This window comes from Pseudomonas sp. Pseusp11 (assembly GCF_047304405.1).
Lineage (GTDB): Bacteria > Pseudomonadota > Gammaproteobacteria > Pseudomonadales > Pseudomonadaceae > Aquipseudomonas.
On the sequence record NZ_JBGLZF010000012.1, the window covers coordinates 55,380 to 113,050 of the forward strand.

47 protein-coding genes and 2 pseudogenes (2 of these 49 cut by a window edge) are annotated in these 57,671 nt (G+C 59.8%); 31 read left to right on the top strand and 18 right to left on the bottom strand.

The features are described 5' to 3' along the window. The 5 genes from ACCC96_RS12165 to moaC all read right to left on the bottom strand — a co-directional run. On the bottom strand, positions 1-609 hold the start of the coding sequence (locus tag ACCC96_RS12165; protein ID WP_413695933.1) for a coproporphyrinogen III oxidase. The gene continues 777 nt to the left of window position 1, outside the view; only the first 609 of its 1,386 coding nucleotides appear in the window; it begins with the start codon at positions 607-609; the stop codon falls past the left edge of the window. 119 nt (positions 610-728) lie between these two features. Beyond that, entirely contained in the window at positions 729-1,172 is a 444-nt protein-coding gene (locus ACCC96_RS12170) for a membrane protein (protein ID WP_019649098.1), read from the bottom strand. A 54-nt stretch (positions 1,173-1,226) separates the two neighbouring features. Next, a complete protein-coding gene (gene moaE / locus ACCC96_RS12175) occupies positions 1,227-1,673 on the bottom strand; it encodes a molybdopterin synthase catalytic subunit MoaE (protein ID WP_253422365.1) in 447 nt (148 codons plus the stop codon). Between the two features lie 4 nt (positions 1,674-1,677). Beyond that, the gene (locus ACCC96_RS12180; protein WP_028940903.1) at positions 1,678-1,923 is read right to left on the bottom strand and encodes a MoaD/ThiS family protein; all 246 of its coding nucleotides are present in this window, start codon (positions 1,921-1,923) and stop codon (positions 1,678-1,680) included. After that, entirely contained in the window at positions 1,920-2,393 is a 474-nt protein-coding gene (gene moaC / locus ACCC96_RS12185) for a cyclic pyranopterin monophosphate synthase MoaC (RefSeq protein WP_026286545.1), read from the bottom strand. The genes ACCC96_RS12180 and moaC overlap by 4 nt, the downstream gene beginning before the upstream one ends. 295 nt (positions 2,394-2,688) lie before the next feature. Here moaC and ACCC96_RS12190 point away from each other — a divergent pair. Both ACCC96_RS12190 and ACCC96_RS12195 read left to right on the top strand, forming a co-directional pair. Further along, positions 2,689-2,961: pseudogene (locus ACCC96_RS12190) on the top strand (PAS domain-containing protein); the annotation flags it as partial. A 219-nt stretch (positions 2,962-3,180) separates the two neighbouring features. Next, a complete protein-coding gene (locus tag ACCC96_RS12195) occupies positions 3,181-4,254 on the top strand; it encodes a methyl-accepting chemotaxis protein (protein ID WP_413696007.1) in 1,074 nt (357 codons plus the stop codon). 146 nt (positions 4,255-4,400) lie between these two features. Here ACCC96_RS12195 and ACCC96_RS12200 read toward each other — a convergent pair whose 3' ends face one another. The 6 genes from ACCC96_RS12200 to ACCC96_RS12225 form a co-directional block, all read right to left on the bottom strand. Beyond that, on the bottom strand, positions 4,401-4,802 hold the full coding sequence (locus ACCC96_RS12200; protein WP_413695934.1) for an ExbD/TolR family protein: 402 nt from the start codon (positions 4,800-4,802) through the stop codon (positions 4,401-4,403). Position 4,803: 1 nt separating this feature from the next. Continuing rightward, positions 4,804-5,529, bottom strand: a complete 726-nt coding sequence (locus ACCC96_RS12205) for a MotA/TolQ/ExbB proton channel family protein (RefSeq protein ID WP_019649103.1) — start codon at positions 5,527-5,529, stop codon at positions 4,804-4,806. Positions 5,530-5,614: 85 nt separating this feature from the next. Then, positions 5,615-6,427 (bottom strand): energy transducer TonB, encoded by an 813-nt coding sequence (locus ACCC96_RS12210; RefSeq protein ID WP_413695935.1) that lies wholly within the window; start codon positions 6,425-6,427, stop codon positions 5,615-5,617. 36 nt (positions 6,428-6,463) lie between these two features. After that, positions 6,464-7,489 carry an ABC transporter substrate-binding protein gene (locus ACCC96_RS12215; protein ID WP_413695936.1) on the bottom strand — a complete coding sequence of 342 codons (1,026 nt, stop codon included), beginning with the start codon at positions 7,487-7,489 and terminating at the stop codon, positions 6,464-6,466. Positions 7,490-7,514: 25 nt separating this feature from the next. Further along, the gene (locus ACCC96_RS12220; RefSeq protein ID WP_019578562.1) at positions 7,515-8,327 is read right to left on the bottom strand and encodes an ABC transporter ATP-binding protein; all 813 of its coding nucleotides are present in this window, start codon (positions 8,325-8,327) and stop codon (positions 7,515-7,517) included. A 1-nt stretch (position 8,328) separates the two neighbouring features. Beyond that, positions 8,329-9,213 (bottom strand): ABC transporter permease, encoded by an 885-nt coding sequence (locus ACCC96_RS12225; protein ID WP_413695937.1) that lies wholly within the window; start codon positions 9,211-9,213, stop codon positions 8,329-8,331. A 382-nt stretch (positions 9,214-9,595) separates the two neighbouring features. On the opposite strand from ACCC96_RS12225, the gene ACCC96_RS12230 reads away from it, so the two are divergent. Further along, on the top strand, positions 9,596-10,684 hold the full coding sequence (locus tag ACCC96_RS12230; protein WP_413695938.1) for an LLM class flavin-dependent oxidoreductase: 1,089 nt from the start codon (positions 9,596-9,598) through the stop codon (positions 10,682-10,684). A 73-nt stretch (positions 10,685-10,757) separates the two neighbouring features. On the opposite strand, the gene ACCC96_RS12235 is transcribed toward ACCC96_RS12230, so the two are convergent. After that, positions 10,758-11,552, bottom strand: coding sequence for a class II aldolase/adducin family protein (locus tag ACCC96_RS12235; protein WP_019649109.1), 795 nt, complete (start codon positions 11,550-11,552; stop codon positions 10,758-10,760). 345 nt (positions 11,553-11,897) lie between these two features. Beyond that, positions 11,898-12,803: a LysR family transcriptional regulator gene (locus tag ACCC96_RS12240; protein WP_019578558.1), complete on the bottom strand. Its 906-nt coding sequence runs from the start codon at positions 12,801-12,803 to the stop codon at positions 11,898-11,900. Between the two features lie 220 nt (positions 12,804-13,023). On the opposite strand from ACCC96_RS12240, the gene ACCC96_RS12245 reads away from it, so the two are divergent. From ACCC96_RS12245 to ACCC96_RS12305, 13 genes are all read left to right on the top strand, one after another. Continuing rightward, a complete protein-coding gene (locus ACCC96_RS12245; RefSeq protein WP_019578557.1) occupies positions 13,024-13,632 on the top strand; it encodes a cysteine dioxygenase in 609 nt (202 codons plus the stop codon). After that, complete coding sequence (locus tag ACCC96_RS12250) at positions 13,629-15,212, top strand: rhodanese-related sulfurtransferase (RefSeq protein WP_413695939.1); 1,584 nt, start codon at positions 13,629-13,631, stop codon at positions 15,210-15,212. The genes ACCC96_RS12245 and ACCC96_RS12250 overlap by 4 nt, the downstream gene beginning before the upstream one ends. A gap of 119 nt (positions 15,213-15,331) precedes the next feature. Then, complete coding sequence (locus tag ACCC96_RS12255; RefSeq protein ID WP_413695940.1) at positions 15,332-16,300, top strand: ABC transporter substrate-binding protein; 969 nt, start codon at positions 15,332-15,334, stop codon at positions 16,298-16,300. Between the two features lie 28 nt (positions 16,301-16,328). Then, entirely contained in the window at positions 16,329-17,699 is a 1,371-nt protein-coding gene (locus ACCC96_RS12260) for an LLM class flavin-dependent oxidoreductase (protein ID WP_019649113.1), read from the top strand. Positions 17,700-17,712: 13 nt separating this feature from the next. Beyond that, the gene (locus ACCC96_RS12265) at positions 17,713-18,720 is read left to right on the top strand and encodes an ABC transporter substrate-binding protein (RefSeq protein ID WP_413695941.1); all 1,008 of its coding nucleotides are present in this window, start codon (positions 17,713-17,715) and stop codon (positions 18,718-18,720) included. Positions 18,721-18,935: 215 nt separating this feature from the next. Next, on the top strand, positions 18,936-20,123 hold the full coding sequence (locus ACCC96_RS12270; protein WP_413695942.1) for an acyl-CoA dehydrogenase family protein: 1,188 nt from the start codon (positions 18,936-18,938) through the stop codon (positions 20,121-20,123). Continuing rightward, positions 20,120-21,079 carry a D-isomer specific 2-hydroxyacid dehydrogenase family protein gene (locus tag ACCC96_RS12275; protein WP_413695943.1) on the top strand — a complete coding sequence of 320 codons (960 nt, stop codon included), beginning with the start codon at positions 20,120-20,122 and terminating at the stop codon, positions 21,077-21,079. Before ACCC96_RS12270 ends, ACCC96_RS12275 begins: the two co-directional genes overlap by 4 nt. A gap of 421 nt (positions 21,080-21,500) precedes the next feature. Continuing rightward, a complete protein-coding gene (locus ACCC96_RS12280; RefSeq protein ID WP_413695944.1) occupies positions 21,501-23,633 on the top strand; it encodes a TonB-dependent receptor in 2,133 nt (710 codons plus the stop codon). Between the two features lie 52 nt (positions 23,634-23,685). Continuing rightward, on the top strand, positions 23,686-25,260 hold the full coding sequence (locus ACCC96_RS12285; RefSeq protein ID WP_413695945.1) for a flavin monoamine oxidase family protein: 1,575 nt from the start codon (positions 23,686-23,688) through the stop codon (positions 25,258-25,260). Between the two features lie 29 nt (positions 25,261-25,289). Beyond that, entirely contained in the window at positions 25,290-25,787 is a 498-nt protein-coding gene (locus ACCC96_RS12290) for a RidA family protein (RefSeq protein WP_019649119.1), read from the top strand. 37 nt (positions 25,788-25,824) lie between these two features. After that, positions 25,825-28,314, top strand: a complete 2,490-nt coding sequence (locus ACCC96_RS12295) for a TonB-dependent receptor (RefSeq protein ID WP_019649120.1) — start codon at positions 25,825-25,827, stop codon at positions 28,312-28,314. A gap of 232 nt (positions 28,315-28,546) precedes the next feature. Further along, the gene (locus ACCC96_RS12300; protein WP_413695946.1) at positions 28,547-29,929 is read left to right on the top strand and encodes an LLM class flavin-dependent oxidoreductase; all 1,383 of its coding nucleotides are present in this window, start codon (positions 28,547-28,549) and stop codon (positions 29,927-29,929) included. A gap of 370 nt (positions 29,930-30,299) precedes the next feature. Further along, entirely contained in the window at positions 30,300-31,274 is a 975-nt protein-coding gene (locus tag ACCC96_RS12305) for an aliphatic sulfonate ABC transporter substrate-binding protein (RefSeq protein ID WP_413695947.1), read from the top strand. Positions 31,275-31,439: 165 nt separating this feature from the next. On the opposite strand, the gene ACCC96_RS12310 is transcribed toward ACCC96_RS12305, so the two are convergent. Both ACCC96_RS12310 and ACCC96_RS12315 read right to left on the bottom strand, forming a co-directional pair. Further along, the gene (locus ACCC96_RS12310; RefSeq protein WP_413695948.1) at positions 31,440-34,460 is read right to left on the bottom strand and encodes an EAL domain-containing protein; all 3,021 of its coding nucleotides are present in this window, start codon (positions 34,458-34,460) and stop codon (positions 31,440-31,442) included. Beyond that, the gene (locus ACCC96_RS12315) at positions 34,448-35,467 is read right to left on the bottom strand and encodes a substrate-binding domain-containing protein (RefSeq protein ID WP_413696008.1); all 1,020 of its coding nucleotides are present in this window, start codon (positions 35,465-35,467) and stop codon (positions 34,448-34,450) included. Before ACCC96_RS12315 ends, ACCC96_RS12310 begins: the two co-directional genes overlap by 13 nt. 657 nt (positions 35,468-36,124) lie before the next feature. On the opposite strand from ACCC96_RS12315, the gene ACCC96_RS12320 reads away from it, so the two are divergent. The 9 genes and pseudogenes from ACCC96_RS12320 (at position 36,125) to ACCC96_RS12360 (ending at position 45,140) form a co-directional block, all read left to right on the top strand. Beyond that, on the top strand, positions 36,125-38,326 hold the full coding sequence (locus ACCC96_RS12320) for a type VI secretion system Vgr family protein (protein ID WP_413695949.1): 2,202 nt from the start codon (positions 36,125-36,127) through the stop codon (positions 38,324-38,326). Between the two features lie 11 nt (positions 38,327-38,337). Further along, positions 38,338-38,784 carry a DUF6484 domain-containing protein gene (locus ACCC96_RS12325; RefSeq protein WP_019649125.1) on the top strand — a complete coding sequence of 149 codons (447 nt, stop codon included), beginning with the start codon at positions 38,338-38,340 and terminating at the stop codon, positions 38,782-38,784. A gap of 15 nt (positions 38,785-38,799) precedes the next feature. Beyond that, complete coding sequence (locus tag ACCC96_RS12330; RefSeq protein ID WP_019649126.1) at positions 38,800-39,912, top strand: DUF2169 domain-containing protein; 1,113 nt, start codon at positions 38,800-38,802, stop codon at positions 39,910-39,912. Next, a complete protein-coding gene (locus tag ACCC96_RS12335) occupies positions 39,912-40,949 on the top strand; it encodes a hypothetical protein (RefSeq protein ID WP_413695950.1) in 1,038 nt (345 codons plus the stop codon). Before ACCC96_RS12330 ends, ACCC96_RS12335 begins: the two co-directional genes overlap by 1 nt. Continuing rightward, positions 40,949-42,034, top strand: coding sequence for a PAAR-like domain-containing protein (locus tag ACCC96_RS12340; RefSeq protein WP_413695951.1), 1,086 nt, complete (start codon positions 40,949-40,951; stop codon positions 42,032-42,034). Before ACCC96_RS12335 ends, ACCC96_RS12340 begins: the two co-directional genes overlap by 1 nt. 21 nt (positions 42,035-42,055) lie before the next feature. Then, positions 42,056-42,934 (top strand): hypothetical protein, encoded by an 879-nt coding sequence (locus tag ACCC96_RS12345; protein ID WP_413695952.1) that lies wholly within the window; start codon positions 42,056-42,058, stop codon positions 42,932-42,934. A gap of 19 nt (positions 42,935-42,953) precedes the next feature. Next, positions 42,954-44,219 (top strand): TIGR02270 family protein, encoded by a 1,266-nt coding sequence (locus ACCC96_RS12350; RefSeq protein WP_413695953.1) that lies wholly within the window; start codon positions 42,954-42,956, stop codon positions 44,217-44,219. Positions 44,220-44,251: 32 nt separating this feature from the next. Beyond that, positions 44,252-44,478, top strand: a pseudogene (locus ACCC96_RS12355) (LysE family translocator); the annotation flags it as partial. A gap of 161 nt (positions 44,479-44,639) precedes the next feature. Then, positions 44,640-45,140 (top strand): helix-turn-helix transcriptional regulator, encoded by a 501-nt coding sequence (locus ACCC96_RS12360; protein WP_018927751.1) that lies wholly within the window; start codon positions 44,640-44,642, stop codon positions 45,138-45,140. A 58-nt stretch (positions 45,141-45,198) separates the two neighbouring features. Here ACCC96_RS12360 and ACCC96_RS12365 read toward each other — a convergent pair whose 3' ends face one another. Further along, on the bottom strand, positions 45,199-50,253 hold the full coding sequence (locus tag ACCC96_RS12365) for an AAA family ATPase (RefSeq protein WP_413696009.1): 5,055 nt from the start codon (positions 50,251-50,253) through the stop codon (positions 45,199-45,201). Positions 50,254-50,606: 353 nt separating this feature from the next. Between ACCC96_RS12365 and ACCC96_RS12370 the strand changes: the two genes are divergently transcribed. Continuing rightward, entirely contained in the window at positions 50,607-51,599 is a 993-nt protein-coding gene (locus ACCC96_RS12370; protein ID WP_019649132.1) for a response regulator, read from the top strand. Between the two features lie 41 nt (positions 51,600-51,640). Further along, complete coding sequence (locus ACCC96_RS12375; protein ID WP_019578533.1) at positions 51,641-52,006, top strand: response regulator transcription factor; 366 nt, start codon at positions 51,641-51,643, stop codon at positions 52,004-52,006. 4 nt (positions 52,007-52,010) lie between these two features. Here ACCC96_RS12375 and ACCC96_RS12380 read toward each other — a convergent pair whose 3' ends face one another. Beyond that, positions 52,011-52,943, bottom strand: a complete 933-nt coding sequence (locus ACCC96_RS12380) for a helix-turn-helix transcriptional regulator (RefSeq protein WP_026286543.1) — start codon at positions 52,941-52,943, stop codon at positions 52,011-52,013. A gap of 584 nt (positions 52,944-53,527) precedes the next feature. Between ACCC96_RS12380 and ACCC96_RS12385 the strand changes: the two genes are divergently transcribed. From ACCC96_RS12385 to ACCC96_RS12400, 4 genes are all read left to right on the top strand, one after another. Further along, a complete protein-coding gene (locus tag ACCC96_RS12385) occupies positions 53,528-54,877 on the top strand; it encodes an MFS transporter (RefSeq protein ID WP_413695954.1) in 1,350 nt (449 codons plus the stop codon). Positions 54,878-54,975: 98 nt separating this feature from the next. Then, on the top strand, positions 54,976-55,668 hold the full coding sequence (locus ACCC96_RS12390) for a fumarylacetoacetate hydrolase family protein (protein ID WP_413695955.1): 693 nt from the start codon (positions 54,976-54,978) through the stop codon (positions 55,666-55,668). Between the two features lie 43 nt (positions 55,669-55,711). After that, complete coding sequence (locus ACCC96_RS12395; protein ID WP_413695956.1) at positions 55,712-56,470, top strand: SDR family oxidoreductase; 759 nt, start codon at positions 55,712-55,714, stop codon at positions 56,468-56,470. A 34-nt stretch (positions 56,471-56,504) separates the two neighbouring features. Further along, entirely contained in the window at positions 56,505-57,461 is a 957-nt protein-coding gene (locus ACCC96_RS12400) for a 2-hydroxyacid dehydrogenase (RefSeq protein WP_413695957.1), read from the top strand. Positions 57,462-57,559: 98 nt separating this feature from the next. Here ACCC96_RS12400 and ACCC96_RS12405 read toward each other — a convergent pair whose 3' ends face one another. Next, positions 57,560-57,671 carry the end of an efflux RND transporter permease subunit gene (locus ACCC96_RS12405; RefSeq protein WP_413695958.1) on the bottom strand. The gene runs 3,038 nt beyond the window's last position, so the window shows 112 of its 3,150 coding nt (coding positions 3,039-3,150); the start codon falls outside the window, past its right edge; it ends in the stop codon at positions 57,560-57,562.

Sequence of the window (57,671 nt, forward strand, 5' to 3'; positions counted from 1 at the left end):
TCGATAGCCGAAGGTACGAGCGGCATCGATAAGCGAATGGATCGGTGCCGGATTCTGGTAGCAGGCCACCGACATCGCACGGTCGGCACCGATGTCCGGAACGCCGATGCTGACATGGTTGAACGCAAGGTCACGCAGCATGCCCATGGTCGACCAATCCGTATGGTGAAGGTCCACTTCTATGCTGTAGTCACCGCACTCATGTCCAAGGAAGTTGAATCGGCCACGCAGGTGATTCATCAGCCGTCTCAGGTGGGCGATGGCGGGTGTTCCGCCCCCCAGATGGAACTGCTCGACCCGCTGCCCGGCTCCCAGATGACAACCGACGAGGTCGATCTCATGTTGCAGACGCTGAAGATAGTGTTCGACACCACTGTGCTCGCATGAAATTTCGCGAGGGGAGCACAAGGCAGGCTTAAGGTTAGAAGGCAGTTGCACGTTCAGCGACAGCGGACGGCACTTCTGACGGCTGCCGCGCAATGCACGAAGCAAATCCAGTGAGCCAATGCCGCCATGAAATTTTTCTGTGTCGACATGGCAGTTGGGGTCGAGTACGCCTTGATCGCGCCGGACGTTCAGCTCACCGGGGCTGTGAAATGAATTGAGCATAACGGGTCTCCGAGACTGGCTGCGGACCGCCAGTGTCGGAGTCTGGCGACCCATGCTCCTTGATTTGCATCAAGCGCGAGCAAAGTGCTTGTCACGCAACAGACACCAGGCATGCCCAGTCACCACGCCAGGTAAAACATCCACTTGGCCAACAGCACAATGACAACCATGTGGAAGAACAGGCTGCCATGGATGAAATGCAGGTATCGAGCACTCATCCGGCCACTTCTGAATAAAAACATGGCGACCAGGAAATGCAGCAGTACGCTGACAGCCGCCACGATTTTCAACATCAGCAACGTGCCAAACGATGAGGCCATTGGTGTGGCAAGGACCGGTAGATAGCGCAGCCAGACCATCCCCAACCCGGCACCGAACAACACCAGCAAGACCCATGGAATCAAGGTGCGTGCGCGCCGACCGATACCCTGCTCGAGCAGCAACATGACCTTGACGGGCAGCTGTTTGCGGATACTTTCAAGGAACAGGACTTCGAAGAACACCGTGCCGATAAAAATCAGCGCGGCGAACAGATGCAACGTCAGAAACAGCGGATAGAGCATGGGATTCTCGCTCTCAATACAGCTGAACACGCTCCACTCACCGCGAGGGAAACGTCACTCCCATCGTTGCGCCGCCTCGCGATCACTGTTGCGAGCCTCGACCCAATGGGAACTCTCGGCCACCTGTTCTTTCTTCCAGAATGGCGCGCGGGTTTTCAGGTAATCCATTACAAACGCACAGGCATCAAAAGCCGCTTGACGATGACTGCTGCTGATGCCGACAAAGACAATGGGTTCTCCCGGTTGCAGCGCGCCGATTCGATGGATCAGCACCAGTCCGAGCAACGGCCAGCGCTGCCGGGCTTCGTCGGCGATCTTGCCCAGGACCTTTTCGGTCATACCGGGGTAATGCTCAAGAAACATCCCGGCGACTTCTTGTCCGACGTTGGTGTCACGTACATACCCGACAAAACTCACCACGGCACCGACATTCAGGCTCAAAGCCTGCAGGGCATTGATTTCGGTGCCGGGGTCGAAGCGCTCTGTCTGCACTCGAATCATCGAATCACCCTCCCGTTACGGTGGGGAAAAAACCCACTTCATCACCGTCTATCAACGGCTCATCGAGCCCGCACATGTCCTGATTGCGGGCACACATGAGGTTCTGTTCGGCCAGCACCTGCCAGACGCCAGAACGACGTATCAGGTGCTGACGCAACTGATCGACAGAAGTGAAATCACCTTCAATCGTTTCATCGTCAAGGCCAAGCGTTTCGCGGTACCGCGAGAAATACAAAACATTCAGCTTCATTGTTGCGGCGCCTGATACCAGCCACTCTTACCACCCTGTTTCTCCAACAGCCGCACCGATTCGATACTCATGCCCCGGTCCACGGCCTTGCACATGTCATACAGGGTCAAGGCCGCCACACTGGCGGCGGTCAGTGCCTCCATCTCGACGCCGGTCTGTCCGGACAGCTTGCACCGAGAAACAATGCGTACGCGTTGGTCACCTTCAAAACTCAACTCAACGTTAACACTGCTCAGAAGCAGCGGATGACAGAGCGGAATCAACTCACTCGTGCGTTTGGCCGCCTGAATGCCGGCGATCCGCGCTACCGCAAATACATCGCCTTTAGGGTGAGCACCACTGGCAATCAGTTGTCGGGTCTCGGCAAGCATATGAACCCATGCCTCAGCCACGGCTTCTCGGGACGTTACGCATTTATCCGTAACATCGACCATTCGCACGCGTCCCAGTGAGTCGAGGTGAGTCAGTATCAATTCAGTCATGAGCAATAAGCCTTGCGCTACCAACAGTCGGTTTCAGCGCAGAATACAGCGCAGGCCGACACAGGCGGTTGACGTCAATCAAGTAATCCAGACAAGGCCATTCCTACAACCTTGCGTAAACCAGGATGTCGAGGACGGACCTGAAAAAAATCTAATCTGGACCCGATTTCCAATGAGCAAAATTGATGTAACTAATTGTTGTTAAACATATTTTAAAAAAAATTACTCACATTTTTCTGACGTCTGCCGATGGCTTTTTCACCGGACCCAGGGAGCTGCAGGAATGAGGAACAACCAACCCGTTACGCAACGTGAGGTCGCGCTTGCACCTCAACAGAAACTCATCTCGACAACAGATGCTCGAGGAGTCATCACTTACTGCAATGACGCCTTCGTAGAAATCAGTGGCTTCGACAGAGCCGACCTGATTGGCGCACCGCAAAATATCGTCCGCCATCCCGATGTGCCTCCTGCCGTATTCGCCCATATGTGGGGCGCTCTTAAGCAAGGCAACCCGTGGATGGGCATTGTCAAAAACCGCTCCAGAAACGGTGACCATTACTGGGTCAATGCCTACGTCACACCGATTTTCGAAGGCAGCCAAGTGGTTGGCTATGAATCGGTCAGGGTCAAACCCACTGCCGAACAAGTTCACCGCGCCGAAGCCCTCTACAAGCGCATCAGTCAGGGCAAGGCGGCCATCCCCGCGCGTGACAAGTGGCAACCGGCCCTGCTTGGCTGGCTGCCATTTCTGGTTATGGGCTTGGCGGGGGCTTTGAGTGGTGTCTTACTCAACACCTTCGTGGCCATTGCCATTACCGCAGTTGTCTCTGCACCGCTCGGACTGATCGTCACGCGCTGGCAAAAGCAGGGGACATTGCGCTTGCTACAGATGGCTGAACCCTCCACCTCCGATCAACTGATCGCGAAAATGTACAGCGACGAGTGTGGCCCTCAGGCACGCCTTGAAACCGCCTTTGTGAGCCAGGCCGCGCGCCTGAAGACCTGTCTTACACGTCTGCAGGACACCGCGGAGCAACTCAGCGGACTAGCCGGGAGGTCCGACGTATTGGCCGCCGACAGCTCACGGGGTCTTGATCGCCAGCGTGTCGAAACCGAACAAGTGTCCGCAGCGGTCAATCAGATGGCGGCGACCACACAAGAAGTCGCCAGCCATGTCCAACGCACCGCTGACGCCTCCCAAGAAGCTAACTTGCTGACCGGACGCGGACGCGATGTGGCCCGAGATACCCGCGAAGCGATCCAGCGACTGTCCGCAGTGGTTGGCGAAACCGGGCAGACGGTCGCGCAGTTGGCCAAGGACAGCAATGAAATCGGAACCGTGGTCGATGTCATCAAAGGCATTGCCGATCAAACCAACCTACTGGCCTTGAATGCCGCGATCGAAGCTGCGCGCGCTGGTGATATGGGTCGAGGCTTCGCCGTGGTGGCGGACGAGGTGCGTCAGTTGGCGCAGCGCACCTCTGAATCCACGACGCAGATCCATGGCCTGATAACCAAGCTCCAGATGTCTTCCGATAACGCCGTGCAGACGATGGAAAGTGGTCGCCGTCAGGCCGAAGAAGGTGTGGTGTGGGTGCTTGAGGCAGACAAAGCGTTGGTAGGTATCAGTGAAGCGGTCGCCAACATCACTGATATGACAACCCAGATTGCAGCAGCCACTGAAGAGCAAACCGCCGTTGCAGAGGAAATCAGCCGTAACATCACCACCATCGCGCACCTGGCAGATCAGACATCAGAGCAGGCCCATCATTCGGCAGAGTTAAGCAAGGAATTGACCCGGACGGCTAATACTCAGTATTCATTGGTCGAGCGCTTTAATCGATGACTAGAGGTGTTTGAGCTGACCGAAGAAGCTCGCAGTTGACCGGCGAAAATACGGGAGAGCACCGACCTCAAGTGTTTTGCGCCACAATCGGCATGGGGGCGGCCTTCATAGTCCGTTCCCCTGCCACAATGCAATAAACCCGAAACCTATTTCGCCGTAATCACCGACAGCTTGGTAATCCCCGCTCGCTCGATAGACGCCATGGCCCGGGCGACCTCGCCATAATTCACGCCGTTGTCCGCCTGCAGTTGCACGCGCACGTCGGGATTTTTCGCTTTGGCCGCTTGTAGGTTGAACTCGAGCAGATCCGCCTGGATCTCGTCCTTGTTGATGAACACCTTGCCTTTGTCATCGATGCTCACCACCAACGGGTCTTTCTGTTCCACCGGCGCCACCGATTCGGTCTTCGGCAGGTTGATCGGGATCGCGTTGGTCAGCAGTGGCGCGGTGACGATAAATACCACCAGCAGCACCAGCATCACGTCCACCAGTGGCGTAACGTTGATCTCGCTGAGCACTTCATCGCTCTCTTGTGTGGAGAAGGCCATTTCAGGAGGCCTCCTTGACTTGCTGTCCGGCTACGGTCGCGCCGGACTTGCTCAGCACCGGGTGCAGCAGAACGCGGAACGCGTTTTTCTGCGCCAGGCTGTAGAAGTCGTGGGCGAAGTCATCGAGGTCGGCGACGGTCAGTTTCAGGCGACGCAGGAAGTAGTTGTAGACCAGCACCGCCGGCACCGCGACAGCGATACCTACGCCCGTCGCAACCAGTGCTGCGCCGATCGGCCCAGCCACGGTTTCCAGGCTCGCCGAGCCTGCCGCACTGATGCCTTTCAAGGCCGACATGATGCCCCATACCGTGCCGAACAGGCCGATGAAGGGCGAGGTGCTGCCAATACTGGCGAGGATCGCCAGGCCGCTTTCAAGCGAACGCCGTTCGCGCACGATCTGTTGGCGCAGGGCACGCTCGAGACGGTCCTGATGGTTGATCGCCTGGCTCAAGTCGGCGGCTTGTGCGCCCTCTGGCACCTGGATCGCGGCATAACCGGCCAGTGCCACGCGAGCCGCAGCGCCCGGTTGGCCATGGGCCAATTCAGCGGCGGAATCGAGACTGGAAGCGGCCCAGAAGTGTTTATGGAATTTGCGATCCTGGGTCTTGAGACGGGTGAACTGCACGCCCTTGAGCAAAGCCAGGCCCCAGGTGGCGACGGAAAAGAGGATCAACAGCCAGATGACAGTGTGTTCGATGGATTCGAAAGGGGATGCGATCAGGTTCATGGTCAGGCTCTCCAACAAGGCATTAAATCGGTTGTAGCGATGCGCCTTTTGTCAGGTGGCCCGCGGTATACGTCGACAGGTTGCGTTACTTGATTTTGAAATCGATGGGCACGCTGACCCAGCCATCCTGGGCGACATCACCCTGCTTGGCCGGGACGAAACTCCAGCGCTTGACCGCCGCCAGTGCCGCGTCATCGAGTTGGTCGCGGCCGCTGCTTTTCTGGATCTGGATTTCACCGGGCTTGCCACTGGCCAGGACGTGCACACGCAACAACACCGTGCCTTCCCAGCCGCGACGCATCGCCAGCGACGGGTATTCCGGTGCTGGGTTCTTCAAGTAACCAGCGCTGGCCGACGCCGGGGTCACCGGTTTCGGTGGCGGCGGTACGGGTGGCGCTAGTGCGGCGACCGGTTGTGGCGGCGCAGGTGGCGCAGGCGGCTGCTCGACCGGTTTGGCCACGGGTTTGGGCACTGGCTTAACCACAGGTTTCGGTTTTGGAATCGGTTTAGGAGGCGGTGGCTTCACGGCCAATTCGTCCTCCACCGGCGGTGGCGGCTCGACCGCTGGCTGTGGAATCGGCTCGGGCGGAGGCGGTTGTACCACCGGAGGTGCTGCCTGCGAAAACTCGATGGTCATCGGCGGAATCTCAGGCGGCACCACCGGCAGTTGCGGCGGCGGGGTCTGGTTGACCCAGACAATCACCGCGCCATGCAACACCAACGCGAACACCCCCAGCAAGACCGCTTCGCGGCGACTCAACACGTGCCTGGGCGTGCTGAGCTGCCGCGACAGCGCCAAGGGTTCCCGGAAGACCCGGCCAAGATCGAGCAGTTCACCGCCGGGTAGTGGGTGCCGGAACACCTCTAGGGCTCTGGCGGCATTCTGGACATTGCCCATTGATAGACTCCTGTAAATCTTCAGGTAGAACCCGGACTACCGCGACGGTTCCGATTGCGTGACTGTCAGTGGCGCAGCGGAAAACACCGCCGTATCGGTGAGTTTTTCCACATCAACACGATGGGGAAAGATCTTCTTTTCCACGAACAAGTCATCGACTTGCTGCAAGGCCTGCACATCCCGCGGTTCAACCGGCAACAGCGACTCATCGCCCCAGCTGCGCAGCGTCTGCGAGACTTCAAGGGGAATGTCGTTGACCTTGGCGAAGACCCGAGCGTACTCGTCGGGATTACGCTGCGCCCATTCGAACGCCTTGGCGAAGCGCCGCAATACATCACTCAGTGCCTTGCGTTTGAGCGGGTCGGTCAGCACTTCATCGGAGGCGGTGATAAACGTCAGCCCGGTGTTGATGCCTTCGCCACTGATCAGCACCCGAGCGCCCTTCTGCTCGGCGAATGCCTGATACACCCCGAACGTAGCCCAGGCTTCGATTTTCCCGGCGTTGAACGCCGGCAAGGCGTCGGTCGGCAAGACGAAGCCGACGTTGACGTCTTTCTCATCGACCCCGGCATTGGCCAGCGCGCGAATCAGCAGGTACTGGGAAATGCTACCTCGGGCCGACGACACCACCACGTTGCGACCTTTCAAATCCGCAACGCTGCGAATCGTTGAATCCGGTGGAACCAGAATCGCGATCCCTCTCGATTGACTGCGCCGTACCGCGACAATCCGCAACGGCGTGCCGCCAGTCGCCGCCGCGAGCACCGGGGTATCACCGGCCGGCCCCAGATCGACAGCGCCGGCGCGCAGCGCTTCGAACAACGGCGCAGCACCCTGGAAGTTCGCCCATTGCACCTTGTAGTCAATACCGTCCAGCGCATTCGCTGCCTCGACCACCGTGCGCAAGCCCTTGGCTTGATCGCCCAACACCAGCGTCACGCCGGACAAATCTGACTGGGCCGCCGATGAGGACTTTGTCTCGACGGTCTCACCGCAACCGCCGAGCAACAGCGCGGCGCCAGACAACAGCACAGCCGTGGTTTTCCAGATGCGTCCTGGCATGGCAAAAAATTCCTTTATCAAAAAATCAGCCATGAGCAAAACGCCGGACGTTGCCAGTCGACACTGCTGGTACAGCGCCGGCCGCTTGAATCGCTGGCTCGTTCGCTTCAACCCCCAACAGGCTCAACAAACGCGCGCGGATTTGCTGAAAGCCTTCCTGACCAGTATCCCGGGCCCGCGGCAGGTCTATGGTCAATTGCTCGGCGATCTTGCCGTTGGCCAGCACGATGACCCGATCGGCCAGCAGGATCGCTTCATCCACGTCGTGGGTCACCAGCAGCACGGCCGGCGTGTGTTTGCGCCATAGCTCGATGATCAGCCGATGCATGCGAATCCGGGTCAGGGCATCGAGTGCGGCGAACGGTTCATCAAGCAGCAACAGCTTGGGCTCGCGCACCAGACCGCGGGCCAGCGCCACTCGCTGCGCTTCGCCACCAGAGAGCGTCGCCGGGTAGGCTTCCAGGCGATGGGCCAGGCCCACTTCGGTCAGCGCCTGCACCGCACGCGCCTTGGCATCGGGGATGTGCAGGCCGAGAATCACGTTCTTCCAGGCGCGCTTCCAGGGCATCAGCCGAGGTTCCTGAAACACCGCCGCCCGCGCCTTGGGCACCCGCAGTTGGCCGCTGTCGATGCTGTCGAGTCCGGCCAGGCTGCGCAATAAAGTGGTCTTACCCGAACCGCTGGCCCCCAGCAGCGCGACGAATTCACCGGGTGCGATGTCCAGGTCCAGGCCGTCGATGACCCGCTGTTGACCAAACTGGCGCACCACATTGCGCAGCTGTACGGGTGCTGCTGAATGTGCGGTTTTAGACGCGTCCAAAAGATCGATGCTCGACATATCAGTTCCTCACAAAGGATGGGCGCCAGGCCAGGGCAAAACGCTCCAGCGTACGAATCAGTCCGTCGATCAACAGGCCGAGGACGCTGTAAATCAGCAGGCAGATCACGATCACATCGGTGCGCATGAAATCCCGCGCATCACTGGCCAGATAGCCAATGCCGGCGGTGGTGTTGATTTGCTCGACAAACACCAGGGCCAGCCAGGAAATTCCCAGGGAGTAACGCAGGCCGACGAAGAATGAGGGCAACGAGCCCGGCAGAATCACATGCCAGATCAACTCGCGACGATTCAGGCCCAGAGTGTTGGCAGCCTCGATCAGTTTGGGATCGATGTTGCGAATGCCGGCGAACAGGTTCAGGTACACCGGAAAGGTGGTGCCGGTCACGATCAGGGCAATCTTGGTGAACTCGCCGATACCGAACCAGAGAATGAACAGCGGCACCAGCGCCAGCGAAGGGATGGTGCGCAGCATCTGCATCGGCGAATCGAGGATCACTTCGCCGCGCTTCGACAGGCCGGTAATCAGCGCCGCGACGACACCGATGCTCACGCCGATGCTCAGTCCCACGAGCGCCCGCTGCAGGGATACCAGCAGATGTTTGCCCAGCTCCCCGGAAGTGATCATGGCCCAGAGCGTGCCGCCAATCTGCGACGGCGCGGCGATCACCCGTTGCGGAATCAGTCCCCACTGCGACGCCAGTTCCCACAACAGCAGCAGCGCAATCGGGCTGATCAATCGCAGTAATGCCTCAGGTGTTCGCCAGTTGCGCAACCCGTCGGGGAGCAACCTTGAAGCCCCCCGGCTATCACCCGTGAGGCGAGCGGCCTTATTGACGGAAAACGAGCTACTGGCGCTCGGCGTATCGAAAGTCTTTTCAGTCATCAGGCTTCCTTCCTCATAAAGAACATGGCTGGAGGCGCCATGCGTCTGCTTCGGATTCATGCTATTCGTATAAAAAACCTCAGTGAAATTCTTTTTGGGAATAACCTAATATGATTAAAAATCAGATAGCCGATCAGCCAGATAAATTATTTGCATAGTAAACCGGCTCAGCCCGGGTCCTTTGCAGGGTCTGCCACCGACTCAACACAAAATGCGTATCTCTGATACATCAAACAAAAAGTAATCAATTAATTTAATAATTAACTTAGAACAAAACGGCATTTCACAGCCCTGCCCCGCTGCGCCTACTTTCCACACCACAGACCGACCCCTTGCCCGGTGGAGGCTTTAATCACGCCCGTTCAACGACAAGGAACTCATCATGAGTATTGAATTCATCGGTTACATCGGCGGTCATCATTCTTCAGAGATCCACCCTCGCAGCGGCCCTACCCTGCAACCGGAGTACGTGGAGAAAGTCGCCCGCGCTCACGACGAGGCCGGTTTCGACCGCGCCTTGGTGGCCTTCCACTCCAACAGCCCGGACAGCACGCTGATTGCCTCGCATGCCGCCAGCGTGACCAAGAATCTGAAATTCCTGATCGCCCATCGGCCAGGTTTCGCCGCGCCGACCCTGGCCGCGCGGCAGTTCAACACCCTTGACGTGTTCAATGGCGGACGCACCGCGGTGCACATCATCACCGGCGGCGACGACCGCGAACTGCGGGCCGACGGCAGTTACATCGGCAAGGACGAACGCTATGCGCGCACCGATGAATACCTAGATGTGTTGCGCCAGGAGTGGACCAGCGAAAAGCCTTTCGATTATCAGGGCACGTACTACCAGGTCGAGGGCGCGCATTCGGCGGTGAAGTCGCCGCAACAGCCGCATATTCCGCTGTACTTCGGCGGCTCATCGGCGGCGGCCATCGCGGTGGCGGGCAAGCATGCGGATGTTTATGCGCTGTGGGGTGAAACCTACGAACAGGTGCGCGAAGTGGTGAACCAGGTGCGTGCCGAAGCGGCCAAACACGGGCGCAGCATTCGCTTCAGCCTGTCGCTGCGACCGATTCTGGCGGACACCGAAGCGCAAGCCTGGGAGCGTGCCGAACGCATCCTGCAACAGGCAACTGCCCTCGCCGAGCAGAACGGTTTTGTCCGCCGCGAACCACCGAACGAAGGCTCCAAGCGCCTGCTGGCGGCAGCGGCCCAGGGCTCGCGGCTGGACAAGCGCTTGTGGACTGGCATCGCTGGCCTGCTCGGCGCGCAAGGTAACTCGACGTCGCTGGTCGGCACTGCGGAACAAGTGGCCGAAGCCCTGCTCGACTATTACGACCTGGGCATCACCACCTTCCTGATTCGCGGCTTCGACCCGCTCGACGATGCCATCGATTACGGCAAGCGGCTGATCCCGCTGACCCGCCAATTGGTGGCCGAACGTGAACGGCAAGCGGCGGAAAAAGTGGCGTGACCACCAGCCATTCTGCGAATCAAAAAAGGGGCTTACCTTGCGGTAGGCCCCTCTCTTTTGAAGTGGATTCGTATCACTCTTTATAAGCCGTATCGCTGCGCTCCAACTGCCGAATCAGCGCATTCCAGTGCCGGGCAACACCCGGCCCGTCACCACTTTTAAATACCTCGGCCTGTTTCTCGACCTTGGCCACCACTTCGGCCGGCGGGAAGATCAGTTCGGCATTGCCGCCCGCCTGTGCCGCGACCTGAATAGTGCAGGCGCGCTCCAGTACGTGCAGTTGCTGGAACGCATGCTCGACACTGATGCCCGCCGTCAACAACCCATGATTGCGCAGGATCAACACGCTCTTGTCACCCAGATCCGCCACCAGCCGCTCGCGCTCGTCCAGGTCCAGCGCAATGCCTTCATAACCGTGATAAGCCACCCGCCCGGAAAAACCAATGGAATGCTGAGAGATCGGCAGCAGGCCATCGCGCTGGGCGGACACGGCGATGCCGTCGCGGGTGTGGGTATGCAGGACCGCTTGCAGGTCTGGACGCGCACCGTGAATGGCGCTGTGGATCACATAACCGGCGTAGTTGATACCGAGCCCGGTCGGGTCGTCGACGAGGGTGCCATCGATGTCGACCTTGACCAGGTTGGAGGCGGTGATTTCATCGAACAACAAGCCGAAGGCGTTGATCAGGAAATGCTCGTCGGGGCCCGGCACCCGTGCGGAAAAGTGCGTGTAGATATGATCGGTCCACTTGAACAAGGCCGCCAGCCGATAGGCCGCGGCCAGTTTCACACGAACTTCCCACTCTTCGGGGCTGACGCGCTGGCGAACATTTTTCGAGACACTGGATAACGGACTGACGCTGCTCATGGCAAAACTTCCTGGATGGCCGTAAGGATCTCCAGCAAGCCTAGGGGAAGGCAAAAAATAATAAAAATCACATTTTAATCTAAGCTAATTATTATTTTTTTTTATTATAAATCTCCCCTCTCACGCTAATGCCGTTCACTTCAGCAATTTCAGCCGCGACGCATTCTTTGTAGCAGCTGTCGAGCCTGCGAGGCTGCGTTCGACTGCGAAGCAGTCGTCAAACCAGTGATTGCGGTGTGTCAGGCAGACCGCACTAGCCGAATTCACGACTGCTGCGCAGCCGAACGCAGGCTTCGCCAGCTGCTACAGATCACATTACGGCTTTAGTAAACAGCATTACGCCCCTCAGGCCGCACTCTTGATCTTCTGCAGCGACCCGGCAACCAGTTTGCCAAAGGCGTCGACCGGCCCTTGCAGGTTGCCGAGAAAATGCGGATAGATCAGCCACAGGTCCATCAGCGGCTTGAAGTCCTTGAGCGGCATCACCGCCAATTGCTCGCGGTGGGCACTGCGCTCCAGCAATGGACGCGGCACCAGCCCAAGGCCCAGGCCATCGGCGACCAGGCCCAGCTGCAACTCGGTACCGAACGTTTCCAGGTTCACCCGCAGGGCCAGGCCCTGGTCCGACAGGGTTCGTTGCAGCCCGGCGCGGAAGCCGCAACCATCAGGGTTGAGAATCCAGCCGCTCTGGTAAACGTCGGCGAGTTTGCACGGACGCTTGGGCAATTGCGCCTGGGCGCACACCACCACCAGTTCCATCTTGCCGATCGACTCACCGACAATGTTGTCGGGGAAAATCTTCCCGGCCGGGAACAGCGCAGCCGCCGCGTCCAGTTCACCGCGCTCGATTTTGCCGACCAATTGACTGCCCCACCCCGTGGCCACCTGGGCGCGCAATTCGGGGTATTCGATTCGCAGGTGCTTGAGTGCATCGAGCAGCACCACATCGCCGATGGTTTGCGGAACGCCCAGGCGCAACAGCCCGGTGGGCGGCGCGTCGGTGGCGACCAGTTCGCGCAAGGCATCCATTTCCCGCAGGATCAAACGGCACTGCTCGTACACCCGCGTGCCGATCAGCGTGGGCTTGAGCGGCTTGGTGTTGCGGTCGAACAACTCCACGCCCAACGCCTGCTCAAAGTTCTGCACACGCCGTGTGATGGCGGGTTGAGTCAGTTGCAGCGACTCGGCGGCATGGCTGATGGACTGGCAACGGATCACTTCGACAAAGGCGTCGATATCATCAATTTTCATTTGGCCCGCACATAGAGAACAGTCAATAAGATGTCTGAAAAGCATAGTTCTATTGGTGATATCTGGATAGCCCGGCGCGCCTATCGATAACGTCTAACGCTATGCACAAGGGTTCTAAATTCCTTTCAGCTATAACCTAATCATTAAAAAATAGCATATTAAGAAAAATCATTATGCTTAAATCATGACATCACTTTTCAACACGGACGATGGAATCGCCATGACCCAAGCCCGACATCCAGAGAGACTCAGAGCATTCATAGGTGCCCTGGCGGAACTGATCGACAGTAACCCCCGCGAAGGCGATTTACTGCACCGTGGTGGCAAACTGCTCGCTCAACTGGTTAGCCATGACGACTGGTTGCCCGAAGACTTTGCCCGACCAGACCCGGAGCGCTATCAGCAATACCTGCTGCATGCCGACTCACGGCAGCGTTTCAGTGTCGTCAGTTTTGTCTGGGGGCCGGGGCAAAGCACACCGATCCATGACCATCGTGTGTGGGGGCTGATCGGTATGTTGCGCGGCGCGGAGTATTCGCAGGGGTTCGAACGCCACGCCGACGGCACACTGGTGGCCGAGGGCAACCGGGTTCATCTGCTCCCCGGCCAGGTCGAAGCCGTATCGCCCCGGATCGGCGACATTCATCAAGTCAGCAACGCCTACAACGATCAGGTCTCCATCAGCATCCATGTCTATGGCGCCAACATCGGCGCCGTGCGCCGCGCGGTGTACCAGCCCGATGGCAGCGAGAAACTGTTCATCTCCGGTTATTCCAACACCGTCCTCCCCAATATCTGGGATGTGTCCAAAGAGAGCCAAGCCTTATGAGCACTGCACTCACCCGCTCCTACGCCGAGATCCGCCAGGCGCTGCTGAACCGTGAAGAACTGGCGTTAGTGGATGTACGCGAAGAAGCCCCCTTCGCCGAAGCGCACCCACTGTTTGCTGCCAACATTCCGCTGTCCAAACTTGAGCTTGAGGTGTACTCACGGATACCCCGGCGCGATACACCGGTGACGGTCTATGACAACGGCGAAGGCCTGGCGAGCATCGCCGTGCAGCGCTTGCAGGACCTGGGCTATGTCAATGTCAGGCTGCTCAAGGGAGGCCTGGAAGGTTGGCGCATCAATGGCGGCGAGTTGTTCATCGACGTCAATGTGCCGAGCAAAGCCTTTGGTGAACTGGTTGAGAGCCAGCGTCATACGCCTTCCTTGGCGGCGGAAGAGGTCCAGGCATTGCTCGACAGCGAGGCCGATGTGGTGGTGCTCGACGCCCGGCGCTTCGATGAGTACCAGACCATGAGCATTCCCACCGGCATCAGCGTACCGGGAGCGGAGTTGGTGCTGCGTGCCCGGGAGCTGGCGCCGGATCCGGCGACCCGCATCATCGTCAACTGCGCCGGACGCACCCGCAGCATTATCGGCACGCAGTCGCTGGTCAACTCCGGCATCGCCAACCCGGTTTCAGCCTTGCGCAACGGCACCATCGGCTGGACCCTCGCCGGTCAAGCCCTGGAACACGGCCAATCGCGCCGATTCGCGCCGACCAGCGAAGAGAATCGACACATCGCCGCCCGCGATGCCCGTCGCGTCGCCGACAAAGCGCTGGTGGGCCGTGCCACCCTGGCCGACCTGCAACGCTGGCAACAGGAACCGAGCCGCAGCACTTACCTGTTCGACGTACGCACCCCGGAAGAATTCGAGGCTGGTCACCTGCCCGCTTCCCGCTCCACGCCCGGCGGCCAACTGGTGCAGGAAACCGACCACTTCGCCAGTGTGCGCGGCGCGCGCCTGGTGCTGGTCGACGATGATGGCGTGCGCGCCAACATGTCGGCCTCATGGCTCGCACAATTGGGTTGGGAGGTGCATGTGCTGGATGACTTGCAGCCTGCGCACTTCAGTGAAAAAGGTGCGTGGAAGGCGCCGGTTCCCACGCCGCCGCAGGTAGAGGAAATCAGCGCTGAAACCCTGTCTCAATGGCTGGCCGAGGGTGACAGCGTGGTGCTGGATTTCACCAGCAGCGCCAACTACGTGAAACGCCATATCCCCGGCGCGTGGTGGGCATTGCGCGGGCAATTGCGTGAAGCCCTGGCCAAGGTACCGCCGGCGCAGCGGTATGTACTGACCTGCGGCAGCAGCCAGTTGGCGCGGCTGGCGGTCGCCGAGGTCGAAACGTTGACCGGAAAATCGGTGTTTCTGCTGCGCGACGGCACTGCCAGCTGGATCGCCGCGCAACTGCCGCTGGAGCACGGCGAAACTCACTTGGCTTCGCCGCGCATCGACCGCTATCGCCGCCCTTACGAGGGCACCGATAACCCGCGTGAAGCGATGCAGGCTTATCTGGATTGGGAATTCGGGCTGGTGGACCAGTTGGCCCGCGACGGTACCCATGGCTTTTTCGTGATCTGAACACCCCGGCTCGTGTGCCTTTTGCGGGCACATCAGCCACCTGACATTAAATTCGGACCGACCCCTTTCTCCAGGCGGAGGTGCCCTGAAACAGCAAGACCCGCCTGGAGCATGCCGTTATGCGCATCACCCTGCCCTTCAAATCGCTACTACTGGCCGTCGCCCTCAGCCTCGGCACCACGGCGCAAGCCGCCGACCTGCAACCGCTGCGGGTGGCCAATCAGAAATCCACGCTCAAGGTACTGCTGGAGGTGTCCGGCGAGCTGAAGAATGTGCCCTACGAAATCCAGTTCTCCGAGTTTCCCGCCGCCGCGCCGTTGGGCGAGGCGCTGAATGCCGGTGCGGTGGACATCGGCGGTCTGGGCGATGCGCCCTACGTGTTTGCCCTCGGGGCCGGCGCGCCGCTCAAAGTCGTCAGCATCGTGCATGCCGAGGGCCGCTACACCACGGCCATTCTCGCGCCCAAGGACTCGCCGCTGAACGACGCCCGCGACCTCAAGGGCAAGCGGATCGTCACTACCCGCGGCTCCATCGGTCACTTCCTGGCGATCAAGGCTTTGCGCGATGTCGGCCTGAGCACCCAGGATGTGCAGTTCATTTACCTGCTGCCCAGCGAATCGCGCATTCTGCTGGATAACGGCAGCGCCGACGCCTGGTCGACCTGGGACCCTTACACCACCATTGCCACCACGCAGAGCCAGGCCAAGGTGCTGGTCAGCGGCGACACCTTGCTGACCAATCACTTGTACCTGGCCGCCACCCGCCAGGCCATCACCGACAAGCGCCAGCAACTCGACGACTTCGTTGCCCGCATCGATCGTGCCTACCGCTGGACCAACGCCCATCCCGAAGAGTTTGCCGCCGCCCAGGCGCAAGTCACTGGCTTGCCGCTGGCGGTGCACCTGGCGGTGGCCAAAGCCACACACTTAGCGCCGGTAGCGATTGACGACCAGGTCATCAGCGGTCTGCAAACCACCGCGGATATCTATCAGCAGGAAGGCATTCTCACCAAACACATCGATGTCTCCCAAGGCTTCGATAAAAGCTTCAACGCCCCGCGTGCGCAACTTAACCAGGCATCGCGCTAACGATGCGACGGATTCAGGAGTAGAAACCATGAGCAAACAACGTCAACTGAAACTCGGTGCAATGGTCCATGGCGTCGGCCATGGCTGGGGCGAATGGCGCCACCCACTGGCTCTGGCCAACGCCAGTGTGAATTTCGGCTTCTATAAACAGCAAACGCAATTGGCCGAAGCGGCGAAGTTCGACTTCGTGTTCATCGCCGACAGCCTGCACATCCACGAGAAGTCCAGCCCGCATTACCTCAACCGCTTCGAACCGCTGACCATCCTCTCGGCCCTGGCCGCGACCACCCGGCACATCGGCTTGGTGGCGACCGTCACCGTCAGCTACACCGAACCGTTCCAGGTCGCCCGGCAGTTTGCATCCTTGGACCATATCAGCGGCGGTCGCGCGGGGTGGAACGTGGTGACGTCGTGGCTCAGCGGCACCGCCGACAACTTCGGCAAGGCCGAGCACCCGCCCCACGCCGTGCGCTACCGTATCGCCAAGGAGCACGTGGCGGTGGTCAAGGGTTTGTGGGACTCCTGGGAGGACGACGCCTTCGCCTACAACAAACAAAGCGGTGAGTTTTTCACCCCCGGCAAGTTGCACGCCCTGGAACACAAGGGTGAATTCTTCTCGGTCAAAGGCCCGCTCAACATCGCCCGTTCGCAGCAAGGTCAGCCGGTAATTTTCCAGGCCGGCACTTCTGAAGACGGCCGTAACTTCGCAGCCGAAAACTCCGATGCGATTTTCGTCAGCCCCGAGGGCTTCGACGAAGCGCGCGCCTACTACCAGGACCTGAAAAAACGCGCCAACGGCTTCGGCCGCGACGCACAAGAGCTGTCGATCCTGCCCGGCATCCGTCCGATTGTTGGCCGCGATGAAGCGGAAGTTGAAAGCCGCTATCAACAGGCAGTGGAGCTGGTGAGCATCGAAGATGCCATTGTCGCGCTCGGCCGACCGTTCAATGACCATGACTTCAGCCAATACCCGTTGGACGCACCGTTCCCCGAACTGGGCGACCTGGGCTCCAACAGCCAGAGAGGCGGCTCGGACCGGATCAAGCAACTGGCCAAAGACGAAGGCCTGACCTTGCGCGAAGTGGCCCTGCGCTTCTCCCGGCCACGGCGCGATTTTGTCGGCACACCCGAACAGGTCGCCGATGCCATTCAGAAGTGGTTCGAGGAAGACGCCGCCGACGGCTTCATCATCAATTCGGTGTTGCCGGACGGCCTGCAGTATTTCACTGAACTCGTGGTGCCGGTGCTGCAAAAGCGCGGGCTGTTTCGCAGTGAATACAGCGGCAACACCCTGCGCGACAACCTTGGCCTGCAAGTGCCCGTCAACCGTTACGCGCAGGCTGAAGAAAAACGCGCGGCAGTGAGCGGATCCTTCAACCCGCTGCTGGCGGCCATCTGACGAGGGCCTGACCATGACCAAACCGATCACACACGGACAGTTCAATCGGCGCGGCTTCCTGACGGCCAGCTCCATCGCCCTCGGCGCGTTGGGGTTGTCGTCGCTGGGACTCGCCTCACGCGTGTTCGCCCAAAGCACCAACCTTTCGGACCTGACCCTGGGGGTCGCCACCTACCGGGGCCAGGACTCGTACTTCGTCGAAGACGCCGGCACCGCCACGACGCCTTATAAAGTCGAATATTCGGAGTTCGCGGGCGGCAACCTGATCGTCGAAGCGCTGGCCTCGGGCAGCCTGGACCTCGGCAATATGAGTGAGATCCCACCGATTTTCTCGATCCAGAGCCATCGCCAGCCGCGATTGATCGCAGTGCTGCAAGGCGACGTGAACAATCAGGTGTTCCTGATTCCCAAGGACTCGAAGGTCGAGTCGGTCGGCCAGTTGCGCGGCAAGCGGGTCGGCTATGTGCGCTCCACCACCTCGCACTATTTTCTGATCAAGGCGTTGAAGGAACAGGGCCTGACCCTGAACGACATCACGGCGGTGGCGCTCACTCCGCAGGACGGTTTCACCGCGTTTCAAAGTGGCCAGCTCGATGCCTGGGTGATCTACGGCGTGTTCATCCAGTTGGCGAAATTCCGCAGCGGCGCCCGCGTTTTGAAAACCGCCCTGGGTTACCTGTCCGGCAACTACTTGATCGCCGCCCGGCCCGCCGCGCTGGAAGACCCGCTGCGCAAGCAGGCGATCCAGGATTACCTGCAACGACAGGCGCGCACGCTGGAATGGATCAACAACAACCCCGAACCCTGGGCAACCAAATCGGCGCAACTGCTGGGCGTCGACAAAGCGGTGTTTCTCGACATGCACAACAGCCGTAGCCAACCCTACAAAATCATCGAAGTAAACGACCAGGCCATCGCCTCACAACAGGAAGTCGCCGACCTGTTCTTCGATGCGGGCGTGCTGAGCGAACGGCTCGATGTGAGTCCGTTGTGGGACAAAAACTTCAAGCTGCTGCCGTGATGAATCAAATCGCCAAACACCACATTCCTGTGGCGAGGGAGCTTGCTCCCGCTCGGCTGCGAAGCAGTCGCAAAACCGGTGACCGGGGTGTGCCTGAAACACTGCGGTGGATGGTTTTGGGGCCGCTTCGCGACCCAGCGGGAGCAAGCTCCCTCGCCACAGTTGATTGTGGTGGAACCACTTTCGGCTCTCACCTTTTGATTGAGTGAATTCCTATGAGTCTTTCTTCTCAACACGCTCCGCCACTGCGATCGGTGGAAGCGGCCAACTTCGAAGCATTGCTGGAAAGCATCGGCCAACAACTCGGTGCCACTGCCCACGTTTATGACGAGAGCAGCGCCTTCCCCCATGACAATTTCAAGCTGCTGCATGAGCACGGGCTGGTCGCCCTGACCGTCCCCAAACCCCTCGGCGGTGGCGGCGCGAATCTGGCCCAGGCACGCAACGCAATCAGCGCAATTGCCAAAGGTGAGCCCTCGACGGCGCTGATCCTGGTGATGCAGTACATCCAGCACGCACGCTTGCAGGACAGTAAAACCTGGCCCGAAGCGCTGCGCCTGCAAGTGGCGCGAGACGCGGTCCAACAAGGCGCGTTGATCAACGCCCTGCGGGTCGAGCCCGATCTCGGCACTCCAGCGCGTGGTGGCCTGCCTGCGACCATCGCCCGGCGCACCGCTGCCGGTTGGCGGATCAGCGGCAGAAAGATTTATTCCACCGGCAGCCATGGCCTGACCTGGTTCAGTGTCTGGGCACGCAGCAACGATGAAGACCCACTGGTCGGCACCTGGCTGGTGCACAAGGACACCCCCGGCATCAGCATCATCGAAGACTGGGACCACTTGGGCATGCGCGCCACCTGCAGCCATGAAGTGGTGTTCGACAATGTGCTGGTGCCGCTGGACCACGCGGTTAGCGTCAGCCCTTGGAGCGCCCCGCAACCCGAGCTCGATGCCGATGGCTTCCTGTGGATGTCGGTGTTGCTGGCATCGGTCTATGACGGGGTCGCCCAGGCAGCTCGCGACTGGCTGGTGGGCTGGCTGGAAACACGCAAGCCGTCCAACCTCGGCGCAGCGCTCTCGACCCTGCCGCGCTTTCAGGAAACCGTCGGGCACATCGACACCCTGCTGTTCGCCAACCGCAGCCTGCTCGACGCCGCCGCAAACGGTCACACACCGGCCAGCAATGCGGCGCAGCTGAAATACCTGGTGACCGGCAACGCCATCCGCGCCGTCGAGCTGGCCATCGAGGCATCCGGCAATCCCGGTCTGTCACGCCACAATCCGCTGCAACGGCATTACCGCGACGTGCTGTGCAGCCGTGTTCACACCCCTCAAAATGACGCCGTTCTACAAGGCGTCGGTAAAGCGGTCTTCGCCCAGCGCCAACCAAAGGAGCGCCCATGAGCCAGCTCGTTATCGCCAGCCAACTGGATGAAGACTTCAACGAAGTGATCCGCCAGCGCCTTGAGCAAACACACCTGGGGGCCAAGGTCATCAGCGTGCCGATCGGAGTGCCCAGCGACCTGCCGGCGGAGGTCAGCATCTTGCTGGCGCGGCCGATCAATGTGCGCGGCTATCTGGCACCGGACACGCCGCCACCGGGTTGGCCGTATGGCTTGCGGTGGATTCAGGTGGTGTCTTCGGGCATCGACTTCTACCCGCAATGGCTGTTCAACGGCCCGCCGGTGAGCACGTCGCGGGGCAGTGCCGCCGAGAACATCGCCGAATTCGCCCTGGCCACGATCTTCGCCGCCGCCAAGCGTCTGCCGGAGATTTGGGTGCACGACTCGCAATGGAACTTCAGCGCGCTGACCCCGCTCAAGGGCAGCACGCTGGGGATTCTCGGCTTCGGCGCCATCGGCCGCAGCCTGGCGAGCAAGGCCCATGCCTTGGGCATCCAGGTGCTGGCGTTGCGACAGAGTCAGACGCCGTTCGAGGTCGAAGGCGTGCAGGCGGTGCGTGACATCCATGAACTGTTCGCCCGCTCCGACCATCTGGTGCTGGCCGCGCCGTTGACCGAGGCGACCCGGCATATCGTCGACCGCGCCGTGCTCGCCAGTGCCAAACCCGGCCTGCACCTGATCAACATCGCCCGTGGTGGCCTGCTGGATCACGGGGCGTTGCTTGAAGCACTGGACAGCGGAACGATCGGCCTGGCTTCGCTGGATGTCACCGAGCCTGAGCCACTGCCGGACGGACATCCGTTGTACATCCATCCACGGGTGCGCTTGTCACCCCATACCTCGGCGATTTCCACCAACAGTCGGCATGATATTGCTGACAGTTTCCTGGCCAATCTTGAGCGTTATCTCAATGGTTTGGCGTTGGAAAATCAGGCGAACGTACAACGCGGGTATTGAGTCCAGTCGATCTACCGTCATCGCGGGCAAGCCACGCTCCTACAGTTGGAATGCATTCCCCTGTAGGAGCGTGGCTTGCCCGCGAATGCGTTTTAACTACCCCACATAAACATCAGTTTTACGCATTTCAATACAACACTTAATGCCTATTTTTTATAATTAACTTATAACTAATCGGACTTTTACAGCGCCTATCTATACAAATACTGTTACAACCATCACCGACCCCTGACCAGGTGGAGGCCCACGGAACTGTACGTTTTTCCGGCCGACACCACCCCACGGTCAATCGCCACACCCAAACCTGAAAACCGGCTCAAGCCGCCCCACCGCCAAGGCCTGCGGCCCATGGCCCGGGCAACGCTTTGCCGAAAAAAAACATAACGACGCCAACGCAGCACTCACACACCCGGGGCTCACCATGCACAACATTTTCAGTACAAACCGTTTGCCGCTGGCCGTGTCGCTGGCGATTTTCGGGCTGTCGGCCCAGGCCGAAGAAGCCGGCAGGGAGGGAGCCCTGCCCGTGGTCACCGTGACCGCCGAACACCATACCGAGGACTTGCAAAAGACCCCGCTGGCGATTTCCGCGTTCGACGAAAAAGCCCTTGAAGACAAGCAGATCAAAAGCATCCGCGACCTCTCCGGGCAAGTGCCAAACCTGACCCTCAGCCGCCAGTCGATCTCCTACAGCGCCCAGACCTACGGGATACGCGGTATCGGCGAAACCGACCCGATCCAGGAGGCAGCCGTCGCGGTGTACGCCGATGACCTGTACATCCCACGGGCGATTTCCTCGATGCTCGACTTCAACGACGTCGAGCGTGTGGAAGTGTTGCGTGGCCCGCAGGGCACGCTCTACGGGCGCAACAGCAGCGCCGGTGCGATCCGTGTGATCACCCGCGATCCGACCCAGGAAACCAGGGGTTTCTTCGAACTCGGCGCCGGCAACTACAACGCACAGAACGGTCGGTTCCTGATCAGCGGCCCGCTGGTGGACAACGCGCTGTTCGGCAGTTTTTCGGCGATTCGCCTGACCCGTGACGGCACCGTCTCCAACCCGACCCGTGGCGAGGATGTGAACAACGTCGACATCCAGTCCTACCGCGGCAAGCTACGCTTCAACCCCATTGATTCGCCATGGGATGTGCAACTGACCCTGGCCGGCACCTTCGACCGTGGCGACACCACTAGCTACACGCCGTTTGATGCCAACGGCCACTTCGACAAATTCAAGAGCTACAGCAGCCTCGACCCGAAGAACCGTCTCGACCAAGGCAGCTCGGTGCTGCGCGCTATCTACGTCATTGACGACCACCTGAACTTCAAATCAGTGACCGCTTATTCGGCGTTCAACCAGCCGGTGGACTACGACAACTCGGGCCAAGCGGCGCTGATCCAACAAAACCTGATCACCTACAGGCAGGACTACGCCACCCAGGAATTCCAGCTCAACGGCGACTACGACAAATTCAGCTTCAGCACCGGCCTGTACCTGTACCGCGAAAAGTTCGAAGCGGACCGCGACAACCTTACCTATTCCGTTGCACGCAACCGGGTCATCGGCCAGGGCCAATACAGCACGACCAACACTGAAAGCTACGCGTTGTACGGCCAGGGCAGTTACAAAATCACGCCGCAGCTGTCGCTGATCGCTGGCCTGCGCTTTACCCGCGAGCACAAAAACTTCGAGTACACCAACTACGCCATCAATACCAACCGGCAGATCACCGGGACCAACTTCACCGCAGAATCAAGCAAGTCGTGGCAGTCCACCAGCCCGAAACTCGGCTTCGAATACGCCTGGACGCCGCACCTCAATCAATACGCCTACGTCGCCAAAGGGTTCAAGGCCGGGGGCTACGACAACCGTGCGCCAACCCGGGCCGCGGCTGAGCAAGCGTTCTCGCCGGAAGACGTGACCACCTGGGAAACCGGCTTCAAGGGCGACTTTTTCGACCAGCGCCTGCGGGCCAACGTCGCGCTGTTCTACAACGACTACAAAGACCTGCAAACCAATGCCTACGACCCGGCGCTGGGTGTCAGCCTGCGGACCAACGTTGGCCAGGCACACACCTACGGTGTCGAGCTGGAAACCCTGACGGCACTGACCAACGATCTGCAACTGACCGCCAACCTCGGCTACCTGGAAAGCCAGTACGACGACTTCGAAAATGCCAGCGGTGCCGGTGTCGATGCCAACGGCAAACAGTTGGTGTTCTCGCCGCGCTGGAACGCCAGCGTCGGCCTCAACTACACCATCCCGGCCGGATTGCCCGGCACCTGGCTGGCCGGCACCGATGCCCAGTTCCAGACCAAGTCCTACGCCAACGCGCTCAACGACGACGTCCAGGAAATCCCCCAGCAGACCTTCTGGAACGCCAACACCCGCTACATCTCCGGCGACGGTCACTGGACCACCACGCTGGCGGTGAAAAACCTGCTCGACCGCGCCTACCCGCAATCGGTCGGCTACGTGCCCTCCAGCGGTGCCCGCTTCTACTCCATCAACGACCCACGAACCCTCTTGTTGTCCGTGCGCTACGACCTTTAACCCCTAGCGCGAACACCGGATTCCTTACCGCCTGAACGCAAGGAGCACCACGATGGCTTTTACCCGCAGAGAACTGATTTCCCGTATTGCCGCCGTCGGTGGCTATTCCGCTGCTGTCGGCGCCCTCGGCGCGCTGGGGCTCACACCTCAGGCCGTGGCGGCGAGCTTCAACCCGTTGCAACTGGGCAGCAGTGGCAAAGGCAAGCATGTGGTGGTGGTCGGCGCCGGTATTTCCGGGTTGGTCAGTGCCTATGAACTGCGCAAGGCTGGCTTTACCGTGACCATACTCGAAGCCCGAGAGCGAGTGGGCGGACGCAACTGGACCCTGCGGCGTGGCACCAAAGTCGATTTCGACGACGGGGTCAGCCAGACCGTCGACTTCGATGACGGGCACTTTTTCAACGCCGGTCCCGCGCGCATTCCCAGCCATCACCAAACGATCCTCGGCTACTGCCGCGAGTTGGGCGTGGAGCTGCAAGTGCTGGTCAACAGCAGCCGCAACGCACTGGCCTTGCCGGACCCGAAACGACCGGCCTTCCAATTGCGCCAGGCGGTCAACGACACTCGCGGGCAACTATCGGAACTGCTGGCGAGAACCGTCAGCCGCAAAGCCCTGGACCAGGACTTGAGCGTCGACGACCGTCAGGCACTGTTGAACTTCCTCAAGGTCTATGGCGACCTCAACGCCGACTTCAAGTACAAAGGTTCGGTGCGCTCGGGTTACACCCGTATCCCCGGTGCCGGCGATCAAACCGGCATCACCCGTGCACCGCTGGAGCTACAGACCCTGCTCAACCCCAAGCTCTGGGGTGCGTTGGTGTTCGATGAAATCCCGGAGTTTTCCTCGACCATGTTCCAACCGGTTGGCGGCATGGACCGGATTCCCTACGCGCTCTACGACAAGCTCAAGGATGCGGTGCGTTTCAACGCCGAAGTCAGCGATATTCAGACCTCCGAAAACGGCAGCCGCATCACCTACCGGAACCGCAAGACCGGCACAGACCAGACTCTGAGCGCCGATTACGCCATCGTCACTGTGCCCCTGCCGTTGCTGGCCAAACTACCGAGCAACTTCAGTGCCCCCTTCAAGCAAGCGATTCTCAGCGCACAAAGCGATCAGGCCAACAAAGTCGCCTGGCAGTCACCGCGCTTCTGGGAAACCGACTTCAACATCTACGGCGGATTGTCGTATCTGGACCATGAAGTCAAAGGTTTGTGGTACCCCAGTGATCGGCTGAACAGTGCCCAGGGCATTCTGGTCGCGGCCTACAACACCAGCGAATCGGCCCAGGCCTTCAGCAAAAAATCCCTCGCCGAACAGTTCGCCTCCTCGCGGCAAGCGGTCGAACTGCTGCACCCCGGACACAGCACCAAACTGCAAAAACCGGTGGCCATCAACTGGGCCAAGGTGCCCTTCAGCAAAGGCCCGTGGATCGTCAATGACGAGGTCGGCGAGAGCGCTTACCAGATCCTCAACGAACCCCAGGGCCGCACGTATCTGGCCAGCGACGCCCTCGCCCATGGTGGCGTCGGCATCTGGCAGAACAGCGCCGCCGACTCGGCGCGACGCATCGTTTCCCTGATCGGCCGCCATGCCGAACGCCAGCGACCGGGCGTTGCTGCCTGACTTTTTCCAATCCAATAAAGGACTGACCGATGAAAACCATGACTTTGCTCACAGGACTCCTCATGACCGCGACCGCCCTCAGCAGCCACGCCGACGAGATCAAACGCGTCGCCCTGCCCAACTCGAACTTCCCGATTTCGCTGGCGGTGTCGGTGCCGGCGCAAACCGACCTGCTGTTCGTCAGTGGCCTGCTCGCCGACCTGCATGACCCAAAAGCAGCGAAGGATACCTTCGCCGCCTATGGCGACACCGCAACCCAGACCACCTCGATCCTCAACAAGCTCAAAGGCGTACTGCAAAGCCAAGGCCTGGACCTGGGTGATGTGGTGCAACTCCGGGTGTTCCTGGTGGGTGATCCGGCCAAGGGCGGCAAGCTCGATTTCGCCGGGTTGCAGGAAGGCTATACGCCGTTCTTCGGCAGCACCGCGCAACCGAACAAACCGGCGCGCACCGCCGTGCAGGTGGTCGCCCTGCCGTTGCCGGGCGGGCTGGTCGAAATCGAAGCCGTCGCCGCGCGCAAGAAGTGACACGGCCATCATCCGACATTCACGGAGTTCCACGTTGATGCTCAACTGCCCAGCGCGCCGCACGGCGCCGACTTACCGTCCGTTATTACTGCCGCTGTCGATTGCCTGCGGCTTGGCTTCGTTCAACATCGAGGCTGCCGAAAGCACCTCACCGACCCTCGACACCGTGGTCGTCACGGGTAACCGTGGCACTGTCGAACGCACCGTCACCACCAGCCCGACACCGATCGACGTGGTAACCGGAGAACAATTGCGTTCGGTGGGCAAACCGAGTTTGTTGGAGGCGCTGAGCAAATTCATCCCCTCCTTCAACCTGCCCGACCGTGCTGGTTGGGATGCCAGCGGCGTGGTTCGCTCGGCGACCCTGCGGGGACTGACCGCGTCCCATGTGTTGGTGCTGGTCAACGGCAAACGCCGGCATACCAGCGCCACGCTGAACATCAACGGCATCAACAGCGGCGCGGCGCCCAGCGATCTCGACCTGATCCCGGTGGCGTCCATCGATCACATCGAGGTGCTGCGCGATGGCGCGGCGGCACAGTACGGCTCGGATGCGATCTCCGGGGTGATCAACATCATCCTCAAGCAGACCACCGGCGGCAGTTCCGACACCACCCTCGGCCAAGGCTACGATGGTAAACGCGGGACCGCGCAGGAAGCGCTCAATTATGGTTTTCAGGTCGGCGAAGCCGGTGTGCTCAATGTCTCGCTCGACACTCGCTACCAGGAGCGTGATAACAAGGCCGGCAGCAATGGCTACAGTGCGCATTACTATCCGCAGGCCGACGGTTCGCCCGACCCGCGCGAGGCCGATGCCAGCCACCACACCTACAAAGGCTACGGCTTGCCCCGCAGCCAACTGGCCGATGTCGCCTACAACCTCGACCTGCCACTGAACGATGCCGTCACCCTTTATTCGTTCTCGACCCTGGCCACCCGGGAGAACAATGACGGCCAGAACTTCCGTCTGCCCAATGGGCGCAACACCATCACCACCGGCCCCAATGGCTATCCCGACGGTTACAGTCCTTACTGGCTGATCAACGAAACCGACTTCCAGTCCGCCTTCGGTGCCAAGGGCGAGGATTTCGGCGGCTGGGCCTGGGACCTGAGCAGCACCTACGGGCGCAACTACGCCAAGCAACGCACCTACGACAACCAGAACCCGTCGCTGGGTGAAAACACCCCGAACAAGTTCACCTCCGGCATCTACATCGCCGACCAGTTGACCAGCAACCTGGACCTGAAAAACAGCTACGAAATCGGCCTGGCCAAGCCGCTGGATGTTGCCTTCGGCTTCGAGCATCGACGTGAAAGCTATGAGACCCGCGCCGGCTCCGAAGCCTCGTATATCGATGGCGGCTACGTGTTTCCCGCCGGCCATCCACGCGCCGGCCAACGGCCGGATCCGGGCGCTCAGGTCACCAACGGCATCAGCCCTGATGACGCACAAAAAGTCAGCCGCAACAGCGTCGCCAGCTACGTAGACCTGGGTTTCTACCCTGTCGAACAGTGGTACCTCGGCGTCGCCGCGCGTTACGAGCATTACAACGAAGGCGTCGGTGGCACTCGCAGTGGCAAACTCAGTACCCGCTATGAGTTCAACCCGGTGTTCTCGGTGCGCGGCACCATCAGCAACGGCTTTCGCGCACCGTCGCTGGCCAACCAGATATTCACCGCGCGCTCGACCGGGTTCGACACCATCAATGGCGTCTACCAGTCTTACAACTACGTGATTCTGCCGGTGGATTCGGCCGGCGCCCAGGCCCTTGGGGCCGAGTCGTTGAAACCCGAACGTTCGACCAACTTCAGTCTCGGTTTCGCCCTGACTCCCAGCGAAGACCTGAGCCTGACCGTGGACGGTTACGTGATCAACCTGCGTGACCGCCTGGTACTCAGCGAACGCTTCCAGGGACCGGGCGTCGCGGCCCTGCTCGACAGCATCGGCGTACCCGCCACCGCCGGCGCGCAGTACTTCACCAACGGCGCCAACACCCGAACGTCCGGGGTCGATGTGGTCGGCAATTACCGGCAGAACCTGAACCAGTTCGGCTCGGTGAGATGGACCGCGGCGCTGAACTACAACCACACGCAAATTCTCAGCGTCAACGACACACCATCACAACTGACCGCCCTGGGCAGTAACTTCCAGTTGCTCGGACGCCAATCGCGAGCGCTGATTACCAAAACCTCCCCCAGCAGCAAGATGATCTTCTCCGCCGACTGGGCGATCAGCGACTTCGACGTCAATCTGCGGTTGACCCGTTATGGCACCTACACCGAGGTCAACAGCTCAAGCGATCCAAGCCTGGATCGCGAGTATTCGGCCAAATGGATCACCGACCTCGACGTGGCGTATGCGATCAACAAACAACTGACCGTGGCCGTCGGCGCACAGAACCTGTTCGACAAGTACCCCGACCATATCGGCGTAAGCAACTCTTCGTTCGGCGATAACTGGGGCAGCTATTCACCCTTCGGCTTCACCGGCGGTTACTACTACACCCGCCTGCAATACGCGTTCTGACTCCTCGGGCGCGCAGAGCAAGAGCAAAAGATCGCAGGGTATTTCGAAGTGCAGCCATTCATTCTGAGCAATGCCGAGCCCGGTAAGGATGGCGCCTGAGGCTTAGGTTCCATATAGCCTGACACAAGGCTCTTATTCCATTAAAGAAGTACATATTGTTTTTATAGTGCGTTTCAATCTATGCGCTGGAGCTGATACAGAAACGTCCCTTTAAATTTGTTCAGGAGCCATGATGGCTGATCCAAAACCTCTGTTGTTTGCACTCTACGAACAAGCCAGTGTGGGATGTGGAGGTGCGCCGAGCCTCTGGACGCATCCGGCTGACGAGCGTCTGGCAATCAACTCGTTGGGCTACTGGTCGAACCTGGCGCGCATCGCCGATCAAGCCAACCTCGACATGCTATTCTTCGGCGACGTGCTGGGTTTCTACGACGTCTTTGGCGGCAATGCCAATGCCGCGATGAAGTGGGCCGTGGAAGCTCCGGCCAACGACCCGCTGATGATCATTCCCGCCCTGGCCGCGGTCACCGAAAACCTTGCGTTCGGCGTCACGGTCACCACCAGCTATGAACACCCCTTCACCCACGCTCGGCGCTTCAGCACCCTGGACCACCTCACCAACGGCCGGGTGGGCTGGAACATCGTGACCTCTTACCTGTCCAGCGCCGCGCGTAACTTCGGCCTTGAACAGATGATCAAACACGATGACCGCTACGAACGCGCCGAAGAATTTCTCGATGTGGTGTACAAGCTGTGGGAAGGCAGTTGGGCCGACGATGCGGTGGTCGCGGACAAAGCTCATCAGCTGTATGCCCTGGGTGATCGGGTACGGCCGATTAACCACGTCGGCGAGCACTATCGAGTCGCCGGGCCGCACCTCACTTCACCGTCGCCGCAGCGCACACCGCTACTGATCCAGGCCGGCTGGTCGGGTCGCGGTCGCGAGTTCGCCGCCAAGCACGCTGAACTGATCTTCATTGCCAAATCCAACCCTCAGGAAATCCGTCAGGGCCTGGAGGACATATGGGCCAAGGCCCAGGCGCTCGGTCGCCAGCGTGAGGATGTGAAGTCCCTGACTGTATTGCGCATCGTCACCGCCAAAACCGAAATTGAAGCCCAGCGCAAATATGAGGCGTTGCAAAGCAACTACCACCTTCAGGCGCAACTGGTCAGTTATGCAGGCGACACAGGTATCGATATCAGTCGCTATGCCGACAGCGATGCATTGTCGACCCACACCGAAGGGCTGACGTCCTATGTCATGCGCCCCGATGGCAGTGGCAAGCCGTTGACCGCCGGGGATGTGAAGCAACGTTTTGCCAAGGTCACCCGCGGCAGCGACCTGATCCTGGTGGGCACTCCACAACAGGTAGCCGACCGGATCGAAGAACACGCGCGCATTTCCGGCACCAGCGGCTACATGATCAATCCGTTGATCAGCCCTGGCACACTCGAAGATTTCGTGGAGTTGATCATTCCCGAATTACAGAAGCGCGGTCTCTACAGAACCCAGCCGCAAAGCGGTACCTTCAGGTCCAGGTTAAGGGAAGATGGCAGCAGCCATTTACCCGACTCGGCTTATGGCGCTTCATTCCGCTTCGGCAAGGCGCTATAGCCCGAAGGCGACTGCTCAAGCGTCATCAAGCAGTCGCCGAACGTTCGAGGAAAACGTCGCGGCGCAGCGGTGGTTCTTTCAAGGGACACTTTCAATTCCGTTCCCGGCAACTCTTCGATCACTTGTGATTGCGCCAGCAACTCCTCACCGAGCAACTCCATCAGCACAGTGGCTATTCGCACTGGATGCGCAGGGCATTAAGGTGCGCCTCCTGCCACAACAACAAAGGAATAAATAATAATTTATTTATTCCTAAATTGAATATTTGAAATCACTAAGTTAATTCCCAAAAAATATTTATAAAATTTTTTTTATAACCATATTCTTCATGGCAGATAGCCCTTCTCTCTTGCTGAATGCAGAGTGCGCCATGCCACAGTCCACAAAAAATGCTGAAGCGAAATTCCGTCGTCCGGTGCTGGCCGTTCTGGTGGTTGCCCTGACCTTGTCATTTACCCTGCCGGCTCAGGCCCGGGAAACGCTGCGAATCGGTTACCAGAAGTCATCGACTCTGATCACCCTGTTGAAAACCCAAGGCACGCTGGAAAAAACCCTCGCGCAGAAGAACATCGATGTGAGCTGGCATGAGTTTTCAAGTGGTTTGCCACTGCTGGAAGCGCTGAATGTCGGCAATGTCGATATCAGCGCTGACGTGGCGGACACCGTGCCGATTTTTGCTCAGGCCGCGCAGGCCAAGTTGACCTACTTTGCGCAAGAAGCGCCCTCGCCTTCCGCCCAGGCGATCGTCGTGCGCGAGGACTCGCCCCTCAAGCAACTGGCAGATTTGAAAGGCAAGAAAGTCGCGGTCACCAAGGCGGCCGGCTCCCACTATTTGCTAATCGCTGCTCTGAAAAAAGCAGGCCTGGGTTTTTCGGACATCCAACCGGCCTACCTGTCACCCGCCGATGGCCGAGCAGCCTTCGAGAACAACAAGGTCGATGCCTGGGTCACGTGGGAACCCTTCCTCACCAGCGCGCAACGTCAACTGCCGACGCGCACCCTGGCCGACGGCACAGGCCTGGCCAGTTATAAACGCTACTACCTGGCCAGCACGAGTTACGCCAAGGTGCATCCCGAAGTCCTCAAGCTGGTTTACGAACAACTGCACAAGACAGGTGACTGGGTAAAAACCAACCCACGTGACGCGGCACAAATACTCAGCCCGTTGTGGGGCAACCTCGATGTGGCAACAGTCGAATCGGCCAACACCCATCGCAGCTACCAGGTACAGCCTGTGAATGGTGACCAGTTGGGTGAGCAGCAGAAAATCGCCGATGCCTTTTTTGCCGCAGGTTTATTGCCCAAGGGGGTAGATGCCAGAGACGTCGATATCTGGAAACCGTAAGGCAGTCTTCGATTACGAGCTGACGCTCACACCCTGTTCGATCTCACGATGTCTTCCGGTCGTCCCGTAATCTGCCTGCGCAGCCTTTGAATGGGGTGGGGCTCGTTGTCTTCGTAGTGCGAGGACCACTTCTGACACAGCAGCGTTTTACCGTACGCCAAGTCATTAATGCCCGGGCATTGGACTGCGTGGACGTTTTACATCGCGTTTTCGCCTTACCGTGTCAGGGCTGGTAATGCGGCTCGGTTGAGGTAATCGGGGCGTGCGCAGTAACAGACTGATTTCCTCTGCGCTGACCGCTCTGCTGAAAAAGTGGCCCTGAATTTCATCGCAGCCGTTTTCACGCAGGAAGGTTTGCTGCTCTTCGGTCTCGACACCTTCGGCTATGACCTTGAGGTTCAGTTGGTGCCCCAACGAAATCACTGCGGTAGCGATGGCTTTGTCGTTCTCGTTGTCGGGCAGATCGTGCACGAAAGACTGGTCGATCTTGAGTCTTGCGATGGGGAAGCTTTTCAATGCCGCGAGGCTGGAGTAGCCGGTGCCGAAGTCGTCGATCGACAGACTGATCCCCATTGATTGCAGTTCCTTCATTTTGCTGATGGCTTGCTGAAGGTCTTGCATGATCAGACTTTCGGTCAGCTCCAGCTCAAGGTACATCGGGTCCAGTCCGGTCTCTTGCAAGGCATGCCTCACCCGGTCGATCAGGTCCCTTTCGATGAACTGGCGTGCTGAAATATTCACCGACATGGTAATCGGCGGCCAGCCCGCATCCTGCCAGTCCTTGTTCTGTCTGCACGCGGTATGAATCACCCAATCGCCTATGGGCACGATCAACCCGGTCTCTTCGGCCTGCGGAATGAATTTGATTGGAGACACCATGCCGAGTTCGGGATGCTGCCAGCGGATCAGTGCTTCTACGCCGATAATCTGACCTGACTGCAAATCCACCTGTGGCTGGTACAGCAGCAGGAACTCGTCATGGTTGAGTGCGTTTCGTAGCCCGTCTTGCATGGCGAGCTTGCCCTGATCCTTGTTATTCATCTCGCTCGTATAGAACTGGTAACTGTTGCGACCCAGTTCCTTGGCCCGGTACATGGCGGCGTCCGCATTGCTGAGCAACGTGTCGGTATCGCTGCCGTCAGCTGGGTAGGTGGCCAACCCCATGCTGCAGGTGACGTGGAGTGTATGCCCGCTGAGCTGAATCGGCCGCAGGATGGCTTCCTGGATCTTGTGCAGGGCTGGAGTAACGCCGTCGAGGTCTGAGGGCTGGTCGAACAGGATGATCACAAACTCGTCGCCACCCAGTCGCACGACGGTGTCGGTGCGGCGCACACACTCCTGCATGCGCTGGGCGACGGTTTTCAGCAGTACGTCTCCAGCACTGTGCCCAAGGCTGTCATTCACCAGTTTGAATTTGTCCAGATCGAGAAACACCACCGTCACCAGCCGGCTGTAGCGCTGGGCATAAAGTATTGCCTGCTTGAGACGGTCTTCGAGCAGTGTGCGATTCGGCAGCCCGGTCAGTGCATCATGGTCGCCCATATAGCGAATGCGCTTTTCGGTCAGTTGGCGTTCTATCGCAATACCGGCAAGAGGTGTCGCCATGTCGATCAGTCGCGTCTCGGTCGAGCTAGGGCTGCGTACGGTGTTGGAATACAAGGCAAACGTACCCAATACCTTTCGTTCATGGGACAGAATCGGCGTCGACCAGCAGGCACGAAATCCATAGGGCGCAGCGGCTGATCGGTACTCCTCCCACAGCGGGTCCAGCTCGATATCCGTGACGATGACCGGTTCTCGTCGATACACCGCGGTGCCGCAAGAGCCGACGTTTGGACCGATCGCAATCCCGTCGATGAGCTGGTTATAGGCTTTCGGCAAACTGGGGGCAGCCCCGTGCAGCAGGTGTTTGCCATCCTCATCCAGCACCAGGATGGACACCATCATCCCCTCCAGTTGGGACTCGACCAGGTGAGCCAGACTATCGAGGACTTCTGCAAGCTCGGTGCTCCTGGCGATCAGCTCCAGGACATGACCTTGTCCGGCACGGATGATGGCTTCTTGCTCCAATCGGTTGTTTTGCAGGGCGAGCCGCTCTGTGGCGATACTCAATTGGACCGTTTTTTTTTCCAGCTGAAGACGGTCTTTGAGGAATTGATTCACCGCGCGAGCCATGTTGCCGATCTCGTCTTTCCCATGTTCCACCATCATCAAATGCGTTTTGTCAGTGCGTTCCTGACGCAATTGCCGGCTTATTTCATTCAGGCGCACGAGCACATGACGGCCCATGAAGACCCGGGTCACGAACCAGGCGAACACCAGGCTGGCGCCCAACATGATCAGCACCCATTGCTGGCTACGATTTGAGGCCTCGACCAGGCGCTGCACGGCTTCGCGATAGTCTTCGGTGTAAGCACTGGATTGCGCACGGGCCACCGCGACCAGAACCCCGGCCTCATTCTTCAACTCCTCATTGAAGCGCTGGATGACGTTGTGCTGATTGATGAGCCTCAGGCGCTGGGAGAAGAGATCGGGCGTTTCCACATCAGCGTCGGGTAACTTGCCAGCGGCGCGTGACAGGCGCTCATATCGGATCCGCAGCCGTTGCACGGCATCGCTGTCATTAGCCTGCGGCAGACCGAAAAGTAACACCGCCAGTTCCAGGCTGGCCCGGGTCTTGGTCGCGGTTAACCGGGCAGCGTGATCCTCCAGGGCTTGCTCGAAGCTGACCTCGGTTTGCAGCAGGCTTTCTCGCAGCTGCGCAACAATGTTGGCGGTATTGCGGAACATCTGACTCGACTGATGCATGTCGAGTATCGCCTCGCCACTGTTCGCGGCAGTCAGTTCCTGCACCAGTTGATCAAGGGCTTCAAGCTGTTCGACGGTTGCCGCATAGCTTGAACGCAGGGCGTCGGGGGAACGGGTTGTCAGAAGCTGATCGGTCTGGCGTTCGATCAGCAAGGTCCGCTGCACCATGTCTTGCCCATTTTGCATGCGCACCAGTCGTTCATCCGTCAGCTGGCGGGTGGCGCTGTTTGACGTGCGCAACGCGTAGACCGCTGTGGCACCACCCGCCAGGATCAGCAGCGCCAGCGTCAGGAACGCCAGTGTGAACTGTGCGCGCAACGACTGCGGCAATAGCCGGCGTCCTAGCCGGGAAATAACGTCCAATGTCAGGGATTCCATAGGTGGCGATAGATGTCTCGATAGCCATTGTCAGGGTCGTACTGGAATTTCTTCCCGCCGTCGAAGGCGATATTGTCGGCATTGACCAGGTGAATCGGCGCTACGAAGCCGCTCACCGGCTGACCTGCAAACAGCCGGTTCAATTCGTCCATCACTTGCCAGCCATGCAGGTTGAGCGGCTCGGCCACCGTAACGGTCTGGTAGGTTTTTGCCTGTATGCGCAAGAAAGCCGAAGCGCTGCCATCACCGGCAGACAACAGACTGATGCCGTCACTGGGCATTGCGGCGTTGGTCAATGAGGCAATCGAGTAGTCGAAATAGATATCGTTGATGGCCAGCGCGTGGGTCCAGCGCTTGCCATAGCGCTGAAGCAGCTCCTTGGTGAGCGCCGGCATCTTCTCGCCACTTTCGGAGATCGCCACATCGCGCACTTCCAGCAACGTACATTCCCGACAGGCCCGAATGACGTTTTCCATGGCCTTGGCTTTCGCCATGGCGATGCTGTACTTGGAGTCGGTCAGGATGACTACGCCGGCGTGTCCGTTTGACTGTGCCACTGCCGCCATGGCCGTAAGGCGAGCCACTTCGAGCGGGTCGGTCGTGACGTTCATGGCCACCGGTGTGCCATCAATCGGCCCGGGGCGTGCCCCGGCGTGCCAGCCAACCACCGGCACATCCCTGTTGGCGAAGAGGATCAGCGCCGCATTGTTCTCAAGGGCATCGGAACCGCACAGAATGAGGCCGTCGGGTTTCTCTGCCAGCGCATCGGAGAAGGCCTTTGCGCGCCCGGCCGATGATCCAGCACCATCGAATATCTTCAGCGTCCAGCCCATCGCCTTGGCTGCCTCGCGAGCGCCCTGCGCGACACCGACGATGCCTCCGTTACGCAAATCCTCTGCGACAAGGGCGATGCTCTTGCCCCGCTGGGCTTTCGGGCCGGACTCAGGGCCGCTCCAGCGAACGGCTTCAAGGGTGGCCCTGGAAACGATTTCCTGCGCTTGAATCACCGTTACCGTGGCGTTTTCGACACCTGCCGCGGTTGGCAGGTTCTGGCCGTATCCGGGTGTTGCCGTGAAAAGACAGAAAACCGTAATTGAAGCCATCCGGAGTAGCCAGGGCCTGAGTAACCAGGGCCCGATCAGACAGGTTCGATCACCGCATGGAATGCCGGGTGTGGAGCCGATGGCGCGATCATAGTCTGGCATGGCGTCCCTTTTTGCCAAGAGTGCAGCGTTAACTATCCGAAAGGATAGTCGGTTCTGCTGTCATCAGGTCTTCAGTGGTTAAAAGTGCGCGAACTTTAGTTTTACAGTACTCATCCTTTACGCAACTTTGAAAGATGCTCTTCATAAGCACGACTGAATTCGCGCCTGAATAAATTGCGCGGGTACTCACTTTTTAGAATAAAGCCTATAACCAAAGAAACTAAATAATGACCTCCGATCACCGATCTTGAAACGCCTCAGTGTTCACCCCACTGGTCGGAGAGTTTCTTGACAAGCATTGAACAGCGCTAACACTTCCTTGAATTGTAAGGGTTAGAGATGACGCCAAAGAGGCGTTGGGCAGAAGGTTAATCCGCTGGAAACGGATTCAGTCGTACGTTGCGTTATGTATTCGAGACGGCCGACTGACGCCCAAACACGAGGCAGAGGAAGCCGTGCATGGCAATCACGCAAAACAACCGTTTGGTGCAGGTCAACTGCCCCCTCGGCGGCGATGTCCTGCTGCTGCGGAGCATGGAAGGCAACGAAGAATTGGGGCGGTTGTTCCACTATGAATTGAACCTCACCTCCGAAGACCGGGCGATCACGTTCGACCATTTGCTGGGCAAGCCGATGGGCCTGACCCTGGAGCTGCACGACGGCGGCAAACGCTACTTCCACGGCATTGCCTGCAGCTGTCGACAACTGACCGGCCACGGCCAGTTCGCCGGCTACCACATCAGCCTGCGGCCCTGGTTCTGGCTGCTCACGCGCACCTCGGATTGCCGGATTTTCCAGAACAATACGGTGCCGGACATCATCAAGCAGGTGTTCCGCGACCTCGGTTTTTCCGATTTCGAAGACAGCCTGAGCGGCAGCTACCGCCAGTGGGAATATTGCGTGCAGTACCGCGAAACCAGCTTCGACTTCGTCAGCCGCTTGATGGAACAGGAAGGGATCTATTACTACTTCCGCCATGAGCAAGCGCGTCATGTACTGGTGTTGGCCGACGCCTATGGCGCCCACTCCACGGTGGCAGATTACGACTCAGTGCCGTTCTACCCGCCCGATCGGCAAATGCGCGAGCGCGATCATTTCTACGATTGGCAACTGGCGCGGGAAGTCCAACCCGGTTCGCTGGAGCTCAACGATTACGACTTCCAGCGCCCCCGTGCCAACCTTGGGGTGCGCTCCAGTGTGTCGCGCAGCCACAGCAACGGCGACTACCCGCTCTACGACTACCCCGGTGAATACGCACAGAGCAACGACGGCGAGCACTATGCGCGTACCCGCATCGAAGCCATCCACAGCCAGTTCGAGCGCGTACAACTGCGCGGCCGTGCCCGCGGGCTGGGCTCCGGCCACCTGTTCACGCTGACCGGCTACGAGCGCGACGACCAGAACCGCGAATACCTGGTGGTCAGCGCGCGCTACCACATCCACCAGGAGCCCTATGAAAGTGGCACCCAGGATCTCTCCGAGCAGTTCGTGGGCGAACTCGCTTGCATGGATGCCAGCCAGGTTTTCCACCCCCTCCCCCTGACCCCCGTGCCGATTGTCCGAGGGCCGCAGACCGCGGTGGTGGTCGGCCCCGAGGGCGAGGAGATTTGGACCGACCAGTATGGCCGGGTCAAAGTGCACTTCTATTGGGATCGCCACGACCAATCCAACGAGAACAGCTCCTGCTGGATGCGCGTCTCCCAGGCCTGGGCCGGCAAGAACTGGGGGGCGATGCAGATCCCGCGAATCGGTCAGGAAGTGATTGTCAGTTTCCTCGAAGGCGACCCGGATCGGCCGATCATCACCGGCCGCGTCTACAACGCCGAACAGACCGTGCCCTACACGCTGCCGGCCAATGCCACCCAGAGCGGCGTGAAGAGCCGTTCAAGCAAGGGCGGCTCACCGGCCAACTTCAATGAAATCCGCATGGAAGACAAGAAAGGCGCGGAGCAACTGTTTATCCACGCCGAGAAGAACCAGGACATCGAGGTCGAGAACGACGAGACCCACTGGGTCGGCCACGACCGCAACAAGACCATCGACAACGACGAAACCGTGCACGTCAAACACGACCGCACCGAAACCGTCGATAACAACGAGACCATCACCATTGGCGTCAACCGTACGGAACGCGTCGGCAGCAACGAGACCATCAACATTGGCAGCAACCGCACGATCAGCGTCGGCGCCAACGAAACCGCGACCGTGACCCTGCAGCGCACCCATGCGGTAGGTATCAACGAGACGATCGCCATCGGCGCAGCGCAGGAAGTTGTCATCGGTGCCTTTCAAACGGTGAATGTCGGGGCCTACCAAAACGTCAATGTGGGCCTCTACCAGTCGACCAATGTGGGCGCCGACCGCTCGGTGGACGTGGGTGCCAATCTTTCAACCACGGTAAAGGCAAACGAATCGCGCAAGGTCGGTGCAGGACGTACGACCGATATCGACAACGACGATGCGCTGACGGTGGGCAAGGACCTTGTCATCGATGCCGGTGACTCGGTGACCATCACCACCGGCAAAGCCAGCATCGTCATGAAGAAGGACGGCACCATCAGCATCCGCGGCAAGGACATCACCATAGACGGCTCTGGCGCGATCAACATCAAGGCCAACAAGAACGTGGTGATCAAGGGACGCAAGATCCTGCAAAACTAGGAGTAACGCGTATGACGGTTCAATACCCACTTCCCACCCAGGCCCGCATCGATGGCGTGGTCATTGGCGTCCTGCTCGACGTGCCGCAGGCCAGCGCGCCCCTGGTGATCTACCCCGGTTGCCCCGGGGAACAGAGCATCGCCGCCCGCAGCACCACCCTGCTCGCCCCTGAGGACATCGGCACCCAGGTGGCGCTGATGTTCGAAGATGGCGACCCTTTCCGCCCGCTAGTGATCGGCCGCCTGCTTGGCCAGGCCGCGGCGCCCGCACCGGTTGCCTGCGTGCAACTGGACGACCAGCGCCTGGAATTGAGTGCCGAACGCGAGATCGTGCTGCGTTGCGGCAAGGCCAGTATCACCCTGACCCGCGCGGGCAAAGTGATTATCCAGGGCGCCTACCTGTCCAGCCGCTCCAGCGGGGTCAACCGCATCAAGGGTGGTTCGGTGCAGATCAACTAGACAGGTATTCGGCCCATGGAACTGCTCAACGCCAGCAAACTGCTTGCTGCCTATACCCAGGGCATGGAGCCCGATGGCCGCGAATCCTTGGTGGTGGTGGTCAAAGGCACTTTCAATCTGCCGCTGGACGGCCGCGCGGCGACCCTCGCCGACAGCCAGCAACCGCTGCTGATGGCCGATACCTTCCTCGGCGAACCTGGTCTCAGCGCCCCGCTGCAGGAAATGGACTTCGCCCCGGTCAAGCCATTCTGCGATGTGCTGGTGCGCGGCAAGGCCTATGCCCCAGGCGGGCGGCCCGTGAGGCAACTGGCTGCGGGCATTCGCGTCGGTCAGATGAGCAAAGCCTTTTCCGTCCTCGGCCCCCGGCAGTGGCAACCGGGGCTATTGGGCGTTTCTCCCGGCTTGCCGCAGCCCTTCACCGAGCAGCACATCTCTTATGCCCAGGCCTTTGGCGGCAGTCATCCGATGGCCAAGGACTCCGAAATGCGTCACTGCTACCTGGACAATCCGACCGGTTGTGGCTGGTTCCCACGCCGCATGGGTAGTGCTGACATCGTTGGCATGCCGATGCCGAACACCGAGGAATTGGGCAAGGCGATCGACAGTCCCTCTGGCGACTACCGGCCGATGGCCCTCGGCCCCATCGGCCGCAGCTGGCCGCAACGCGCCCGCTTCGCCGGTACTTACGACGATGCCTGGTTGGCCAACTGCTTTCCGTTTCTGCCGGGTGATTTCGACCGCCGCTACTTTCAGGCGGCCCCTGACGATCAGCAGATCCAGTATCTGCGAGGCGGCGAGGACGTGCTATTGCTCAACCTCACGCCCCAGGAGCGCGCGGGCTTTCGCATACCCGAAATCGACGTGCCGGTGACCTTCTTCCTGAAAAAAGGCGGTCATGAGACTGTGCAGGCGGTAATCGATACCCTGCTGATCGACACCGATGCGCTCCAGGTGCAGCTGACCTGGCGTGTCGCCCGTCCGCTACGGCGCAACATGTTCGAGATCGCTCAGGTGCTGGTCGGCACGATGTCCACGGGCTGGTGGCGCGCCCGTGAACTGGGCAAGGATTACTACCCGTCGCTCTCCTCCCTGGTAAAAGACAAGCACGCACCCGAGGAGACGGACTGATGACCGTGCTTTGCATCATCGGCTCCGGCATGGTCAGTGCTGTCGGCCTCAGCGCACCCGCGAGCTGCGCGGCGATCCGTTGCGCCATCGATAATTTCCAGGAAACCCGCTTTATCGACCAAGGCGGCGAATGGCTGATTGCCGCCAGCGTGCCTTTGGAACAGCCCTGGCGCGGCCGCACCAAGCTGATCAAGATGGCCGCCCGCGCCATCGCCGAGGCGCTGCAAAGCACCCCCAACGTCGCCCCGGAAAAGACCCCGCTGTTGCTGGGGGTGGCGGAAGTCGAGCGCCCCGGCCGCCTCGATGGTCTCGATAAGGGGCTGCTGCACGCCATCGAAGCCGAACTGGGCCTGCGCTTTCATCCCGGTTCCAACGTCATTGCCCGTGGTCGGGTCAGCGCTGCCGTGGCCCTGCTGAATGCACGCACGCTGATCTACCAGGGCGGCCATCGCCATGTGCTGATTGCCGGCGTCGACTCCTTCCTCAACGGACCGACCTTGGCCGCTTTCGAAGCACGCGAACGCCTGCTCACCAGCCAGAACTCCAACGGATTTATCCCCGGCGAAGGCGCCGCCGCCGTGGTGCTGGCCGCCCCTGTTGCCAGCAAAGGACCGCAATTGGCCTGCATCGGCCTGGGGTTCGGTATGGAGAAGGCCACGGTGGAGGCCGAAGACATTCCCCTGCGCGCCGACGGCCTGACTCAAGCCGTACGCGCCGCCCTGAGCGAAGTCGGCTGTGGTTTGGAGCAAATGGATTATCGGCTCACCGACATCTCCGGCGAGCAGTACTACTTCAAGGAAGCGTCCCTGGCCCTGAGCCGCACCCTGCGCGTGCGCAAGGAGTTCTTCCACCTCTGGCACCCCGCCGACTGCATCGGCGAAGTCGGCGCCGCCATCGGCCCGGCGATGCTCGCCGTGGCACTGGCCGCCAGCCGCAAGGGCTATGGCGAAGGCCCGAATATCTTCTGCCACTTGGGCAACGACGCCGGCGAACGCGCCGCCGCGATGCTCAGTTACCAGACTGTGAGGGCTGCGTGATGGCGAATGAGGTCTACGCCAACAATATGGAAGTTTCTTGCAAGGCGGCGGCTGGCAAGTCGATCGCCTGCTTTCCGGATGTCTGCTTCACCCCGCCTCAGGCGCCGCCCACGCCAACGGGAGTGCCCATCCCCTATCCGAATACCGGCATGGCCAAGGACACGACCAGGGGTACACGAACTGTCAGGATCACCGGCAAAGAGGTGATGCTCAAGGACAAGAGTCACTTCAAGACTAGTACGGGAGATGAAGCCGGAAACGCGCCGAAGAAAGGAGTGATTACGAGCAAGATCAAGGGGAAGGTGTACTTCATTGCGTGGTCGATGGATGTGAAGTTCGAAGGGGAAAATGTGGTCAGGCATTTAGACATGATGACTCATAACCACGCGTCCAAACCCGGAAATACGCCTCCTTGGGCTTATACCGACGCGACAGCGACGGCGCCCATTGAGCGTTGCAAGAAAGAAATTGCCAGGAAAAACAAGGCTTGTGAGGGACTGAATACCAAAGCGGCACAGTGTGACGACAAGGGCTGTACGTCCGCAAAAAAGTGTTTGCTGGTGTCTAAGAAGCAGGCGGATTCCAAGGCGCAGAACAGTCAAGTGGCCTGTTGTCCTGGCGAAACCGGCCACCACCTCGTTGAAGCCCATAGTTTTACAGTGCCGGGAACTGATCGCCAAACGCCTCTTCCTCAATTCCCCAATTACGACGAAAAAGATGCACCGTGCATTTGCGTGCAATGCCCTCAAGGCGGAAACGGACGCTATGAAGGGGATCATGGCTTCATGCATGCAGCCCAGGGCAAACTGGAACAGGCAGCCATAGAGAGAGCGTCGCCCAGTCAAAAGGATTACGCCTGGAACTACGGCCAGTCCCGTTCAGCGGGCGTGCGGGCGCTTCAGCAGACCTTTCCAAAGTCGAAATGCTCAAAGAAATGTCTGGAAGCGCAGTTAGACGCCTATCACAAGAATACGTTAGGTGTCAGTGACAAAACCCCAGTGCGGACCCACACACCCAACCTTCAAGACAATCAGAAAACGCTGGCTCACGAAATGATCCCAGAGGTCACTATCAGTGCTTGGTAGATCAATTGGAGCAGAAACGATATGACTCAAACATTGGATTGGACGCTGAGCCGAGTAGCTGTTTTCGATAAGAACCGCGTTTACGTGCTCGCCTACTCCAAACGCGAGCCCGGTACTCGAGTTTTTCGCTGGACCGGAGAATGGGACAACTATTACGTTCAAGCGATTTGCGCCGGTATATGCGCAGTTCGCGGCGCGCCTCCCGAAATTCTGACGCTATGCGCCAACGGTAGCGTGCATCGCGCTGCGCCTGACGGGCAAGCCTACGAGGATATAGTCGAAGAAAAACCCAGTAAGCACGGCCTGCTGCGCGACATACGCCCTATCGGTGGGAGTGTCTATGCCACAGGCTTCGGCCGCCAAGTCTATATTCGAAAGGACAGAGTCTGGCAGCGCTGCGATCAAGGCGTGGTCGAAGATCCTACCGCTGATAGCCTCAGTGGCTTCGAATCCATCGACGGCTTTGGTGAAGATGAAATCTATGCCACCGGCAATCGGGGCGAGATCTGGTACCGCCGGCTTGGCGTCTGGCAGCAAAGCGAAAGTCCGACCAACATCATTCTGGAAAACGTTCTCTGCGCACCCGATGGAGTGGTTTACATCTCAGGCCAGTTGGGCATCGTCATACGAGGTCGTCTCGACCGCTGGGAGCTCATTGAGCATGAGCTCACCGAAGACACATTCTGGGACATGGCCTGGTTCAATGATCAACTCTGGCTTTCAACCACCACAGCACTCTACACGCTACAAGGTGACAAGCTGGAGAGGGTCGAGACAGGACTTCCCGGCGATCAGACCTTCAGATACTTAGACGCTAATGAGCAGTGTCTATGGTCATCCGGTGAACGACACCTTGCAGCTTTTGACGGAACGAATTGGACACGCATACCCAGTCCTTAATACGAACGTAGAGAAGTACATGGAAAGTTTGTCACCGATTCTGGACCAACACACCGAAGAGGCCAGTTTTCTCGCTGCCCTGCGCGACTATGCCATGCGTGCACCACATTACGATCTGGAACACATAAACACACTCGACAGCCGCATCGACGCCCACCTCGACGGCCTTCGAATCGCCGGCACCACCGGCCTGGAAACCCTCCTGACCCAACTCGGCCCACACGCCATCGGCGAGATGTTCGCCAGTGCAGTACTGGCCTTCGAGGCGGGTAACGCGCAGGTGTTGTCACGGCTCAGCGAGCACTTGCGCAGTGCCGTGGATACAGAGCGCGGTTATCTGATGGCCTTGGGTTGGCTCGACTGGGAATGGATATCGCCCTGGATCGACCGCATGCTCGCCTCCCCTGAACCTCTGTTCCACCGCCTCGGCCTGGCCGCCTGCGGCATGCACCGCTACGACCCTGGCCCTGCCCTGCTTACCGGACTTTCCCACGCCGACCCAAGCGTGCTGGCACGTGCCGCCCGCACTGCCGGCGAGCTGCGTCGTCGTGACCTGATGTCGACAATTCGTGCCCACCGTCTACACCCGGATCCAGCCACGCGCTTCTGGGCCAACTGGGCCACCGCACAGATGGGCGATGAGCACGCCCTGGAACCGCTGCGCCAGTTCGCCGAGCAACCGGGCGAGTTCCAGTACCGCGCGCTCTGCGTATCGCTGGCCTGGCAAAAGCGTGAAAACAGCATCGCCTGGATACGCCAATTGATAGAGCACCCTGAGCAACAGCGCATCGGCATCCAGGCCATCGGGCTGCTGGGCGATCCGTTCAGTGTGCCCTGGTTGATCCAGCAGATGAGCGACCTGTCTCATGCCCGCGTCGCCGGCGAAGCCTTCAGTCTGATCACTGGCGCTGACCTGGCGCTGCTCGACCTGGAATTGCAAGACCTGCCGGATTTCGATGCCGGCCCGAACGACGATCCTGAGGACGCTAATGTCGCCATGGACCCCGATGAAAACCTGCCCTGGCCCGACCCGCAATTGATTGCAGCCTGGTGGCAGGCCCATGGAGGCGATTTCCAGGCGGGCATGGGCTATGTGCTGGGGCTACAGCAGAGCGAGAACAGTTACCGGCGCGTCCTTGTCCAGGGCCAGCAACGCCAGCGTATTGCGGCCGCCTTCGGCGTTGCTCGCTGGCGACCGAACGAAGTGCTGTTCCCCACCAGCGCACCCGCCTGGCGGCAAAAGATGTTGTTGGGGGAGCCAGCGTCGCTCGTTCGGCGCCTCTGAGGTTTTGCCAAAATAGAATGCAGCCCCTAAGCCCGCAGTTTGTCGACCCGCACCGCGGCTCAGTGAGTATCCAGATGCTGGTGTACGGCGTTTGGTTTGCTGTACTTACGGCAGCTGGATTCGCGCTCATGGGCGCTTTCGCCACTACACTTTCCGGTTTTCTACGCCAGCGGCCACGACTTGTGAATGGTCTGACGTGGGGGCAGGAATGACGTTTGTGGCATCGGGGGTATCGATCGCGGCGCTCAGCCAAAAATAGAGCAAGGGACTCGCCCCGCTGAGCACCCTACGCGCGCCCGCCTCGTATGGCTTTAATCACCCACGCCGATCGGTCGCGGCGTTTCATAATTCTTAAGGTTTGATTAAGGACTTTAAAGGTCGCCGGCGAACAGACTTTCCCTAACGATCAGGAGAGCCGCCATGAACCCGCAATCGGTGAATTCAGACCATCCATGTGAACTTGCGAGACCGCTGGGCGCCCTGTCCAGCTGGCAAGAGCGCCGCGCCAAGGAACTGATGCTGCGTGATATGGGCAGTTGCGTTCGCATCAGCGAGATTGCCGAACACTGCAACCTTTCGCGCAGCCATTTTTCCCGGGCGTTCAAAAAAAGTACCGGCCACTCACCCCAAGGTTGGCTGGTGAGGATGAAAATCGAAAAAGCCAAAAGCCTGCTGATCACCTCGATGCCGATCACCGACGTCGTCTATGAATGCGGTTTCGCGGACCACTCGCATTTCACCCACACCTTTAGCCGGCTGGAAGGGATGACACCCAAGGCCTGGCGGCGGGCCGTTGATCACGTGATCACAAACCGACGTCCCAACACACCAATGATTGATCGAGACATATCCGACAGGAGAATCCCCGATAGCGTGGTCGACGGCTTGCGACAACTTCGCGCGCAGGCGCTGCACGCGTGAACTGATCGAGGCCAACAGAACGAACTCCTCCCCTTTGGCCGCTCATGCGGCCCTTTTTTTATCCGACGCTGGCCGCCGCGATCGGCAGATTGAAACAGATCCTGGCGCCCTGCTCGCTGTCCTGGACCACCAGCGTCCCGCCGTGCGCACCGATCACTGACCTGCAGATGGCCAGCCCCATCCCCATGCCGCTGCCTTTGGTGGTGTAGAACGCATCGAAGATTTGCTCGCGCTGTGGTGCGTCAATTCCCGGCCCATTGTCCTGGAAGCAGACTTGAACATGATCGTCCTTGACCGCTGAGCCGATGATGATGCGTCCATCTGGCAACCCGGCTCCGGCAATGGCTTCCTGCGCATTGGTGATCAGGTTGAACACCACTTGCTGGATCTGCACCGCGTCGACCCAAACCGGGCATTGCGCATCAAGCCGGGTTTGCAGTTGCACGTTGCGGTTCGCCAGATCGGTGGCGGTCAGGCGCACGACCTCACCGATCAACTCGTCGATCTGCACCGGTCGCCGTTGCAACGGCGCCTGTTTGGCGAGCGCGCGAAGTGCCTGGACAATATCGGCGGCGCGGGCGCTGTCTGAGCGAATGTCTTCCAGCCCCTGAATCGCCTCTTCCAGATCGGGCTGATCGCGCTTAAGCCAGCGCAGGCTCGCCGAGGCGTTAGACAAGATGCCCAGCAGCGGCTGGCTGATTTCATGCGCAATCGAAGCAGACAGCTCGCCCATGACTTTAAGGTGCGAGCTACGCGCCAGTTCTGCCCGGGAACTGCGCAAGTCCGCTTCCATTTGCGCACGCAGTCGGGTGTCTTCGACCAGCTGCGCATACAGCCTGGCGGTATGCAGTGACACGGCGGCCTGGGAGGCGAGTATTTCCAGCATGGTCAGGCGCTCGGCGCTGAACAGCTTGGGGACCAGGCTGTTTTCGAGATAGACCAGACCGATCAATGTGCCTTGTCTGAGCAACGGCAGGCACAACATGGAACGCGTCTGGCGCTGTAGGAGGTCGGCGCTGTAGGCCTCGGGACAATCTGCCCGGGCATCGTCGAGCACCAGAGTGTTGCGGGTGCGCTTGCTGGCGTTGAGCACCGAGGCAGGCGCCATCTGTTCGAGCGGCTGCCCGGTGTCCAGCGCAACCCGCACGTTGCCGGCCTCGACAGAAGCGGTTGCCGCGAGTTGCAGCTCGGCGCCGCTGACAATCATCAGAACGCCATGATCGGCACCCGCCTGAATCATCAGGTGGTTCATCAGGGTTTCGACCAGTCGTTCCAGCAATACCTCTTGCGAAAGTGCGCGCGCCGCCTCGATTCCCACTTCAAGATCGAGGCGGACCTGGGTCACAGGCCGGACAGGTTCGAACGACGACTCTGCGCTCAGAAACGGGTGCAAGGCTTCCAGCTGGCGGGCCTTGCTGTTGGCCCCCCAGAGGTTGTAACAGTCGCGCGCGACGCGCAGGTGGTGATTGGCACCCGACACCAGCCCGTTAGGTAAGCAGATATCGGCTAGCTGTTCATGCGCCAGCGCCTGCTCGTGGATGAAACCGGCCGCTGCAGCAGCTATCTGGGACTGATCAAAACAGCGGATGGCAACCAGCTCCTGACCGCGTAAACGGGCGATGACCCCTTCGATCAGCAGCAATTTACTGCGAAAGGTTGCCGGGTTGAGCTCGACCCATGACAGAAACCGCAGACGTTGCCGTTCGAGTTGTTCCAGTTTTTCGGCCACCTCCCCCGGTGCCTGCGCACTGCCCAGCGCCAGGCTGTAGAACAGGTAGTAATCGGCGAGATTGATGTGTGCCGGAATGGACCAGGTCAGCGCGGCCGCCTCTTCGAAACGCCGCAATGCGTAAGGGATATCGCCGTAGTAAAACGCGGACATGCCTGAATACAGCCACGTCCAGAACAGAGTCGGCTGTGACACGCTGGTGCGGTCGATGGGGCCGAAACGGTCATGTTCAGTGCCGTCCAGTTCGGTCAGCGGCCGGTGCTCCCGCCCATCGCGCAGATCGCTGGCGTACGCCTGTTGCGCCAGCAGGATGCGTTCGATGTCGATATAGTGAAACTGACGCACCCAGGCCAGGCCATGCTCCAGTTCGCTCAACACTCGTTGTAAGGGTTCGCCCATGAACAACAGATCGGAGCCGATGTGGTTGCAGGCATAACAGGACATACCCAGATCACCGCCGGCCTGACCGCACTCGAATGCTGCGAACGCCTTCTGTCGGGCGTACGCCATCGGTCGGGTCCACGGGCTGACTTGATCAAGCGCCACCAGCGTACCTGTGCGTCCGGCTTCGTAGCCGTGTTTGTCAGTGAGTTCAAGGGCCACTTCGGCGAAGGACTGCCCGTCCACATACTCGCCATAGCGCTCGGCAATCATCACGCCAAACCAGGCAAACCCATAACCGCTGCTCGGCGTGGTGCCATGCATCAACGTAAGTTCGACCATTTTCGCCAAATGCAGAAAACGAATGTCGTCGTTGACGAAGAACGAGGAAATCAACGTGCTGAGCAACTCCATGGCCACTTCGACAAGCGGGTCATCGGCCTTGGGCAAATGCACCAGATCGGCGATGCGGCGCGCGCCCACGAGTGCGCGTACCTGGGCAAACACGAGGCTCAGCTGATCGTGCGAGGGCTTGCGCTGCAGGGGAATATCCAGCAGGGCCAACCCGGTCAACGCCTCGGTTATCGCACCCTCGTAATCGGAGTGCAACGTGCGCAAGGTGGCCCGTAACCGATAGGTTTTCGCGCGGTCGAGCGCTGTGGTGGCGTGATTCAGGCAGTCGTCGAGGCGGTGTTGGGCGCTGGCCAGATCGGCCAGCAGCATGTCACATTCGGCAGCCAGCCATTGGGTGGCGAACGCCTGAGTGTAAAGGCTTGACCAACCGGTCTGCCCGAGCAGACGCTCGGCCGTGCGCAGATAGCCCACGGCCTGCTCGACAGCCGCGGTATCCCTGGCACGTTCGGCAGCTTCGACCAACAGCTCGACGAACGCGGCACGGCGATGCGCCTCCAGTTTATCCACGTCAATACGCTGAACCTGGCTGGCGACTTCAAATACACGCTCATGGATCTGCTCACCCCACTGATCAAGCATGGCGACGGCGATGCGGGCATGCTCGGCGGCGCGTCCCGCTGGCGCAGCAAGCTGACAGGCTGCCTCAAGTACACGGTCGTGGGGAAACACCAGTTGCTCGCGCTCACGCAACAGAAAACCGGCATCGACCAGACTTTGCACTTCACGGTTGATCTGTTGCTGATCACACGGTAACAACCGGTGCAGCAGCGATTCATCACAGCGCCCGCCGACATATCCGGCCGTGCGCAACACTTCGCGTTCCATCGGTGCCAGCCGTTCGAATCGCTGCACCATCAAGTCCGCGACGTTATCGGCGTAACGGTAACCATCCACCTCCTCCTGGTTCCAGACCCAGCGGCGACCGTGCACGTCGAAGCACACCAAACGTTCATCGATCAACGCGCGCAACACCTGGCTGATGAAAAGAGGGTTGCCGGCCGTCTTGTAGTGCACGACTGGTGCGAGCGACTCGATAGCCTCGGGGTCGGTGTCCAGTTCAGCGGCGATCAGTTCCGCGACTGCTGGCACCGATAGTGGACCCAGCATGACGCTTGTACAGGGTAACGATTGCCCATGCTCCAACACCTGCAGCAATCCACCCTCACGCTGGAGGGACTGCGATTCGGCCTCACGGTAGGCCAGAATGAGCGCCAGATGCCGGGGCGGCCGGGCGATGAAGGCTTGCAAGAACGACAGCGTCGAATCGTCGGCCCACTGCACGTCATCTACGAATAGCACCAGGGGTCGTCCCGGCTGAGCGAAGACTTCCAAAACATCGAGTAGCGTTTGATTGGCGCGATCAAGCGCATGCCGGGCCGGCATGTTCGGCAGTTCAGGCGCGACACCGATGACCAGCTCGGCCTCGGGCGCCAGCTCCGCCAGGAGTTTACCCCGTCCCTTGAGGCGTTCGATCAGTTGCTCGCCCAGCGTCTCCAGTTCCAGAGCCGGCTTGCCCAGCAGTTGGGTCATCAGCGACTTGAAGATCTCTGCCAATGGCGCGTAGGGAATTTCCTGCTGCAGCAGATTGCTCTTGCCGCTGGCCCAGTAGCCGGGCGCCAAGGGCCGGACACCCTGGTGGATCAGCGTCGACTTGCCGGCACCCGGCGCGCCACCGACCAGCAAGACCCGGGCGATGCCATCGCTGCGCACCTGACTTATCTGCTCGATCAACTGCATGCGTTCGGCCTCGCGGCCGAACAGAACATCACCGCGGGCCGCAGAAGGTAACGCATCGAAGGCGCCCAGCCGAAACCCATCGATGCGTTCGTGATCCAGCCACTGCTGTTGGCACCAGGCCAGATCCGCGGCCATCGACTCTGCGCGCTGATAGCGGGCACCCGGTTCCTTCGCCAAGCCTTTGAGCAACACTTGGCAGATGCCTTCCGGCAGATCGGCAACATGGATTGCCGGTGATTGCGGTTGCACGGCGGCGTGCACGTGCAGCCATTGCGAGGGGTCGCGGGCGGTGAGCGGCAGTCGGCCGGTCAGCGCTTGATAGAGGATTACGGTCAGGGCGTAGATATCGCTGCGCGCGTCAAAACTGGCGGCATCGCGCCGTACCTGTTCGGGCGCCAGGTACGGCCATTGTTCCAGACCGGGCAATTCAGCGGTGGGCACCTCTGCGGCATGACTGTGAAAACCCAGGAGTCTGACCGAATCGGCGGTTTCCACCATCAAGTGGTGGGGCAGCAGGCTGGCATGGCGCACACCCGCGTTCTGCGCGCTGGCCAGCGCGTTGGCCGCCGCCACGGCGATGCCCAACAAGCGCCCCAGCGGCAGCCCGGCGTCACCGATCAGATCCATCAGCGGCGTCCCCGATGCGGGATAGATCAACAAGGGCCCCTCGGCCGAGCGGATAAACGCGACAGGTGCAATCGCCCATGCCGGATCCAGGCGCAGATGAAAATCGCGCTCAAGCCGCTGGCACGTGGCGGGCAGCTGAATCGGCGCCCGGGCGGCAAGCCAGTGTGTGCCCGACGGTCGGTCCTGAAGCGTGAACCAGGTCAGGTCATTTTCCCGGCGCAGCATGGAGAAGGTGCAGCGTTCCAGCCAGGCTTCATCGTGGACGACCTCAAGACTGCGGGAACCGGATGATGAGAGAGGACGGCTGGACATGAACAATCACCGCTGAAGATTCGTTTCGGGCTGAGCCCTGGAGTATACGCAAGGCTCTGGCCCAACGGCTGCATGCCGGTAATCCTGTCCGTAATCGGCACCATGATGGCTGTCGTGCTACCCCGTTGCCGATGGTTTTTGCGCACTGAAATCACGGTGTGTTATCCCTCGGGATAATTGCATTATGCGGGTTCGTCCCCTAGCGTGTACCTCTGATGAATCGATGCTCCGGCGTCACTCTCCATCCACGCAGTGCAGAGGAACGCATGATCCGACTCGGCCAAGCCACTATTTCCCTGGAGCGGCGCGAAGCCTTTCTTGATGGACGGCCGCTGCGTGTCGGGGGCCGGGCGTTCGAAATCCTCTCGGTGCTGATGCACGCCGATGGCCGGATTGTCAGCAAAGATGAATTGATCACACAGGTCTGGCCCGACACCGTCGTCGAGGAAAACAATCTGCAGGTGCAGATTTCCTCACTGCGCAAGTTGCTCGGTGAAAAAGAACTCATCCAGACGGTCCCGCGCCGAGGTTACCGATTATTGAAAAAACGTGAACCGCCCCTGCCCCTGTTCCATCCGGTGGCACTGGGCCCTTTGGCGCCAGAGGATCAGGAGACGATCGATCCTGACAGCGTGCCGGTGTTCATCGTCGACGATGAAGCGAGCGTGCGTACAGCACTCAGCCGACTGCTGCGGGCTGAAGGCATCGCGCACCGGATATTCGCCTCGGCCGAAGAATTGCTCAACGCTGACCTCGACACCGGCCCCGCTTGCCTGTTGCTTGACGTCAGTCTGCCCGAAACGACAGGCCTGGAACTTCAATCGGCGCTCGGACAGCGAGGGCATCCGTGGCCGGTCATTTTCATGACCGGTTTCGGCACCATCTCGATGTCGGTGCAGGCCATGAAAGCAGGTGCGGTCGAATTCCTGACCAAACCATTCAACGACGACCAGTTGTTGGACACCCTGCGCGCCACCCGTCAGCGTGCAGCGACGGCGTTCGAGCAATGGCAACGCATACAAAGCGCCCGTCAAAGGGCTGCCCTGTTGACCCCCCGTGAGCGCGAAGTGCTGCCGCTGATCGTCGCGGGTCTGTCCAACAAGCACATCGCCAACCAGCTGGGCACCAGTGAAGTCACCGCCAAGGTCCATCGCAAACACATCATGGAGAAAATGCAGACACGCTCGCTGGTCAATCTGGTCAAGCTGTATGGCTTGATCAGCACGGAGCCAGCGTTTGGCATGCAGGGTTCTTCATGACTACGGAGACTGGCTGCGCCCCCGAATCATCCCGTAGCGCCATGATCATCGTCTGCATCGTGGACGACGATGCGTCCGTACGCAAAAGCCTGGCCAATCTGCTCCGGTCGGCCGGATATCGTTCTCGGGTGTTCGCCTCGGGCGAGGAATTCCTGGCCCTCGAAAACTTCGATGACGTTGCCTGCCTGCTGTTGGATCTGAAAATGAACGGCCTGTCAGGGCTGGACGTCATGCGCGCGCTGACGCTCAAGGGCAGAAAGTTTCCAGTGATTTGCATGTCGGCACACTGGGATGAAGCCACACTGGCCGAATCCAGCCGCTATGAGCCCATCGAATGCTTGCGTAAACCCTTCAACGGCGATGCCTTGCTAAGCGCCGTCGAGTTTGCGCTGCAACGTGAGCGATGAACAATCACGTGTTGGACGGTGATTGCGGCGTATCAGGATTGAGTTGCTGACGCCTGAATTGCCCTGGAGGCTGGCCGTGGATCTGGCGGAAGCGTCGCGAAAAATAAGCCTCGTCAGCGAAACCGCACAACCTCGCCACCTCCCCCACTGGTCGTGTCCCATTGAGCAAATAATTGCGTGCCGCGTGCATCCTGCGCTCGAGCACCAGCTCAGTGAAGGTCTTGCCGATTTCCTTGCGCAACCAGTGCGTCAGGTACGTCGGTGACAGGTAAGTCGCAGCAGCCACCTTGATCAGGTTGAGGTCGGGATCGGCAATGTTCTTGCGCAAGTATTCGGACATCCTGCTCAGCGCATCGCGTCGGCTGACTTCGGCGGCATTCTCTTCGGCCAACCGTTTGAGCGGCTCGGCATACAAGGCACAAACGCTCCCCACCAGTTGCAGCAACAACCCCTTGAGCATCTCGCGAGTGCCGAACTGACGGTTTTCATCGAGCACGCGCATCTGTTCGATCAGGGCACAGACTTTGCTGAAATCTTCATCGGACAGAATGAAATCCAGATGCTCCTGAAAGCGGAACGGCGACAACTCGGGTGCCAGCAGAATCGAGACTTCCTCCAGGTCCATCGGGTCGCACTGCAAATGCGGCAACAGGAAGGTCTGGGAAAAGTTGATCACCATGAAATTGCTGTCGGCCGGATGCGGAATCACGTGCACGCGATGCGGCAGGATGAAGGCCAGCGTGTTGCGCGGAAACGGCCGCTCGACGTTGCCGATGTGCTGCACGGTATCGCCACCGAGGTTGACCTGGATCTGGAAATACTCATGGCGATGCGGGCTGGTTTCGGCGCGCCGGCCCTTTTTGTCGCGGATGTAAAAGTCCGTCAATTCGCTGCGTTGCTGCATGACGTAAGTGGGTACTCGACTCGGTGACGACATCGCCTGAGGATCCTCGACAGGTACATGGACAGGTTGTCGTCGCGCCGCGACGCAGGCGGCGACCGCAGTGATTGTGAAGGCAGACACCGCTGGCTTCAACATGTCATAGGATGACAACGAAACACAGAGAATTAATTGTATCCGTGTGTGATGTGTCGCCTGTCCAAAAAACTACGAGCACGCAAAAATATTTAATCTTTTAAAAACATCAACTTATGAATCGAATAAAGCATAACGAAGGAAATGAGCTGATTTGATTTTTCTTGGAAACCTGCATTGATCGCCTTTTACAGGAGAAAAAACGATCTAACGCCTCCGTTGATTTTGAGAGGTTGTACGACCACTGTAACAACCAATGCAGCCCGACACTTCCAAAAACAATCAAAAGGTGCGCTCGTGATGAACCTGCTTTTTTCCCTCGCCAACCCTCCCCCGACCGAGCCAGTCCGAAGGCGTATCTGAGCGCCTGACAGTAGCTGTCCGCGCCCTCATTCAAGTAGCGATCGCCCTGCCCCGGCACTGGGGGCATCGGCTTCGGCTGCGCGCGAACATCTCGATTCTCCTAACAATAAAAAGGTCTACTCATGTCGAATTCGCAAACCTCCCCGTCCACCGCGCCGTCGGTGAGCGCCGGCGCCCGGGACGCCCTGTTGCCTCAGCGACTACCGACGCGTCGGCGCTGGTTCATGCTGTCATTGCTGCTGATTGCGACCATCATCAACTACATCGACCGCGTAAATATCTCGATTGCCGCACCGTTCATGGCCAAGGACCTGGGCCTGGACAAGATCGAAATGGGCCTGATTTTTTCCGCGTTTGCCTGGACCTACGCACTCGCCCTGGTCCCCGCCGGGTTCATCGCCGATCGCTTCGGTTCCCGGTTCACTTACGGGGTGTCGCTGATCAGTTGGTCGACGGTTACCGTGTGCCAAGGCTTTGCCACAGGATTCGCTTCGCTGTTCGGGCTGCGCCTGGCCGTCGGCGCCATGGAAGCTCCAGCATTTCCGGCCAACAGCCGAGCGGTCACGGTGTGGTTCCCGGCCCGCGAACGAGGCCTTGCCAGCAGCATTTACGTGTGCGGCCAGTATCTGGGCACGGCACTGTTTACCGGCGTGCTGTTATGGCTGGCCACGACCTATGACTGGCGTCATGTGTTCTACAGTACCGGGCTGCTCGGCATTGTGTTCGGTGTGATCTGGCTCTACTTGTACCGTGATCCGCTGAGCTGCAAGAACGTCAGCCAGGAAGAATTGAAGTACATCGAAGCCGGGGGTGGACTGGTCAAGAGCAGTCAGGAGCGCACCAAGTTCAACTGGCGGCAGATCGCCGAGTTGTTCAGCTATCGGCAGATCTGGGCGATTTGCATCGGCAAGTTCGCCAGCACCTCAGCGTTGTACTTCTTCCTGACTTGGTTCCCGACGTACCTGATCGAAGAACGCAAGCTGACCATGATCAAGGCCGGGATCTTCGCCGTGCTGCCATTCGTGGGCGCAACGGTCGGAATCTTGCTCGCCGGCATCGTCTCCGACTTGCTTATACGCCGTGGTTACTCAATGTCCTTCGCTCGCAAGTTGCCATTGGTGGTCGGGTCGATGCTGGGCATGTCGATTGTGCTGGTGAATTTCACCGACTCGAACGTGATCTGCATTGCCGTGCTGACCATTGCCTTCTTCGCCCAGGGAATCGCTTCGTCGTCGTGGGCGGCCGTATCAGAAGTCGCGCCCAAGGAATTGATCGGCCTGACCGGCGGGGTCACCAGCCTGGCTGCCAACATCGGCGGGATCGTCACCCCAATCGTGATTGGCGGCATCGTCCACGCGACAGGCTCGTTTGCCTACGCCTTCTGGTTCATTGGCGGCGTGGCGCTAATGGGAACCCTGTCCTATTCGTTGCTGCTCGGTCGCTTGTATCGCATCGAACTCAAGGCGCGCTGAGCCAAGAAACCGTTTTTCTCCAACACGAGGCGGCTTTCGTCCAACTTTGCAAAAGATTGCCGCCGTACGCTGACGCTTCAAACAGGACGACAACAAAAATGACGATGACCGAGTACGTGTTTACCCCGGACCTGCCCGTGACCTTGCCGGTTGCCGCCAGCCAGCAACGCTTTCCCGTTGGCCGAGTATTTTGCGTCGGCCGCAACTACCCTTGGCCAGACACCCAAGGCCAGTCCCGCCAGCCGCCGGTGTTCTTCATGAAACCGGCGAGCAACGTGGTGGATGCGGCGGGTGAAGTGACTTTTCCACCGTTGACCGAAGAATTTGTCCACGAAATCGAATTGGTCGTGGCCCTCGGTGAAGGCGGCGCCAATATTCCGGAGAGTCAGGCGCAGGCCTATGTCTGGGGCTATGCCGTCGGTCTTGATCTGACCCGGCGTGATGTCCAGCGCGCGGCCAAAAGCGATGGTTTGCCGTGGGAAGGTGCCAAGGTGTTCGACGGCGCCGCGCCGATGACCGCCATCGTGCCGGTGACTCGCGCCGGACACCCGGACGGCGATTTGTGGCTGAACGTCAACGGCGAAGAGCGCCAACGCGACAGCCTCGACAGCCAGATCTGGTCGGTCAGTGAAATCATCAGCCGCATCTCGCAATCGGTAGCGCTCCGGGCCGGCGACTTGATCATGACCGGCAGCCCGGCGGGCGTCGATGCGCTGCAACCGGGCGACATCATCAATGCCGGGATCGACGGAATCGGCCAACTGGAAATGCGCGTCGGTCAGCGACCTTGAACCCGACGTACGCTCTCGTGAATTGAAAAAAGGAGATAACAACATGTCCAGTCCTTTGAAAGTGGCCCTGGTCACCGGCGCCGGCAGCGGAATCGGCCGCGCCGTGGCGCTGGCTCTGATGGCAGACGGATTCACCCTGGTGTTGGCCGGTCGCCGAGCGGAGCCTTTGCAGGCCTTGGTCGAATTGGCGCTCAGCGCAGGACACGAAGCGTTGGCGGTGCCCACTGATGTGCGCGACCCGGCCAGCGTCGATGCGCTGTTTGCCACCATCACCGAGGTATACGGACGCCTCGACGTGGTGTTCAACAACGCCGGGGTCAACGCCCCTGCAGTGCCGCTTGATGAGCTGACGTTCGAGCAGTGGCGAAACGTGATCGACACCAACCTCAACGGCGTTTTCCTCTGCGCCCGTGGTGCCTTCGCACTGATGCGCCGGCAACAGCCACAGGGCGGACGCATCATCAATAACGGCTCGATCTCGGCGCATACCCCACGCCCCTTCAGCAGCGCCTACACCGCCAGCAAACATGCGGTGCTGGGGCTGACCAAATCCCTGGCCCTGGACGGGCGCGAATTCAACATCGCCTGCAGCCAGATCGACATTGGCAACGCCCTGACCGAAATGTCGGTGCGCATGACCAAAGGCGTGCGCCAGGCCAACGGCACCATCGCCGTGGAGCCGATGGTGGACGTCAAACATGTGGCCGATGCCGTGCGCTACATCGCCGGCCTGCCGCTGGACGCGAACGTCCTGAACATGACCGTCATGGCCAGTGCCATGCCGTTTGCCGGTCGCGGTTAAACCGGCCTTTTTTATTACGCTACACGAGGTTTACATGAAGCCAGAAGTCTTGCAGCTCAGCCCGATCCTGATCCCTGAAATCAACGCGCGGCTTGATGAGCTGTTTACCGTCAGACGTTACTTCCAGCAGGCCGACAAGCAGGCGTATTTGCAGGAACACGGTGCGAACATTCGCGGGGTGATCACCGGCGGGCATACCGGGATCAGCCAGGCGCTGATGGCGCAACTACCGAAACTGGAAGTGGTGGCGGTCAACGGCGTGGGTACCGATGCGGTGGATCTGGCTTACGCCCGGGATCGCGGAATCCGCGTAACTGCAACCATCGGAGCGCTGACCGAAGACGTCGCCGACCTGGCCATCGGCTTGTTGATTGCCGTGTGCCGGGGTCTGTGCACCAGTGATCGTTATGTGCGTTCGGGCCAATGGCCCCATAGCCCGACGCCGTTGGCTCCGTTGCCGTTGGCACGTCAGGTATCGGGCATGCGCATCGGCATCGTCGGCATGGGCCGGGTCGGCCGTGCCGTGGCGACCCGGGCCGCGGCGTTCGGCTGCCCGATCAGCTACACCGATTTGCAACCAATGAGCGACGTGAACCACACCTTCATCGCCGACTTGAACCAGCTGGCACGCGACAGTGATGCACTGATTCTCGCGGCCGCCGCCGACAAGGCTGAAGCCATCATTAATGCCGAGGTGCTGCAGGCGCTGGGCAAGGACGGGTATCTGATCAACGTGGCGCGCGGCAAGTTGGTCAACGAGGTAGATCTGGTGACGGCACTGGCCGCTGGAGAGATAGCGGGTGCGGCGCTGGATGTGTTTGTCGATGAACCGAACGTCCCCGAGACGCTGTTTGCCAACGAGAACGTGGTGCTGCAGCCCCATCGCGCGAGTGCGACGCTGCAGACTCGCACGCGAATGGGAGAGATGGTGGTGGCAAGCCTGGTGGACAGTTTCGCCGGGAGAATACCGCAAGGGTCTGTGACTGACTGAACGTTGGCCGCCGAGGAGACGTTGCGTCACCTCGGCGGTTCGGTGTCAGGTAAACAGCCACGTCGACGCCCACTAAAGCAGCACGCTATGGCCTACGGCTAAAGCTCTGTGGTTTGGTGAACGTCGAGAGGACGAGGTGGCGTCCTATCCACCAGGCTTGCTTGCTTTTTAGCTGGTTCAGTTTTCCCCGTATGGTCAGGACGGATCTTG

Coding starts and splice junctions, on each gene's coding strand:
- ACCC96_RS12170 (WP_019649098.1), bottom strand. CDS start 1,172: ATGCTCTATCCGCTGTTTCTGACGTTGCATCTGTTCGCCGCGCTGATT.
- moaE (WP_253422365.1), bottom strand. CDS start 1,673: ATGATTCGAGTGCAGACAGAGCGCTTCGACCCCGGCACCGAAATCAAT.
- ACCC96_RS12180 (WP_028940903.1), bottom strand. CDS start 1,923: ATGAAGCTGAATGTTTTGTATTTCTCGCGGTACCGCGAAACGCTTGGC.
- ACCC96_RS12200 (WP_413695934.1), bottom strand. CDS start 4,802: ATGGCCTTCTCCACACAAGAGAGCGATGAAGTGCTCAGCGAGATCAAC.
- ACCC96_RS12205 (WP_019649103.1), bottom strand. CDS start 5,529: ATGAACCTGATCGCATCCCCTTTCGAATCCATCGAACACACTGTCATC.
- ACCC96_RS12210 (WP_413695935.1), bottom strand. CDS start 6,427: ATGGGCAATGTCCAGAATGCCGCCAGAGCCCTAGAGGTGTTCCGGCAC.
- ACCC96_RS12215 (WP_413695936.1), bottom strand. CDS start 7,489: ATGCCAGGACGCATCTGGAAAACCACGGCTGTGCTGTTGTCTGGCGCC.
- ACCC96_RS12220 (WP_019578562.1), bottom strand. CDS start 8,327: ATGTCGAGCATCGATCTTTTGGACGCGTCTAAAACCGCACATTCAGCA.
- ACCC96_RS12225 (WP_413695937.1), bottom strand. CDS start 9,213: ATGACTGAAAAGACTTTCGATACGCCGAGCGCCAGTAGCTCGTTTTCC.
- ACCC96_RS12230 (WP_413695938.1), top strand. CDS start 9,596: ATGAGTATTGAATTCATCGGTTACATCGGCGGTCATCATTCTTCAGAG.
- ACCC96_RS12235 (WP_019649109.1), bottom strand. CDS start 11,552: ATGAGCAGCGTCAGTCCGTTATCCAGTGTCTCGAAAAATGTTCGCCAG.
- ACCC96_RS12240 (WP_019578558.1), bottom strand. CDS start 12,803: ATGAAAATTGATGATATCGACGCCTTTGTCGAAGTGATCCGTTGCCAG.
- ACCC96_RS12245 (WP_019578557.1), top strand. CDS start 13,024: ATGACCCAAGCCCGACATCCAGAGAGACTCAGAGCATTCATAGGTGCC.
- ACCC96_RS12250 (WP_413695939.1), top strand. CDS start 13,629: ATGAGCACTGCACTCACCCGCTCCTACGCCGAGATCCGCCAGGCGCTG.
- ACCC96_RS12255 (WP_413695940.1), top strand. CDS start 15,332: ATGCGCATCACCCTGCCCTTCAAATCGCTACTACTGGCCGTCGCCCTC.
- ACCC96_RS12260 (WP_019649113.1), top strand. CDS start 16,329: ATGAGCAAACAACGTCAACTGAAACTCGGTGCAATGGTCCATGGCGTC.
- ACCC96_RS12265 (WP_413695941.1), top strand. CDS start 17,713: ATGACCAAACCGATCACACACGGACAGTTCAATCGGCGCGGCTTCCTG.
- ACCC96_RS12270 (WP_413695942.1), top strand. CDS start 18,936: ATGAGTCTTTCTTCTCAACACGCTCCGCCACTGCGATCGGTGGAAGCG.
- ACCC96_RS12275 (WP_413695943.1), top strand. CDS start 20,120: ATGAGCCAGCTCGTTATCGCCAGCCAACTGGATGAAGACTTCAACGAA.
- ACCC96_RS12280 (WP_413695944.1), top strand. CDS start 21,501: ATGCACAACATTTTCAGTACAAACCGTTTGCCGCTGGCCGTGTCGCTG.
- ACCC96_RS12285 (WP_413695945.1), top strand. CDS start 23,686: ATGGCTTTTACCCGCAGAGAACTGATTTCCCGTATTGCCGCCGTCGGT.
- ACCC96_RS12290 (WP_019649119.1), top strand. CDS start 25,290: ATGAAAACCATGACTTTGCTCACAGGACTCCTCATGACCGCGACCGCC.
- ACCC96_RS12295 (WP_019649120.1), top strand. CDS start 25,825: ATGCTCAACTGCCCAGCGCGCCGCACGGCGCCGACTTACCGTCCGTTA.
- ACCC96_RS12300 (WP_413695946.1), top strand. CDS start 28,547: ATGGCTGATCCAAAACCTCTGTTGTTTGCACTCTACGAACAAGCCAGT.
- ACCC96_RS12305 (WP_413695947.1), top strand. CDS start 30,300: ATGCCACAGTCCACAAAAAATGCTGAAGCGAAATTCCGTCGTCCGGTG.
- ACCC96_RS12310 (WP_413695948.1), bottom strand. CDS start 34,460: ATGGAATCCCTGACATTGGACGTTATTTCCCGGCTAGGACGCCGGCTA.
- ACCC96_RS12320 (WP_413695949.1), top strand. CDS start 36,125: ATGGCAATCACGCAAAACAACCGTTTGGTGCAGGTCAACTGCCCCCTC.
- ACCC96_RS12325 (WP_019649125.1), top strand. CDS start 38,338: ATGACGGTTCAATACCCACTTCCCACCCAGGCCCGCATCGATGGCGTG.
- ACCC96_RS12330 (WP_019649126.1), top strand. CDS start 38,800: ATGGAACTGCTCAACGCCAGCAAACTGCTTGCTGCCTATACCCAGGGC.
- ACCC96_RS12335 (WP_413695950.1), top strand. CDS start 39,912: ATGACCGTGCTTTGCATCATCGGCTCCGGCATGGTCAGTGCTGTCGGC.
- ACCC96_RS12340 (WP_413695951.1), top strand. CDS start 40,949: ATGGCGAATGAGGTCTACGCCAACAATATGGAAGTTTCTTGCAAGGCG.
- ACCC96_RS12345 (WP_413695952.1), top strand. CDS start 42,056: ATGACTCAAACATTGGATTGGACGCTGAGCCGAGTAGCTGTTTTCGAT.
- ACCC96_RS12350 (WP_413695953.1), top strand. CDS start 42,954: ATGGAAAGTTTGTCACCGATTCTGGACCAACACACCGAAGAGGCCAGT.
- ACCC96_RS12360 (WP_018927751.1), top strand. CDS start 44,640: ATGAACCCGCAATCGGTGAATTCAGACCATCCATGTGAACTTGCGAGA.
- ACCC96_RS12365 (WP_413696009.1), bottom strand. CDS start 50,253: ATGCTGCGCCGGGAAAATGACCTGACCTGGTTCACGCTTCAGGACCGA.
- ACCC96_RS12370 (WP_019649132.1), top strand. CDS start 50,607: ATGATCCGACTCGGCCAAGCCACTATTTCCCTGGAGCGGCGCGAAGCC.
- ACCC96_RS12375 (WP_019578533.1), top strand. CDS start 51,641: ATGATCATCGTCTGCATCGTGGACGACGATGCGTCCGTACGCAAAAGC.
- ACCC96_RS12380 (WP_026286543.1), bottom strand. CDS start 52,943: ATGTCGTCACCGAGTCGAGTACCCACTTACGTCATGCAGCAACGCAGC.
- ACCC96_RS12385 (WP_413695954.1), top strand. CDS start 53,528: ATGTCGAATTCGCAAACCTCCCCGTCCACCGCGCCGTCGGTGAGCGCC.
- ACCC96_RS12390 (WP_413695955.1), top strand. CDS start 54,976: ATGACGATGACCGAGTACGTGTTTACCCCGGACCTGCCCGTGACCTTG.
- ACCC96_RS12395 (WP_413695956.1), top strand. CDS start 55,712: ATGTCCAGTCCTTTGAAAGTGGCCCTGGTCACCGGCGCCGGCAGCGGA.
- ACCC96_RS12400 (WP_413695957.1), top strand. CDS start 56,505: ATGAAGCCAGAAGTCTTGCAGCTCAGCCCGATCCTGATCCCTGAAATC.